This window comes from Aquirufa lenticrescens (assembly GCF_019916085.1).
Classification (GTDB): domain Bacteria; phylum Bacteroidota; class Bacteroidia; order Cytophagales; family Spirosomataceae; genus Aquirufa; species Aquirufa lenticrescens.
Window position 1 is genome coordinate 2425243 of sequence record NZ_CP049834.1, and the last position, 57671, is coordinate 2482913.

General features: G+C 39.0%; 48 protein-coding genes and 1 tRNA gene (2 of these 49 only partly in view). 16 read left to right on the plus strand and 33 right to left on the minus strand.

Annotated features, from left to right (window positions below; genetic code table 11):
• Positions 1–109, minus strand: partial view of a WbqC family protein gene (locus tag G9X62_RS10870; protein ID WP_223130726.1) — the 5' end (the start) only. Its footprint begins 488 nt before the window's first position; the window shows 109 of its 597 coding nt (coding positions 1–109); it begins with the start codon at positions 107–109; the stop codon falls past the left edge of the window.
• 51 nt (positions 110–160) lie between these two features.
• Here G9X62_RS10870 and G9X62_RS10875 point away from each other — a divergent pair, with 51 nt between their 5' ends.
• A complete protein-coding gene (locus tag G9X62_RS10875; RefSeq protein ID WP_223130727.1) occupies positions 161–1045 on the plus strand; it encodes a lysophospholipid acyltransferase family protein in 885 nt (294 codons plus the stop codon).
• On the opposite strand, the gene G9X62_RS10880 is transcribed toward G9X62_RS10875, so the two are convergent.
• The 5 genes from G9X62_RS10880 to G9X62_RS10900 are packed head-to-tail and all read right to left on the minus strand — an operon-like array spanning position 1042 to position 5104.
• Positions 1042–1665 (minus strand): L-threonylcarbamoyladenylate synthase, encoded by a 624-nt coding sequence (locus G9X62_RS10880; RefSeq protein WP_223130728.1) that lies wholly within the window; start codon positions 1663–1665, stop codon positions 1042–1044. The two genes, G9X62_RS10875 and G9X62_RS10880, sit on opposite strands and share 4 nt — an antisense overlap.
• A gap of 1 nt (position 1666) precedes the next feature.
• Positions 1667–2581 carry a YihY/virulence factor BrkB family protein gene (locus G9X62_RS10885; RefSeq protein WP_223130729.1) on the minus strand — a complete coding sequence of 305 codons (915 nt, stop codon included), beginning with the start codon at positions 2579–2581 and terminating at the stop codon, positions 1667–1669.
• Positions 2574–2987 carry an acyl-CoA thioesterase gene (locus G9X62_RS10890; RefSeq protein WP_223130730.1) on the minus strand — a complete coding sequence of 138 codons (414 nt, stop codon included), beginning with the start codon at positions 2985–2987 and terminating at the stop codon, positions 2574–2576. The genes G9X62_RS10885 and G9X62_RS10890 overlap by 8 nt, the downstream gene beginning before the upstream one ends.
• A gap of 1 nt (position 2988) precedes the next feature.
• Complete coding sequence (gene mltG, locus G9X62_RS10895; RefSeq protein WP_261345518.1) at positions 2989–4023, minus strand: endolytic transglycosylase MltG; 1035 nt, start codon at positions 4021–4023, stop codon at positions 2989–2991.
• Between the two features lies 1 nt (position 4024).
• Positions 4025–5104: an Ldh family oxidoreductase gene (locus tag G9X62_RS10900; RefSeq protein ID WP_223130732.1), complete on the minus strand. Its 1080-nt coding sequence runs from the start codon at positions 5102–5104 to the stop codon at positions 4025–4027.
• An 89-nt stretch (positions 5105–5193) separates the two neighbouring features.
• Between G9X62_RS10900 and G9X62_RS10905 the strand changes: the two genes are divergently transcribed.
• Genes G9X62_RS10905 through G9X62_RS10915 form a run of 3 tightly spaced genes read left to right on the plus strand, consistent with a single transcriptional unit; the run spans position 5194 to position 9851 of the window.
• On the plus strand, positions 5194–6753 hold the full coding sequence (locus tag G9X62_RS10905) for an FMN-binding glutamate synthase family protein (protein ID WP_223130733.1): 1560 nt from the start codon (positions 5194–5196) through the stop codon (positions 6751–6753).
• A 1-nt stretch (position 6754) separates the two neighbouring features.
• Entirely contained in the window at positions 6755–8620 is a 1866-nt protein-coding gene (locus G9X62_RS10910) for an ABC-F family ATP-binding cassette domain-containing protein (protein ID WP_223130734.1), read from the plus strand.
• Positions 8621–8624: 4 nt separating this feature from the next.
• Positions 8625–9851 (plus strand): type IX secretion system plug protein, encoded by a 1227-nt coding sequence (locus G9X62_RS10915; RefSeq protein ID WP_223130735.1) that lies wholly within the window; start codon positions 8625–8627, stop codon positions 9849–9851.
• 7 nt (positions 9852–9858) lie between these two features.
• Here the strand turns inward: G9X62_RS10915 and ychF are convergent, their stop codons facing one another.
• Together ychF and G9X62_RS10925 are read right to left on the minus strand one after the other, a co-directional pair.
• Complete coding sequence (ychF, locus tag G9X62_RS10920; RefSeq protein ID WP_223130736.1) at positions 9859–10962, minus strand: redox-regulated ATPase YchF; 1104 nt, start codon at positions 10960–10962, stop codon at positions 9859–9861.
• A gap of 90 nt (positions 10963–11052) precedes the next feature.
• Positions 11053–11370, minus strand: coding sequence for a DUF3276 family protein (locus G9X62_RS10925; protein ID WP_223130737.1), 318 nt, complete (start codon positions 11368–11370; stop codon positions 11053–11055).
• A gap of 153 nt (positions 11371–11523) precedes the next feature.
• Here G9X62_RS10925 and G9X62_RS10930 point away from each other — a divergent pair, with 153 nt between their 5' ends.
• On the plus strand, positions 11524–12057 hold the full coding sequence (locus tag G9X62_RS10930) for a septal ring lytic transglycosylase RlpA family protein (RefSeq protein WP_223130738.1): 534 nt from the start codon (positions 11524–11526) through the stop codon (positions 12055–12057).
• Between the two features lie 2 nt (positions 12058–12059).
• Here the strand turns inward: G9X62_RS10930 and G9X62_RS10935 are convergent, their stop codons facing one another.
• On the minus strand, positions 12060–13448 hold the full coding sequence (locus tag G9X62_RS10935; RefSeq protein ID WP_223130739.1) for a DUF4369 domain-containing protein: 1389 nt from the start codon (positions 13446–13448) through the stop codon (positions 12060–12062).
• A gap of 40 nt (positions 13449–13488) precedes the next feature.
• On the opposite strand from G9X62_RS10935, the gene G9X62_RS10940 reads away from it, so the two are divergent.
• Positions 13489–14235 carry a YdcF family protein gene (locus G9X62_RS10940; protein WP_223130740.1) on the plus strand — a complete coding sequence of 249 codons (747 nt, stop codon included), beginning with the start codon at positions 13489–13491 and terminating at the stop codon, positions 14233–14235.
• Here G9X62_RS10940 and pfkA read toward each other — a convergent pair.
• Positions 14232–15206 (minus strand): 6-phosphofructokinase, encoded by a 975-nt coding sequence (gene pfkA, locus G9X62_RS10945; RefSeq protein WP_223130741.1) that lies wholly within the window; start codon positions 15204–15206, stop codon positions 14232–14234. The genes G9X62_RS10940 and pfkA overlap by 4 nt on opposite strands.
• Before the next feature lie 137 nt (positions 15207–15343).
• Between pfkA and G9X62_RS10950 the strand changes: the two genes are divergently transcribed.
• The gene (locus G9X62_RS10950; RefSeq protein WP_223130742.1) at positions 15344–16408 is read left to right on the plus strand and encodes a M42 family metallopeptidase; all 1065 of its coding nucleotides are present in this window, start codon (positions 15344–15346) and stop codon (positions 16406–16408) included.
• A 165-nt stretch (positions 16409–16573) separates the two neighbouring features.
• Here G9X62_RS10950 and G9X62_RS10955 read toward each other — a convergent pair whose 3' ends face one another.
• The 8 genes from G9X62_RS10955 to G9X62_RS10990 form a co-directional block, all read right to left on the minus strand.
• A complete protein-coding gene (locus tag G9X62_RS10955) occupies positions 16574–18670 on the minus strand; it encodes a S9 family peptidase (RefSeq protein WP_223130743.1) in 2097 nt (698 codons plus the stop codon).
• A gap of 72 nt (positions 18671–18742) precedes the next feature.
• Entirely contained in the window at positions 18743–19816 is a 1074-nt protein-coding gene (gene leuB, locus G9X62_RS10960) for a 3-isopropylmalate dehydrogenase (RefSeq protein WP_223130744.1), read from the minus strand.
• Between the two features lie 11 nt (positions 19817–19827).
• A complete protein-coding gene (locus G9X62_RS10965) occupies positions 19828–21321 on the minus strand; it encodes an alpha-isopropylmalate synthase regulatory domain-containing protein (protein WP_223130745.1) in 1494 nt (497 codons plus the stop codon).
• 25 nt (positions 21322–21346) lie between these two features.
• Complete coding sequence (gene leuD, locus G9X62_RS10970; protein WP_223130746.1) at positions 21347–21937, minus strand: 3-isopropylmalate dehydratase small subunit; 591 nt, start codon at positions 21935–21937, stop codon at positions 21347–21349.
• Positions 21938–21958: 21 nt separating this feature from the next.
• Positions 21959–23362, minus strand: a complete 1404-nt coding sequence (leuC, locus tag G9X62_RS10975) for a 3-isopropylmalate dehydratase large subunit (RefSeq protein WP_223130747.1) — start codon at positions 23360–23362, stop codon at positions 21959–21961.
• Between the two features lie 118 nt (positions 23363–23480).
• Positions 23481–24497, minus strand: coding sequence for a GntR family transcriptional regulator (locus tag G9X62_RS10980; RefSeq protein WP_223130748.1), 1017 nt, complete (start codon positions 24495–24497; stop codon positions 23481–23483).
• Positions 24497–25549 (minus strand): L-rhamnose/proton symporter RhaT, encoded by a 1053-nt coding sequence (gene rhaT, locus G9X62_RS10985; RefSeq protein WP_223130749.1) that lies wholly within the window; start codon positions 25547–25549, stop codon positions 24497–24499. The genes G9X62_RS10980 and rhaT overlap by 1 nt, the downstream gene beginning before the upstream one ends.
• Before the next feature lie 6 nt (positions 25550–25555).
• On the minus strand, positions 25556–28201 hold the full coding sequence (locus G9X62_RS10990) for an alpha-L-rhamnosidase (RefSeq protein ID WP_223130750.1): 2646 nt from the start codon (positions 28199–28201) through the stop codon (positions 25556–25558).
• Between the two features lie 55 nt (positions 28202–28256).
• On the opposite strand from G9X62_RS10990, the gene G9X62_RS10995 reads away from it, so the two are divergent.
• Positions 28257–30314 carry an outer membrane protein assembly factor BamB family protein gene (locus tag G9X62_RS10995; protein WP_223130751.1) on the plus strand — a complete coding sequence of 686 codons (2058 nt, stop codon included), beginning with the start codon at positions 28257–28259 and terminating at the stop codon, positions 30312–30314.
• On the opposite strand, the gene G9X62_RS11000 is transcribed toward G9X62_RS10995, so the two are convergent.
• Positions 30315–30830: a T9SS type A sorting domain-containing protein gene (locus G9X62_RS11000; protein WP_223130752.1), complete on the minus strand. Its 516-nt coding sequence runs from the start codon at positions 30828–30830 to the stop codon at positions 30315–30317.
• A 4-nt stretch (positions 30831–30834) separates the two neighbouring features.
• Positions 30835–31854: a hypothetical protein gene (locus G9X62_RS11005; protein WP_223130753.1), complete on the minus strand. Its 1020-nt coding sequence runs from the start codon at positions 31852–31854 to the stop codon at positions 30835–30837.
• Between the two features lie 212 nt (positions 31855–32066).
• On the opposite strand from G9X62_RS11005, the gene G9X62_RS11010 reads away from it, so the two are divergent.
• The gene (locus G9X62_RS11010; protein WP_223130754.1) at positions 32067–33320 is read left to right on the plus strand and encodes an NRAMP family divalent metal transporter; all 1254 of its coding nucleotides are present in this window, start codon (positions 32067–32069) and stop codon (positions 33318–33320) included.
• Between the two features lie 43 nt (positions 33321–33363).
• Here the strand turns inward: G9X62_RS11010 and G9X62_RS11015 are convergent.
• Positions 33364–33437: transfer RNA gene (locus G9X62_RS11015), tRNA-Ile, on the minus strand.
• An 87-nt stretch (positions 33438–33524) separates the two neighbouring features.
• On the opposite strand from G9X62_RS11015, the gene G9X62_RS11020 reads away from it, so the two are divergent.
• Genes G9X62_RS11020 through G9X62_RS11040 form a run of 5 tightly spaced genes read left to right on the plus strand, consistent with a single transcriptional unit; the run spans position 33525 to position 38609 of the window.
• A complete protein-coding gene (locus G9X62_RS11020) occupies positions 33525–34769 on the plus strand; it encodes an HD domain-containing protein (protein WP_223130755.1) in 1245 nt (414 codons plus the stop codon).
• Between the two features lie 40 nt (positions 34770–34809).
• Positions 34810–35817, plus strand: coding sequence for a UDP-3-O-(3-hydroxymyristoyl)glucosamine N-acyltransferase (gene lpxD, locus G9X62_RS11025; protein ID WP_223130756.1), 1008 nt, complete (start codon positions 34810–34812; stop codon positions 35815–35817).
• A gap of 7 nt (positions 35818–35824) precedes the next feature.
• On the plus strand, positions 35825–37219 hold the full coding sequence (locus G9X62_RS11030) for a bifunctional UDP-3-O-[3-hydroxymyristoyl] N-acetylglucosamine deacetylase/3-hydroxyacyl-ACP dehydratase (RefSeq protein ID WP_223130757.1): 1395 nt from the start codon (positions 35825–35827) through the stop codon (positions 37217–37219).
• Positions 37220–37229: 10 nt separating this feature from the next.
• Positions 37230–38000 (plus strand): acyl-ACP--UDP-N-acetylglucosamine O-acyltransferase, encoded by a 771-nt coding sequence (lpxA, locus tag G9X62_RS11035; RefSeq protein WP_223130758.1) that lies wholly within the window; start codon positions 37230–37232, stop codon positions 37998–38000.
• A gap of 6 nt (positions 38001–38006) precedes the next feature.
• Positions 38007–38609 carry an ABC transporter ATP-binding protein gene (locus tag G9X62_RS11040; RefSeq protein WP_223130759.1) on the plus strand — a complete coding sequence of 201 codons (603 nt, stop codon included), beginning with the start codon at positions 38007–38009 and terminating at the stop codon, positions 38607–38609.
• Here G9X62_RS11040 and G9X62_RS11045 read toward each other — a convergent pair.
• The 11 genes from G9X62_RS11045 to G9X62_RS11095 form a co-directional block, all read right to left on the minus strand.
• Positions 38602–39291 carry an ABC transporter permease gene (locus G9X62_RS11045; RefSeq protein ID WP_261345576.1) on the minus strand — a complete coding sequence of 230 codons (690 nt, stop codon included), beginning with the start codon at positions 39289–39291 and terminating at the stop codon, positions 38602–38604. The two genes, G9X62_RS11040 and G9X62_RS11045, sit on opposite strands and share 8 nt — an antisense overlap.
• 1 nt (position 39292) lies before the next feature.
• Complete coding sequence (locus G9X62_RS11050) at positions 39293–39838, minus strand: DUF4199 domain-containing protein (protein ID WP_223130761.1); 546 nt, start codon at positions 39836–39838, stop codon at positions 39293–39295.
• A 2-nt stretch (positions 39839–39840) separates the two neighbouring features.
• Positions 39841–40362 carry a hypothetical protein gene (locus G9X62_RS11055; protein ID WP_223130762.1) on the minus strand — a complete coding sequence of 174 codons (522 nt, stop codon included), beginning with the start codon at positions 40360–40362 and terminating at the stop codon, positions 39841–39843.
• On the minus strand, positions 40352–41644 hold the full coding sequence (locus tag G9X62_RS11060) for a dihydroorotase (protein ID WP_223130763.1): 1293 nt from the start codon (positions 41642–41644) through the stop codon (positions 40352–40354). The genes G9X62_RS11055 and G9X62_RS11060 overlap by 11 nt, the downstream gene beginning before the upstream one ends.
• A gap of 45 nt (positions 41645–41689) precedes the next feature.
• Complete coding sequence (gcvH, locus tag G9X62_RS11065; protein WP_223130764.1) at positions 41690–42070, minus strand: glycine cleavage system protein GcvH; 381 nt, start codon at positions 42068–42070, stop codon at positions 41690–41692.
• 60 nt (positions 42071–42130) lie between these two features.
• Positions 42131–49162: a T9SS outer membrane translocon Sov/SprA gene (sov, locus tag G9X62_RS11070; protein ID WP_223130765.1), complete on the minus strand. Its 7032-nt coding sequence runs from the start codon at positions 49160–49162 to the stop codon at positions 42131–42133.
• A gap of 66 nt (positions 49163–49228) precedes the next feature.
• Positions 49229–49816 carry a Holliday junction branch migration protein RuvA gene (gene ruvA / locus G9X62_RS11075; RefSeq protein ID WP_223130766.1) on the minus strand — a complete coding sequence of 196 codons (588 nt, stop codon included), beginning with the start codon at positions 49814–49816 and terminating at the stop codon, positions 49229–49231.
• Between the two features lie 2 nt (positions 49817–49818).
• The gene (locus G9X62_RS11080; protein WP_223130767.1) at positions 49819–51117 is read right to left on the minus strand and encodes a lytic transglycosylase domain-containing protein; all 1299 of its coding nucleotides are present in this window, start codon (positions 51115–51117) and stop codon (positions 49819–49821) included.
• The gene (gene gatA / locus G9X62_RS11085; protein ID WP_223130768.1) at positions 51107–52522 is read right to left on the minus strand and encodes an Asp-tRNA(Asn)/Glu-tRNA(Gln) amidotransferase subunit GatA; all 1416 of its coding nucleotides are present in this window, start codon (positions 52520–52522) and stop codon (positions 51107–51109) included. Before gatA ends, G9X62_RS11080 begins: the two co-directional genes overlap by 11 nt.
• Before the next feature lie 78 nt (positions 52523–52600).
• Positions 52601–52804 (minus strand): Sec-independent protein translocase subunit TatA/TatB, encoded by a 204-nt coding sequence (locus tag G9X62_RS11090; RefSeq protein WP_315857617.1) that lies wholly within the window; start codon positions 52802–52804, stop codon positions 52601–52603.
• Positions 52805–52865: 61 nt separating this feature from the next.
• Positions 52866–53285: a YkvA family protein gene (locus tag G9X62_RS11095; protein WP_223130770.1), complete on the minus strand. Its 420-nt coding sequence runs from the start codon at positions 53283–53285 to the stop codon at positions 52866–52868.
• Between the two features lie 97 nt (positions 53286–53382).
• Here G9X62_RS11095 and mdh point away from each other — a divergent pair, with 97 nt between their 5' ends.
• Positions 53383–54318, plus strand: coding sequence for a malate dehydrogenase (gene mdh / locus G9X62_RS11100; RefSeq protein WP_223130771.1), 936 nt, complete (start codon positions 53383–53385; stop codon positions 54316–54318).
• A gap of 71 nt (positions 54319–54389) precedes the next feature.
• Here mdh and G9X62_RS11105 read toward each other — a convergent pair whose 3' ends face one another.
• Positions 54390–55625, minus strand: coding sequence for an ABC transporter permease (locus G9X62_RS11105; RefSeq protein ID WP_223130772.1), 1236 nt, complete (start codon positions 55623–55625; stop codon positions 54390–54392).
• 137 nt (positions 55626–55762) lie between these two features.
• Between G9X62_RS11105 and G9X62_RS11110 the strand changes: the two genes are divergently transcribed.
• On the plus strand, positions 55763–57671 hold the 5' portion of the coding sequence (locus G9X62_RS11110) for an FAD-binding and (Fe-S)-binding domain-containing protein (protein WP_223130773.1). 1034 nt of this gene lie beyond the right edge of the window; only the first 1909 of its 2943 coding nucleotides appear in the window; the start codon lies at positions 55763–55765; its stop codon lies off the right edge, out of view.

Consider the following 57671-nt stretch of genomic DNA (forward strand, 5'->3'; position numbering starts at 1 on the left):
GAAATGTCTGTTTAGGGAAATTTTCCTCCACCTCGAAAAGTATAGCCGGATGCTGAAGCAAAACCGTCATGTATTCTAGACTAGGCAAATAATGAGTCTCAATGTGCATTACCAAAAATAAATCGGATATTTGTAAAACGAAAGAACAAAGATAATAAGAATGAAAGCGTCTCCCCTGTTTCTGTACAAACTTATTGGAAGATTACCTCTACCGGTACTTTATGGATTCGCCTCTTTTTGCACCTTCTTATTTTATTACCTCATTCCCTACAGAAAAAAGGTGATTCAGGGCAATATGAAAAAGTCCTTCCCAACTCTTTCTGACAAAGAATTAGGCAAACTTACGTACCAATTTTATGGGTATTTAACAGATCAATTAGTCGAATTTTTTAAAGGGGTTTCTATCAGCAAAGATGAAATGCTTGATCGATTTGAGATCAAAAATGAAGACGTTGTGACTGACTTTATTAAAAAAGGAATTCCCGTCATATTAGTAGCTGGACATCAAGGAAATTGGGAATGGGCTATACACCGTTTAGCGCTGAGTAAGAATCCGCACGATGTGATTTACCAAAAGCTAAATAATCCTACTTTTAATGAATTTACGAAGCAAGTACGTTCGCGCTTTGGGCACGTAGTATTGTTAGAAAAAAGAGAATCAGTTTTACTTACAAGAGAACGTAAAGATATTCCTCGAGTCATTTGTTTAGCAGCTGACCAGGCTCCACAGAAACCTGAAAGCGCTTATTGGACGAACTTTTTACACCAAGATACGGCCTTCTTTACCGGAATGGAGCGTTTCGCGAGAGATTATCAATACCCAGTTGTGTTCGCAGAATTGATTCGAAAAAAGAGAGGAAAATATACGATGACCTACGAATTATTAGCGAATGTCCCTTTTGATGAATTAGCTCCAGGTGAAATTATTGAACGCTTTGCTCGTCGTTTGGAAAAATCCATCAATGCCTACCCAGAACAATACTTGTGGTCTCACCGACGCTGGAAACACAGTAAACCTGAAAAATTAAGCCTGAAGTGGTCTTAATTAAAAGCTGAACAATCACCTGCCCCTTCGCGAATAATTTCAAAGGAATCTTCTGAAATTTCAATCACACTGGAAGGTATATAACCACCAAACCCTCCATCTAATACTAAGTCTACAGCGTGGCCCCACCGATCCATAATTAGACTAGGATCCGTATACTCTTCTACCTCTAAATCATCATGAGGTAAAGACGTAGTTAAAAGAGGGGAACCTAAAAGGGAAACAATGGATAATACAGGCTCATAATCTGGTATACGTATCCCTACCGTTTTCTTTCCTTGCACTAACACAGATGGTACTTTAGAGCTAGCTGGTAGTACAAAAGTAAATGCACCTGGTAAATATCTTTTCAACGTTTTGAAGGCAAAATCAGATACTTTGGCATAATTCGCAATCGAACTTAAATCGGCGCAAATAAAGGAGAAACGGTTCTTAGAGGCTTGAATGCCTTTGATTTCACAGATCCGATTAACAGCCTTAGTCGAACCAATATGGCAACCTAAGGCATACATCGTATCCGTCTTATAAATTATCACAGCATCCTTTTCCAAGGCTTTCACTATCAGATCCAAAGTGGCCTGGCTGTTATTCTTATCATACAGACGAATGAGTTCTGCCATATTATTCGAAGAAATAATCTGTTTCTGACTCCTCTTGTTCTTCTTTTACCTGATCAATACTCGCATTGATTTCAAAACCAACTAGTAAGATTAAGGCAATAAAATACAACCAAACCATCAAGGCAATCAACGACCCAATCGAACCATAGACCTTATTATAACTAGCAAAGTTGACTAAATAATAGGAAAATAAATTCGTCACTAAAATGGTTAAAATAGAAGCAGTGATGGAGCCAGCGTTAAAGAACTTCCAACGCTTAGTAATGGCTGGAGCGTAATAATAGATAATGGAAATGGTTAAAAAGAAGATGGCGAATATCAGGAAGTAGGTTAAAATATTCAACATGTAGAAATTGAAATCATAATCAATTAAGCCCTTCCCTTTCAAATAACCGATAATTAATTTACCCACAATAAAGACAGAAAATGCAGTAATTAACACAAAGGTTAACAAGAAATTCAAGGAGACTGCGATCACCCGCTCTTTGAAAATCCCGCGATTCTCTTTCGTTTTATACGTTAAATTAAAGGAACGAATCAAAGCCTGAATACCACTTGTAGAAGCATATAGGGCGAATAAAAAACCAAAAGACAAAACACCCCCTGATTTCTTACGTATTAAATCAAGCAGCAATTCGGTGAAATCTTTTTGGAGATTTTTGGGAATGGATGACTTCAAAAAGTTCACCATTTTGATATCAAAATTATCTACCGGAATATAGGCTAATAAAGAGAATAAGAAGATAATCGTGGGGAAAACCGCTAAGGTGAAATTATAGGCCACTGCTGCAGCGCGCACGTCAATATCAAAATGAAATATCTTTTGGTATAAAATCGTCAAAATTCTAGCCAGGATATAATGATCCTCGCAATCTTTCCAAAACACCTTAATTTCTCTCCAAACCCGTCTAAGCATCAGTTCTCTTTTCTATAATAGCCGAAATCAACCATTCGGGTGCTTTCACCACTTTCTTTGTAGCTAAATCCATGAAGACTAATGTAGTCTTCCCTTCGTGCAATAAATCGTCACTCTGATTGAAAATTTTATATTCAAATTCGATGCGAGCAGAAGGCATTTTGATCAAAGTACATTCAATTCGCAATAAATCATCATATAAAGCTGGGGCGTGGTACTTCGAGTAATTTTCATATACCGGCAAACCAATTCCTGCATCTTCTAGTACCTTATAACTAACTCCAATACTTCGTAAAGTCTCTACTCGCGCAATTTCATAGAAACGTGCATAATTACCATAATACACATAACCCATTTGATCGGTATCTGCATAACAAACGCGGTACGAAACCTGGTGAGAGAGCATATTAATGTATTTTGTTTTGATCTAAAGCTTTCTGGTAATCCGCCGCATTTTGCATGTGTTCCTCATAAGTAACTGCAAAAGCGTGGTTCTCTGAAAAATCAGCTTTGGCACAGAAATACATATACTGATGGTGCTCTAAATTTAAGACCTTGTCAATTACGTCACTGGGAACAATCGAAATCGGACCCGGTGGCAATCCGGCATTCCTGTATGTATTGTAAGGAGAATTAAGCGCCGTATATTTACTCGTAACTCGCTTAATGGTAAAATCTTTCCAAGCAAAAACCACGGTTGGATCCGCTTGAAGCGGCATATTAGCTTGCAAACGATTCCAATATACCCCAGCGACACGTGCTTGCTCTTTTGGGTTTTTAGATTCCCCGTACACAATGCTGGCTAGAATAGAAACCTGAATAGGCGTCAACCCTAATTTCTGTGCTTCTGCCTTACGTTTTGATGTCCAAAACTTCACATAGGCCTTATTCATTTTCCCTAAAAATTCCGGAAATGAAGTAGTCCAATTAACCTCATAGGTATTTGGGATGAAAATGGCAGGACTTGTTTCAGAAGTAAATCCCCATTGTTGCATGAGTTCCGTTGAATCTAATACCGCATAAATTGCGGCTGAATCATAATCTGTTTGTTTTGCAATACGCCCAGCTATGTCTTCTTTTAATCTGAAATTGTTAATTACCACTTTATACGCATCCTGACGACCATTTCTTAGTTTACGTAGCAATTCCCAGTTCCCCATTTCACTGTGAATGATATATCTGCCCGGACGAATTTTCTCAGGATAGTTTAACACTTTAGCTAAGAAGCGAAAGCTTAATTGATCCCGTACTAAATCGTGCTTTTTTAACGTATCCAACACCGATTCAAAGGTCGATTTTTCTGGAATGAATAATTCGAAAGGTTGATTCGCTTCTACCCTAAAATTAGGTGTTTTAAATACCTGCCAAACGTAGTAAGAAAACATGGCCGAAACCAAGCTAAAAACCAAAATAAAAATCTTCAATCGCTTATTCGAAACCATATTAATCTAATATAAAATCTAACTGAAAACGAGAGGCTAAGGATTGTAAATCCTCTACTACTGGTTTTAATAAAGGAATTCCATCTACACGACGAATTGCTTCTAATTCGCGTTCTGGATCACCCGGAATAAGTACTTGCTTTCCTTCCACGGCTTTGGCAGATCTAAAACGACGAATCCACTTATCCATATCGTTTGCAAAATCTTCCGCAGGTCTAAAAGCATCCACACGCATCGCGCCTAAAAAATGCCCTGTTCCATTCCCTACCGTTTCTCCCGCTTGCATAAAACCAGCGGTCGCAAATGGAGGTACCCAAGGACCAAAATTCGCCCCCGACAAAACACCTGACAAAATATCAACAATAGCTCCTAATCCATATCCTTTATGGGAACCGTGTTCGCGGTCACCTCCTAGTGGTAATAAAGCTCCTCCATTTTTAATAGCAAATGCGTCGTTACAAGGATCCCCATTAGCATCTTGAACCCAACCGTCAGGTGTATCCAATCCCTTTCTTTGTAGAATTTCTAATTTACCATAAGCGACAGCAGTTGATGCGAAATCAGCCACAAAAGCTGGTTCTTCATTCGCAGGAATCGCTACAGCAATGGGATTAGTCCCTAATAATTTTTCTTTCGAAAAAGTGGGTGTAACTAAGGGTGCAGCGTGAGTCATGGCCCATCCAATCATTTGAGAAGGAAGTGCCTTCATCGCATGATAACCGGCAATTCCAAAGTGATTAGAGTTCTGAACTGCTACCCAACCGGTACCAGCTAAAGCGGCTTTTTCACAGGCAATTTCCATCGCCTTTGGCGCCACAATGAGTCCTAAACCACGATCTCCATCTAAAGTAGCTGTTGAAGGGGTCTCATGTAAAACTTTTACCTGGGGTTTTGTGTTTAATCTTCCGTTATCGAAGAGACGAACATAACCAGCTAAGCGAGCAACACCGTGTGAATCAATTCCACGAGCGTCAGCGGATACTAAAACATCCGAAGCTAGAGCCGCATCTTCGTCACTACAACCGATGGCCGTAAAAACAGAAGCTACATATTTTTTCAGTAAATGATAATCTGCCTGCATAGTATGAACTAAACCACAAAGATAAATAGAACTATTGGTAATAATATTGCCAAAATGAACCTAAATTTGAACCATTAATCATCAACCCTATGAACATTATATCCTCCGCCTGGTTTTGGATTACCATTGTTGCTATCCTAGTTATTATTCGAGATGTTTTCATTCAAAAAAGCCACACCATCACACATAATTTCCCTATCGTAGGTCATTTTAGGTATTGGCTAGAACAAATAGGACCTGAATTAAGACAATACATCGTAGCAAACAACCGAGAAGAATTACCTTTTAATCGCCAAGAGCGTTCCTGGATTTATGCATCTTCTAAGAATGAGAATAATTTACAGGGTTTTGGGACCGATCAGGATTTTAGCTCTCCTGGTTATATTTTTATCAAAAATGCCATGATGGGATTTAATCCATCAAAAGATCATTTATACCATAAAAACCCGGGTGTTTTACCTGCAGCTAAAGTCATTGGATTATACCATAAAAGAGCGAAACCATTCCGCCCCTATTCCATTGTCAATATTTCCGGAATGTCATATGGTTCTCTATCCGCAAAAGCAGTTGAATCATTAAATAAAGGCGCTCTATTAGCTGGTTGCTATCACAATACAGGAGAAGGATCTTTATCACCCTACCACCAAAACGGTGCTGATGTGATGTTAAACATTGGTACTGCCTATTTTGGTGTCAGAGAACTAGATGGCCGCTTTTCAATGGATAAATTAAAGGAAAAGGTCGAAGAAAATCCATGCATTAAAGCCATCGAATTAAAGCTTTCTCAAGGAGCTAAACCTGGAAAAGGGGGAATGCTTCCAAAATCAAAAATCAATAAAGAAATAGCCGAAATACGTCATATCCCAATGGATCAAGATGCTATGTCGCCCGCTTTTCACTCGGAATTCTCCACCGTTCCAGAAATGGTATATTTCATTGAATCGATGGCTGCAGAAACAGGCTTACCGGTAGGTGTCAAATCTGCCATCGGTAAATTAGAACAATGGGAGGAATTAGCCGCTTACATGGAAAAATACGGTAAAGGTCCTGATTTCATAACCATTGATGGAGGTGAAGGAGGAACAGGTGCCGCTCCTCACGCGTTTGCTGACCACGTTTCTATGCCATTTACTTTTGCTTTTGCAAAGGTCTACCAAATATTCCAACGTCATAACCTAACCGATAAAATCTTCTTCATTGCCTCAGGAAAATTAGGCTTCCCGGAAAAAGCCTTAATGGCCTTTGCCATGGGAGCAGATAGTATTCACATTGCTCGCGAAGCAATGATGTCGATTGGTTGCATTCAAGCACAAAAATGCCATACAAACCATTGCCCCACTGGAATTGCTACCTCTAATAAATGGTTACAGTCCGGTATAGATGTGACACTAAAAAGTGAGCGCTATTACCGTTACCACTATACCCTGGTGAAAGAAATTGCCGAAATTACGCATGCTTGTGGTTATGAGCACCCTACTCAGATGACAATGGATGATATCGAATGGTCAATGGGTGACAATAACCGAACAATGGCACTTTCTAAGGCTTTGGGATATACAAAAACGGAGACAGCCTATGCCGGATTAGAAGAATTAGTCAAATGTCCGCATTTAGGTGGTCTAAATGCAAGAAAACGGCTATCTTTGTAATATGTTATCAATATCGAATTTAAACTTCTATTTCGGAAGTCGCGCCTTATACGAAGGAGCTAGTTTACACATCAAGCCTAAGACTAAAATTGGTTTAATTGGTGCTAATGGTACCGGTAAATCTACTTTATTACGCTTAATTTCCGGTGAATACACACCTGATGGCGGAACCATTTCAAAGTCTGGTGATTGCACCATTGGTTTCCTAAACCAAGATCTATTGTCCTATCAAACGGATGACAGTATCTTGAATGTAGCCATGCAGGCTTTTGAAAAGCAATTAGAACTACAGAAAGATATTGATAAGGTACTTCATAAAATGGAAACCAATTATGAAGATAAAGACATTGACGTATTAGCAAAGCTACAGGAAGATTTTGAGCGTTTGGATGGTTATACGATCCAATCACGTACCGAAGAGATCTTAGAAGGTTTAGGATTTAGCACGAGTGATTTAGATCGTCCGTTGAAACTATTTTCTGGAGGATGGCGTATGCGGGTGATGTTAGCGAAGTTGTTGTTACAAAAACCGGCCTTACTCCTACTGGATGAGCCTACTAACCACTTGGACTTACCGTCCATCGAATGGGTTGAAAAGTACATCCATGATTATGAAGGCTCCATCGTGGTAGTATCCCACGATCGTTATTTCTTAGATCGTACTATTGATAATATTGCCGAAGTTTCCGGTGCAAAAATCACCCTATATCCAGGTAACTATTCTTTCTATATGGAAGAAAAGGCACTTCGTAATGAGATTCAAAAAGGAGCATTTGAGAACCAACAATCTCAAATTCGCCAAACTGAACGCTTCATTGAGCGTTTTAAGGCCAAAGCTTCTAAAGCTAGACAAGTACAATCGCGCGTAAAAGCCTTAGATAAAATCGATATCATTGATGATGTGATTGATGAAAAGGCAAAGGTTAATTTCAAGTTTAACTTTGGAACAGAACCGGGTCGTTTCATCTTGTTTTTAGAACATATTTCCAAAGCTTTTGGAGAGAAAGTCATCTTAAAAAACACCTCAGCGACAATCAATAGAGGGGATAAAATTGCCTTAATCGGCGCAAACGGAAAAGGTAAGTCGACTTTATTGCGTATCATTTCAGGTACTGAACAAATCGAAGGTGAAAGAAGAACTGGTCACAACGTGATCGAATCCTTCTTCGCACAGCACCAATTAGAGAGTTTAACGGTTGAGAATACCTTAATTGAGGAATTAAAAGGAACAGGGACCACAAAGACCGAAATGGAATTACGATCGGTATTAGGTTGTTTCTTGTTCTCAGGAGAAGAAGTTTTCAAAAAGATCAAGGTCCTTTCTGGCGGAGAGAAATCGCGTGTAGCTTTGGCTAAAGTATTAATCTCCGAAGCGAACTTCCTTTTACTCGATGAGCCTACCAATCACTTGGATATGCAATCAGTAAATATCTTGATTCAAGCCTTACAACAATACGAAGGGACGTATGTAGTCGTTTCCCACGACCGTTATTTCGTTAGTAATATCGCAAACAAGATTTGGTACATAGAGGATCACGAAATCAAAGAATATCCAGGCTCATTTGATGAATATGAAACTTGGATGGCTACGCGAGAAACATCCAAACCTGTTTCTGTGAAGGCAGCGGTTAAAGCAAAGCCAGAGTTAGCTCCAGTAGAAGCTAAAACACCTAATCAAGCTAAGCAAATAGAAAAGCTAGAGGCTGAAATTATGGAAATCGAAAATCGAATTGCAGCTATTGAAGCCCAAATGGTCGATTTAGCGAATCAAGCTGACTACGCAGGCCTAAAGCAATTAGAAGCGTCACTCGCAGCTGAAAAAGCAAATTTATCTGAAATAACCACAGCGTGGGAAGCATTAATTTAAAAAAATGAAGACCTATATCTCGCTGTTGCTTTTTCTAGGTCTTCCTTTTTCCATTTTCTCCCAAATTGCTTCTCGCATACATCATTCGAACATTCAAACGGCATTTATTCAATCAGCTAATAAATACCTACATCCAAATGTCGTACTGAATTTAGGTTCTTCACCTGAGGCTACCTTACAATTTGATGACTTAGCACTCACCTATCCCTCCTATTATTTCCGAGTAATCCATTGCCAAGCGGATTGGAAACCATCCCCACTTTCTGACATAGAATATTTAGCAGATTTCAACGACATTCCCCTTCGAAATCCTGAATCTTCAATAGGCACTAAAGTGCCCTATTTACATTACGCCGTGCCTATTCCAAGCTTAAAAGTCAGTGGGAATTACATAGCAATGGTATATAATAAACGCAATAAGCGGGATACTGTTCTTTGTGTTCGATTCTCAGTGGCAGAACAATTGGTAAAAGTGCAGACTTCTGTTTCATTTGCCAAAACCAATACCTTACGAGCCAGCCATCAAGTCATTGATTTCAAACTACACATTCCCCCAAGCTTGAATTTTGCGGGCGACGAACAGCTAAGTATCCAAGTTCGGCAAAATCACCAATCAGATAACTTATTAAAAAAATTACCCATTGGGCAGTATAATCTTCAAGAAAATAGCCTAACATTCCCCTTCTTTGGCCAAGAAAACGCCTTTGCTGGCTCTAATGAATTCAGACTTATTGATCTTCGCAGTTCCCAACAAAAACTTTCTTTCGTAGATCAAATCATCACAGGAGATAAAATCAACGTGCTTAAAGTACAAGTGGAGCAAGCACAAGGATTATTTCCATACGTTCAAAGAAATGACCTAAATGGCGCTTATGTGGTTGAATCGTATGAAAATAGAGAGAATCCATTACAGGCTGACTATGTGGAATGTACCTTTCGATTAAAGCCATCAGAGTCAATACAAGATGCCTATGTGGTAGGAGGATTTAATGATTTTAAGTTAAATGCTCCCTTACACTTAAACCCATCAACTGGCTTTCTTGAAAATACCCAAATGCTAAAACAGGGCGTTTATAACTACCAGTTTAAATGCAAAAATCCCCCTAATGTAACATTAGAGGGAAATTATGCTCAAACCGAAAACCTCTACGAGTTACTCGTTTATTATCAAAAACCAGGAACACGATATGATTCGCTGGTGGGGTATACTACCGTGGTCAGTGGACAGTAGTCAGTGTTTATACGTTAAAGCGGAAGTGCATAATGTCTCCATCTTGCACCACATATTCCTTGCCTTCAACACTTAACTTACCTGCTTCTTTACATCCTGCTTCGGTTTTATAAGCCACATAGTCTGCTAACTTAATAACTTCAGCACGGATAAATCCACGTTCAAAATCAGTGTGAATTACACCCGCAGCTGCTGGTGCCTTCCATCCTTTTTGAATAGTCCAGGCGCGTACTTCTTGTACACCCGCAGTGAAATAGGTGATTAAATTTAATAAGTGGTACGAACTACGAATTAATTTATCTAAACCAGATTCTTTTAAACCATATTCCTCTAAGAACATGGTACGATCGTCTAAGTCTTCCATTTCAGCAATTTGAGCTTCTAATGCAGCACAAACTACCACTACTTCTGCATTTTCAGGAGCCACATTTGCCTTCAATTGATCTACGTATTGGTTTCCACCCGCTGCAATCGATGCTTCATCCACATTAGCCACGTATATTACGGGCTTATCAGTCAATAAATATAAATCACCTATAGCCGTTTGACGAAGCTCATCATCCATTACAACCGTACGAGCGGATTTACCTTCTTCTAAGGTTGCTTTGAACTGTTGCAACGCAGCCAATTCTGCTTTTGCCTTAGCATCACCTGCCTTAGCAGCGCGTTCTGTCTTAGAAATCTTCTTATCTACTGAATCCAAATCTTTAATTTGCAATTCTAAATCGATAATCTCTTTATCACTTACTGGATTTACACGGCCCTCTACGTGAACGATATTTTCATCTTCAAAACAACGAACGACGTGAATAATCGCATCTACTTCCCGGATATTAGCTAAGAATTTGTTTCCCAAACCAGCCCCAGTTGAAGCCCCCTTCACTAAACCCGCAATGTCAGTAAATTCGATTACAGTAGGCAAAATGCGGTTTGGATTAACTAATTCAGCTAAAACGTTCAAACGATTATCTGGCACAGTTACAATTCCCACATTCGGCTCAATTGTACAAAATGGATAATTCGCTGCTTCCGCCTTATTAGAAGAAATAGCACTAAACAAAGTTGATTTACCCACATTAGGCAATCCGACAATTCCACAAGTTAATCCCATAGTAATTTTAAAAATGAAAGCACAAAAGTACGGTTAAAAATCAAAAAGCCTCTGATTTCTCAGAGGCTTTTTCGAATATTTTAAGGATAATTACTCCCATTTCAACTCACTGTTCCCAAATTCATCTTCATCGCGATTAAATGAAGAGAAATCTACATCAGGCATTAATTCTGTCTTCACGTGATTAACCGCCTCATTTAATCCTTCTACAAATTTATCGAAATCTTCTTTGTACAAAAACATCTTATGTTTCTCATAAACGAAGCCATCCTCTTTCTGGTGACGGCGACTTTCTGTGATTGTAATGTAATAATCTTGAGAGCGGGTTGACTTCACATCAAAAAAATACGTTCTCTTTCCTGCCCGAATACGTTTAGAAAATAATTCTTCTCTATCTCTTTCTTCCACTGGTATTTAAATTATGGTTTCACAATGTGTAAATCTACTATTTATTCTCATTCACTCAAAAAAAATCAATAGAATTAAGAAGCGCCTATAAACCTATAGATTTTTAATTCCCAATTTAAACCTACATCTTTACAATCATCATATAACTTTTTAATGATAAAAATACCATCAATAATACTATTGATTTGCACATTTTTATCTCTAAATGCTTACTCACAGGATTTAGGATATGAAAAAGTAGGAATTGCCTCATTCTATGCCAACTCGTTTTATGGCAAAAAAACGGCTAGTGGAGAGAAACTGAAAAAGACCTTATTAACGGCTGCTCATAAACGTTTTCCATTCAATACGTTAGTGGAAGTGACTAACCTCGCTAATCGCAAAAGCGTCATTGTTCGTATTAATGATCGTGGGCCGTACAAAAAAGGACGCGTCATAGATTTATCTGAAGCAGCTGCTAAAAAATTAAACCTAAAGAAAATTGGTTTAGTTAAGGTAAAGATTAAAATCGTAGGATTCGAGAATGAATTAATGCTCATCCCCTATCAAAAATTATCCTTAGTTAGCACACCAAAATTCAGCCGAAACTTCTACCAAAAATCACGTCTAAAATACAAGACGCATTATAAAATGAAGAAGAACGTCAAACATAAAAAGTACATCAATAAGAAGTACTTAAAACGATAAACTTATTTACGTCTTGTCTCTAAGTACTGAATAAAGTCCTTTAAATTTTCCACCGGTATTCGTTTACCCACAATCTTCTTTTGCTGATCAAGCACATAAACCACGGGTGTGGAGTAGACATCAAATGTATTTCTAAAATCAGTGTAGTATTCTTCTTTACCGGTTTGTGGATTTAAGTGAATATCAATTCCATTGATCCAAGAACCTATTTTAAATTCCGATATGAACTTTTTCCAAGCAGCTTTATCGCGTACGATAGAACTTGCCACAACTCCAATATTTTTACTTTTAAAATAATCATTCAAAGCAGCTAATTTAGGTGCTTCTTGTTTGCAATGACTACACTCGGGATCATAAATAAAGACAACTGTATATTTAAAAGGTAATGAAGCCATATTAATTTCCTTTCCTGCAATATCAGTTAAATGCATCTTAGGAAATGATTTACCCACCAGCAATGGTTTAATAATCGCTAATCGTTCTTTCATTCTCCTTACCGTACTCGTATCCCACAAAGCAGGTTCACCTATGTAGTATTTCTCTGCTAAATGAACAAATGCTCCTTCCGTTCCTAAAATAGGATTGTTCTCGTATGTACTCGCAATTTTATAGATGATGTAGCGACGCACCTCGGTATCCTTGGCTTTCTGTAGAATTAAATCTGATTCCCTTGAAATGGAATCTGGATCCTGAACGACTAAATCTTTAAAGAAACGTTCTAATTTACGTTGTAAAAAAGGAGTGCGAACCATGCGCTCATCTCCTAAATCCATCCCATCAAAATAATGCTTTTTATAGTATTGGTACTGGTACATCTGCATTTTAGTCGTATCCGATTTAGAACGTAATTCTCCTCTATAGGCAGGTATTTCTGGATCAAAGGAAGATTCAATGAGTTTAGAAACGAACAAAGTGGCATTAGCCTTTTTCCATTGCTGTTGAAATTGCTGCACTTCTAATTGTGCATTTTTTCTTGCAACTGGTGAAAGTGAAGGTTGATTTAACTGGGTATATAGCTCATTCATCTTACGCTGAAAGGCATAAAAAGCAGTATTTTCTGAAGAATTCGAGAACGTAATAGTCTTTATTATATCGGTCGTGTCTAAGGAGAAAGAGAAATTTGGATCCTCTATCACCACATCAATGTATTTGGATTTAAGAAAGGATATCAGGTATAATCCCTTTGGCAGTACTTCAGCACCTTTAAATTCAAACTCTCCATCCTCATTCGCCAGCACCGTATCTTTGATGACTTGTTGATTATAGCCAAAGTAGTGCGCTAAATACACCTCAGATTTAGAGAGACCTTTTATTTTACCCTTAATTTCATATTGCGCATTAGAAATAAAGACAAACAGAAAAATAAAAAGAAGAGTACCGACTACTTTCATAAGATTAGAATAAATTTGTGTCTCAATCCTCAAATTTACAATGTTTTTCATCCTATCTAAAATTATCGACTTTTTCCTTCAACCACTTTGTTGGATATTTATCCTGCTAGGGGTCGCCTATTTTAGCAAGTACACGAAACGCTACATTTTAATCATTATAGGCACCCTTATTCTCTGTAGTAATGGCTGGTTTGTCAACCAGTGTTATTTGGCCTATGAAAGTCCTCAAGTCAAATTGTCCCGAAGCTACCAATGGTGCATCATCTTAGGTGGTGGTATGATGCGTGCAGGAGAAGGCTATCGAACAGGCGAAACGGCCGATCGATTTGTTCAACCTCTTTTATTGTATAAAAAAGGCATCGTAAAAAAGCTCCTTATTACAGGTGGAAATGTCAATATTAAAGGTCTAAAAATCGACGAAACGCAAGAAGGCAAGAAAGTGGAGGAAGTACTCATTGCTATGGGTGTAAAACCAGAAGATATCGTTTTAGAAGAAAGTGCTCGAAATACACACGAAAATGCAGTCTATACCAAACAGATGCTTAAACCGTATTTAAGAGAAAGAATGGTATTAGTTACTTCTGCCATGCATATGCCAAGAGCCAAAGCGTGCTATATAAAGGAAGGATTTATCGTGGATGACTTCCCTGCTGACATAAAGAAAAAGGATACCCCTTCAGGTATCCTCGATCTCGTTATTCCTCATGAACGCAACCTCAGTAAATTCGCTGAATTAATCAGGGAAATGGCCGGTTACGTCATTTACAAAATTGTAGGTTTTGCCTAGGTAGACAAAATCTCAACCATACGGATCAAATCCTCTGAAACTGGTTTCTTCTTTGTAATCGTATCGTGGAATGGCGTATAAATCAACTGATTATTAACTACACCTGCCATCACGTTTTTCTCTCCGCGCAATAAACCTTCTAAAGCTCCAAGCCCAAGTCTACTCGCTAATATACGGTCATAAGCGGTTGGAATACCACCCCGTTGAATGTGACCCAATGTAGTAACGCGAATATCTAAATTCTCGCCCATTTTGTCCTTGATTTTCTTAGCCACAATCTGTGCATTCCCTTCTTCATCACCCTCTGCAACAATGACAATTGAAGAAGATTTCTTCTTGTCAAATCCTTTTTGAAGAATAGTTGATATTTCATCAACTGACGTCAAATTCTCTGGAATCATCACTGACTCAGCTCCACCTGCAATAGCACATTGAATAGCTATATAACCTGAATCACGACCCATCACTTCAATAAAGAATACGCGGTCGTGTGAATCAGCCGTATCACGAATTTTATCCACTGCATCTAAGGCAGTATTTACAGCTGTATCAAAACCAATCGTGTAATCAGTTCCATAAAGATCATTATCAATCGTTCCTGGGGCACCTACCGTTGGAATCTTAAACTCATTATAAAAGATCTCAGCACCTGTAAAGGTACCATTTCCACCTATCGCCACTAAACCTTCAATGCCTAATTCTTGTAATTTATCGTAAGCCTTTTGACGACCTTCTGCTGTCATAAACTCCTTCGAACGGGCTGACTTTAAAATGGTACCACCCCGCTGTATAATATTACTAACAGATTGAGAATTTAAAGGAATAATATCTCCTTTAATCATTCCATTATAACCTCTTACAATCCCAAACACTTCCACTCCATGGTATGCAGCACCACGAACAATTGCTCTAATACAAGCATTCATTCCTGGGGCATCTCCACCTGACGTAAATACAGCTATTTTCTTCATCTCTTGTATCGTATAAATTCTTAGACTCTTTATTCTTTCAAAAATACAATGTTTCTCTGTTTTTACCTCGAATTTTGGTATTAAAAATGCAATAAAAACGTAAATTTGAGACCTATTCATATTAAATCAAAGCACCTATGAACGCAAACGAATTTTTGTACTCCTATTTAAATAATGCCTCACCCACTGGATTTGAGGCGAGTGGACAAAAAATTTGGTTAGATTATATTCAACCTTTCATCGACGAAAAGATCATTGATACGTATGGAACTGCTGTGGGCGTAATCAATCCTGGTCAACCTTACAAAGTGGTAATCGAAGCCCATGCCGATGAAATTTCTTGGTTTGTGAACTATATCGATGATAATGGATATCTGTTTTTACGTCGCAATGGCGGATCAGATGCCTTAATTGCTCCCTCTATGCGGGCGAATATTCACACAAAAGATAAAGTGGTAAAAGGAATTTTTGGGTGGCCAGCGATTCACGTAAGAGATATTGCCAAAGACAAAGCTCCAGGCATTTCTGACATATTCATTGATTGTGGTGCTTCGAATAAAAAGGAAGTGGAAGAAATGGGTATCCACGTGGGTACGGTAGTTACTTTCGAAGATGGATTAATGGAGTTGAACGGCAAATATTTAGTAGGCCGTGCCTTAGATAACAGAATCGGTGGTTATATGATTGCCGAAGTGGCTAGAAGACTGAAAGAAAATAACATTACCCTACCCTACACGCTATATGTCGTCAACTCTGTTCAAGAGGAGATTGGCTTACGTGGGGCGGAAATGATTGTTCGTCGTTTGAAGCCAGATTTAGCATTCATAACTGATGTAACACACGATACGCAATCGCCTATGTACAATAAAAAAACACAGGGCGATATGGCTTGTGGAAAAGGTCCCGTTATCTGTTATGGACCTGCGGTTCAGAATAATGTGCGCGATTTCATTATAGACGTTGCAGAAGAAAATAAGATTGATTTTCAAAGACAGGCCGTGTCACGCTCTACTGGAACCGATACTGATTCATTTGCGTATGCTACAGAAGGCGTCGCATCTTCCTTAATTAGTCTACCGTTAAAGTATATGCACACCACGGTAGAAACGATTGCAAAAGACGATATGAATGCAGTGATCGACCTTATTTACCAATGCTTGTTGAAGGTGAAGGGTGGAGAGGATTGGAGATATTTTAATTAACATACAGTATCTAGTAGTCAGTAGCCAGTATAAAGTAGATAATAGATTAGAGAATAGAGAGTAGAGAATGTGAATTTTTTCTACTCTTTTTTGTGAAACTGATTACTGTCTACTGTCTACTGATTACTGATTACTGATTACTGATTACTGTCAACTACCTACTGCCTACTGTATTTTCAAATACCTCGCAAAAAACTCATACGTCCTCAACATCTGATCAATACGTTGGCGGTTATTACCTGAACGCGTTAATTCGTGAGTTCCACCAGGATGACGAACATATTCCACGTCACGACCTAATACTTTTAGACTTTTGTATAACATTTCACTTTGAATCACTCCTGTTCTTAGATCATTCTCTCCGTGAAATATCAATAAAGGTGTTTTAATGTTTTGCACATACGAATAAGGTGATTCGCGTTCTAAGATAGTCTTAGTTGCTTTTTCCCAAGGATAACCACCAAAATAATTAGGCACTAAACGCCAAGCATTTCCTTCGCCCATAAAGGTAGAAAGTTCATAAACTCCGCGTTGTGCACAAGCTACTTTAAAGCGATTTGTATGGCCTACAATCCAAGAAACTAAGTATCCCGCATATGAACCACCAGTAACTGCCTGCTGAGTGGTATCTGCCCAACCTTCGGCAATCGCTAAATCCAAAGCCTTCAGAACATCTGACGTGGGGCCTGCACCCCAATCTTTCACATTAGCCGCTAAAAATTCTGAGCCATAACCACCAGATCCGCGAGGATTTGCATAGACTACGCCCATTCCTTTGGCAGCATAATATTGAAATTCGTGCCACATACTTGCTTCACCTGTTCCCCACATCGCTGAAGGTCCACCGTGAATATTTAATACGACTGGATATTTCTTCCCAGCTTCAAAATCTGTAGGTTTCATTACCCAATAATCCACTTTTTGACCTTTGCTATTTGTGAAGGAATGCTTATCAGGACGAACGATACTTTTAGAAGCTAACCAACCAGTATTTATAGAAGTAAAGGTTTTCTCTGTTTCTGCGGATTGTAGGTAAATTTCAGATGGGTTTTCGATTCCTGTTTTGGCATACACAAAACCTGAATTAGTTACATCGAAACCCAAAATACCTGTAGTGTTATCCGTTAATTGCTTTACCTGTTTACTAGAAAGATCAAATACATAAAGAGGCGCTCCACCCTGATTTTGAGCAGTAAAATAAAGCTTGGTCTCATCAGAAGACCATTTCACCTGTGTAATCACGCGATCGATGGGTACCTTCGTGATTTGAGAAGGATTTGCCACAGATATAATTTGTAGCACCGCATTTTGTACACCAGTTGATTTAGCTTCTTGGAAGGCTAACCATTTTTCAGCAGGTGATAAGGTCAAATTGGACATTTTATATCCCGCTTTTTGGTAAATCAATTTTGACCCAAAACCAATATACGAATCCAACACCTTATCAGGATGGGCCAATGAATCAGCCGGAACTACTGCGTAGATACCATTTGAGGCAAATTCGACATCAGACCAACGCTGGAATGGGTTGTTCAATAAAACAGGCTTTCCGGTCAGACTCGTCTTAAAATAAGCTGGTAAAGAGATTTCTGAAGTGGTTGTACTTTCTTCTTGGAAATTCAAGCGATTGATGACTTTGGCCTTCTTATCTACTTCATTCTGAAATAGATAAGCTCTTACTTCGTCTAAATTTCCGTTTGGATTAGCCTTAGATTTCTTGGCTATACCAGAAAGCATGGGTTTTTCCAAAGTCCAAGAGGGCAACAATCCTTTCTTATTATAGACCGAATCCACCAGGAATTCCTTCAGGGTAAATGAAGATTGGAAATAGATTTCCAGACCCGAAGCAGACCAAACCGGATTGGAAACGGCGAAAGGTAAATTGGTAATCGCTTGTGGTTCCCCTCCTGCTAAATCCAACACATAGACTTGAGATTTAGCACCCATATCGCGAGTGAAAGCAATTTTGCTCCCATCTGGACTCCACGTGGGTGAAGAAATAGAATTCTTTCCGGAGGTTAATGCGCGTGATTCACCCGATTGCAGATTACCAAGATACAAATGAGTCTGGTAGACAAAATCATTCTTTTTATCCGCATCATCAACAATCGAGGTCACGGTGTAGATAAATTGATTTCCTTTAGGTGAAACTAGGGGTTTTCCAGCTATCTTAATTTTCAACAAATCAGTGACATGGATTTTTTCCTTAGGGTTTTGGGCTACTAAAGAAAATGAAAGTAGTACGAATAATAGGTGTTTCATAGATGAAATGTCTAGGTATAAAAAATGCTCAGCATCCGAAGACACTGAGCATAAAAATACGAGTTAATTCGATTAAATCAATTTCAAGATTTCCTCTCCGATCGCTTCCGTTCCTAAAATCATCGATTTATCTGTCGTCGCATCAGCGATATCGCCTGTACGGAAACCTTTCTTTAATACTTGGTCTACCGCGTTGATAACTACTTCTGACTCCGCTTTCATTCCGAAAGAAATGTCTAATAAAAGAGCAGCAGATAAAACGGACGCCATTGGATTTGCTAAGCCTTTACCCGTGATATCGTGTGCAGAACCGTGAATTGGCTCGTAAACACCTGTTCCATCTCCAATAGATGCAGAAGCTAACATACCCATCGAACCAGCGATTTGAGATGCTTCATCTGTTAAAATATCACCGAATAAGTTTGCAGTTACCACTACGTCAAAACGCTTCGGATCTTTGATCAACAACATCGCTGTCGCATCTACGAATTGGTATTCAACCGTCACATCTGGATATTCCAAAGCTAATTTTTGGATCTCTTCACGCCATAAACGTGACGACTCTAACACGTTTGCCTTATCGACAGAAACTAAATGCTTCTTACGTGTACGTGCTGCTTCAAATGCCTTGCGACCAATGCGTTCAACTTCGTAACGACTATACTCTGCCACGTCATAGGCTGTATCGCCATTGTTTTTGCGACCTTTTTCACCAAAATAGATATCACCAGTTAATTCACGGAAGAACAAAATGTCCGCTCCTTTTAAAATCTCAGGCTTAATGCTAGACGCACTTAATAACTCATCAAATAACTTGATCGGACGAAGATTCGCGTATAGACCTAATTCCTTACGCATTTTTAACAATCCTTGCTCTGGACGAACTTTTGCAGATGGATCGTTATCGTATTTCGGGTGACCTACCGCTCCAAAAAGTACTGCATCAGACACTTTCATCTTATCCAACGTTTCAGCTGGCAACGGATCGCCTGTCGCTTCAATCGCTACGTGACCAATTAATGCTTCGTCATAGGTGAAATCGTGACCAAACTTAGCCGCAATTTTCTCTAATACTTTCTTTCCTACTTCGGTTACTTCTTGACCGATTCCATCACCTGGAACAATTAAAATATGCTTCTTCGCCATTATTATTTTTATTATATCAAATTCAACATTTTCTGAGTGGCCTTGATCGCTGAAACCGTTTGGTCAGAATCCAAACCTCTCGTAATTAACTCCTTACCTCCATCAGACCACGTAATAATCGTCTCACAAAGCGCATCAGAATCACCTCCAGGTGGAATGCGTACCGCATAATCCTTCAATACCGGAAGAATCTTGCCGTGCTTTTCAAAGATGATTCCTAGCGCTTTCATAAAGGCATCATATTGACCATCCCCTTGTGCGTGTTCTTCAAATACGTCACCATCGATCGAAATCTTTAAGGTAACAGAAGGGCGTAAATCCTTAGAATGAGTCAAGACATAGTTCAAAACTTGAACTCGCTCTTCAATCGTATTACTATCTAATACATCGGAAATGATGTAAGGAAGATCATTTTGAGTGACAACCTCTTTGCGATCGCCTAATTCAATAATTCGCTGCGTAACAATCTTTAGATCTTGATCAGACAATTGAATGCCTAAAGCAGCTAAATTATTCTCGATATTAGCTTTACCTGATGTCTTTCCCAGAGCGTATTTACGCTCACGGCCAAAACGCTCTGGCATCAAATCATTATGATAAAGATTATTCTTTTTGTCTCCATCCGCGTGGATACCTGCCGTTTGTGTAAAGACATTCTCTCCTACCACTGGCTTATTAACTGGAATACGAAAACCAGAAAAAGTTTCAACTAGTTTACTAACACGGTATAAAGACTTTTCACACACAGACGTTTTAACATCGGTTTGGTAATCATTCAACACCGCAATAACACTAGCTAAAGGAGCATTTCCGGCCCGTTCACCCATACCATTAACGGTTAAGTGTAAACCATGAACGCCACAACGAACTGCTTCCAAGGCATTCGCAGTTCCTAAGTCATAATCATTGTGGGCGTGAAAATCAAAATGCGTGTTCGGATACTTTAAGATTAACTGTTTAATGAAATCCGATACTTCGTAAGGAGTTAAAATCCCTAAGGTATCTGGTAATAAAACACGATCCACGGGTTGTGTAGACAGAAAATCTAAGTATTGAAACACATAGTTTGCGCTATTACGCATCCCATTGCTCCAATCTTCTAAATATACGTTCACCGATAAGCCGTTCGACTTAGCTAAGGTGATGGTCTCTGAAATTTCCTTGAAATGTTGTTCTGGCGTCTTCTTAAGCTGATGTTGCAAATGATTTAAAGATCCTTTGGTCAATAAATTCATCACTTTAGCACCTGCATCTAGCATCCATTGAACAGAGGTTCCGCCATCGACAAAGGTTAATACCTCCACTTTATCAAGAAATCCATTCGCAGCAGCCCAAGAGGTAATCTTCTTCACCGCTTGAAATTCACCCTCAGAAACACGCGCTGACGCAATCTCAATACGATCGACCTTTAATTCGGTCAAAAGTAATTGAGCTATGGTTAACTTCTCTGAGGCTGAAAACGATACTCCGCTGGTTTGTTCCCCATCGCGAAGGGTCGTATCCATTATTTCTATGTGGCGTTTCAAAAGACTAGCGGTTTTCTGCAAACGTACTGATCTCCGACTTCATCGCTTGTAAATAATCGATGTCATCGAATCCATTCAATAAATTATTTTTCTTGTATCCGTTAATGGCGAACTTTTCAGACGCGCCAGTCGCTACAATCGTAATCGTTTGCTCAGGTAAACTAACCTCTAATTCCGCTTTCGGATCAGCCTCTATTGCGGTGAATATTTGATGTAAAAATTCCGGGCTAACTTGAACCGGTAACACCCCTACGTTAATTGCATTTCCACGGAAGATATCCGCAAAGAAAGAAGAAACCACACAACGGAAGCCATAATCGTAAATCGCCCAAGCAGCGTGCTCACGTGAAGAACCAGAACCAAAGTTCTTTCCTCCTACTAAAATCTTACCAGAATAAGTCGGGTTATTTAAAACGAAATCTGCCTTAGGAGCATCGTTTTTATCATAACGCCAATCTCTAAATAAATTATCACCAAAACCCGTACGTTCCGTCGCTTTCAAGAAACGAGCTGGGATGATTTGGTCTGTATCCACATTCTCAATCGGAAGAGGTACTGCAGAACTTTTTAATATGTTAAAACTATCGTAAGCCATATTGCTTTTATTTAATCGATCTTATAAAAATTCTCTAGGGTCTGTTACCACACCCGTGATTGCAGCCGCCGCAGCGACTAAAGGACTCGCTAATAAGGTACGAGAACCCGGTCCTTGACGACCTTCGAAGTTACGATTAGACGTACTCACAGCATATTTACCAGCTGGAATCTTGTCGTCATTCATCGCTAAACAAGCAGAACATCCTGGTTGACGAAGGGCAAAACCTGCTTCTGTCAAAATATCATAAATACCTTCTTCTCTAATTTGCGCTTCCACTATGTGAGAACCTGGTACTACCCAAGCCGTCACGTGATCCGCCTTCTTCCGTCCTTTGACAATAGATGCAAAAGCACGGAAATCTTCAATACGACCATTCGTACAAGAACCAATGAATACGTAATCCACTTTCTTTCCAATCATCGAATCGTTTTGAGCAAAGCCCATATATTCCAAAGACTTCTCATACGTCGCTACTCCTCCCTCTACGTCATCCGCATTCGGAATTTGCTTAGAGATACCCATTCCCATTCCAGGGTTTGTGCCGTAAGTGATCATCGGTTCAATATCTGAAGCTAAGAAAGTGATTTCTTCATCAAACGTAGCGCCCGAATCTGTCTTCAACGTTTTCCAATAAGCTAATTGTTTATCCCAATCTGCGCCTTTAGGTGCTAATTCACGACCTTCGATATAGTCAAATGTTGTTTGATCTGGAGCAATCATTCCTCCACGCGCACCCATCTCAATAGATAAATTACAAACTGTCATGCGGCCCTCCATTGACATTTTTTCGAACACATCTCCTGCATACTCTACGAAATAACCCGTAGCACCAGAGGTTGTTAATTTAGAAATAATGTATAAAGCAACATCCTTAGGCGTCACTCCTTTTCCTAAAGCTCCATTTACGTTAATACGCATTTTCTTAGGCTTAGGCTGCATAATGCACTGAGATGAAAGCACCATCTCTACTTCAGAAGTACCGATACCAAAAGCAATCGCTCCAAAAGCGCCGTGAGTAGACGTATGAGAATCTCCACATACAATTGTCATTCCTGGCAATGTAATCCCATTTTCTGGTCCAACCACGTGAACAATACCATTCTTAGGATTACCTAAACCCCAGTGAGAAATACCATATTTTGCTGTATTCTTCTCTAATTGTAATAATTGATTCGCAGAAAGAGGGTCTTCAACAGGTAGGTGTTGGTTAATCGTAGGCGTGTTATGATCCGCAGTAGCAAACGTACGCTCTGGGAATAATACACCAATACCACGTGTTTCAAGACCTAAGAAGGCTACAGGAGACGTCACTTCGTGAATAAAGTGACGGTCAATGAAAAATACATCTGGACCATCAGCAATTTTACGAACGACATGTGAGTCCCATACTTTATCAAATAAGGTTGTTGGGGAATTGCTCATTATATCAATTAGTTTTAAGGCGCTTTTATTATAATTAAGCTACAAAAATGGCGTTTTTTTTGCAAAAATGCAAAGCAAATAGGCTGTTAAAGTAGAATTTTGCCAAATATTATGCAAGTCAAAGGGATGCGCGGGAAATAAAAACGAAGGGGTTTTGCCATTTAGCCCGCTCATTAGAAAGCACCAATTCGGCTGCTTTTCGACCTAATGTTTCAAAATCCGTGGAAATCGTAGAAATACCGTCAAATAACAAACGCTTGATGGGAGTTTCATTGTACGAGATAATTCCTATTTCTTTCCCTAATTGTAACGATTCGTTGCGAATCCGCTCTAGCAAAATCAGCAAATCGTCTTCCATTACGGTAATATAAACTTGTCCTATACTTAATGTCACATCACCTACCGATTCTACCACCTCATATTCAAAAGCATAATCCCGGCAAAAATTAATAAATCCTTGAACGATTTCTTTAGGATAATAACTCTGCGCAGGAAAAACAAGTCGAATTTGCTGGTAGGCTGTTAAGGATTCCTTAGCCTGTTGTAGACTTTGGTAAATATCATGTTCAAAATCTTCATACACCGCCCCAAACTTCCCTTGAATCCCGGGCAACAACTTATCCAATAATATCAACTTCTCTTTAGGCAATGAATTAATCAAATCCACCGCCATCTCCTCTCCTTCCATAAAATGAGGAATCAAGACCATGTGCGTATAATCCCGATCACGACTATCTACGATTTTCTTGAAGAGATTAAAATCATTGTTATAAATGTAAAAATCGATAGCACCTTGGTCGCCTATCGCTTTAACAAAGGCATCGTAAATGATCTTCTTGTGAACACTTAATTTATTGAAAAGAAGAAATATGCGAAGGTTTCGAGGGACTTCCTCTACTTTAATGTAGAATCCCTTTCCGCGAACGGAATCTATGATACCCTGTTGCTTGAGGTAATTATACCCCTTTTCAACGGTTATTCGAGCCATATAATGCTCAAAACTCACTTCGTTAATTGAGGGCAATAATTCTCCCTTTTTTATTTTCCCTTGCTGAATTCCTTCAATAATCGCATTCGCTAATTGTCGGTATTTGGGCGTGGAAGAAAATTCATCTATTTGAATCAGACAGAACATTAATGAATAGAATTACCAATACCTACGATAATAACTGAGATCAGAATAACTATAATACCACCGATAACGGTACGCATTGTTTTAGATGAAACTCCTTTCCATTCTTTGAAGTAAAGTCCCCAGAAATTAGACGTAATAATAATAGTGGCCATGTGCAATATCCATGAACTAGCTCCATTCCCTAATTTACTTTCTCCCATACCATAGAAAAAAAATTGCAGGAACCAAGTAGTACCGGCTATAGCAGCAAATAGGTAATTCATTCTTAAAGGCGCAGCAGCATTCAAATAATCTCCAAATGTCTTATTCGAGAAGTTTAAATACATGCAATACACAAAATTTGTTAGAAAGCCGCCCCATAATACCACAATAAAGATGACATTGTTTTGAAACAAGGGATCACACCCTTTCGCTACCGCCACATCTGCCATATCTTTCCCCGCTTCAATCCCGAAATTAAAACAAGCGGAACATAAACCGGAGATTGTCGCAACAATTAAACCTTTAGTTAAACTAAACTCTTTGATGGTCTCTTGCTTTTGCTCTTGAGATAACTCTCCCTCCTTCATCATCCCCGCTTTTCCACAAAGAAAAATTCCAAATACACAGACCAAAATCCCCAATAAAACCACTTGGCCTCCCGTACTTCCTACAATATGTGATATAGTGTCGCCATTTACTCCAGCGATTTCTCTATAAATAGGTGGTACTAAAGCACCAAAAATACTGCACAAACTTAAGGCAATCGACATTCCTAAGGACATCCCTAAATAGCGCATGGCTAAACCAAACGTCAATCCACCAATTCCCCACAATACACCAAAAACAAAAGTCCAGAAAAAGGTGTCTGAGTCAATCGTTTGAATGATGCCCATAAAATCAGGAATAGTTAACCATGCTGCCAAAACAGGCACAATTAACCAAGAAAAGACACCTCCTACAATCCAAGCGCTTTCCCAAGACCACACTTGAATCTTGCGATAAGGGATATAAAAACTACCCGAGGCGAAACCGCCTAATGAATGAAAGAAAAGACCTAAAATTGAACCCATTATCGATTAATTAATTGTAAATGTATAAGAACCACTACCTATACGAACGCGATCTCCTGTTAGTTCTACTCCATCATAGAATCGCTTGTTGGTTCCAAAAGCAGGCAAAAGTACCGTCGCAGTTGTATTAACTGGCACATCTACTTTAAGTGTAAAACCTGTTGAATTTACTGTCCAATCAGTAGAAACTTTTCCATAGGGGGTGTCAAGCGAGGTTTTGGCATACGTTAATTTTCCTCCAAGTTCAGGCTTAATCACCATTTGCTTATAACCTGCCCCATCAAATTCCTCCGTGTCAATTCCTCCAATCGTTCGGTACATCCAATCTCCTATTGCACCGTAGGCATAGTGATTAAATGACGTCATACCTGGATCCTGAAACGTACTATCAGGCTTCATCGAATCCCAACGTTCCCAAATAGTCGTGGCGCCGTGGGCCTTCACCGGATATAACCACGAAGGGTACGTATCCTGTAATAACAAGGAATAAGCCACATCATTACGACCAAAACGACTTAATACCGGATTCAAGAATGGCGTACCCAAAAAACCAGTCGTTAAGTGGTACTTATAACTTTTAATATTATTCACCAAACGCTCTAAAGCAGCTGCTCTTAGATTTCCCGGAATCATATCAAACTGCAAGGCTAAAATATAGGCCGTCTGTGTATCTGAAATTAAGCGTCCATTGGCCGTCATAAATTCCTTTTGAAACTGTAGTTTGATACGATCCTGCAACTTTTCAAACTCTCTGTAATCCTCCGTTTTCCCTAAAATACGAGCGGTCTTTACCATCAATTCGGCGTTATAAGCAAAGAAACATTGCGCCACTAAATAATTATCTGTCACAGCAGATTTTTGCCCAATCATCCCTTTTGAATCGTCTACTCGATAAGATAACCAATCTGCAAATTGAAAACCGGTATTCCATAGATCATTTTTAGCCACACCGCGTACGTAATTCAAATACGCTTTCATACTCTCGTATTGATTCTCTAAAACCTGTTTATCACCATAAGTTGTGTAAATATTATATGGTATAATAATGCTCGCATCAGACCATCCTGCCGCTCCATTTTGAGCCTCCGGTCCAGCATTAGGCTTATTTAAAATGTCAGGAATGACAAATGGAACTGCCCCATTTGGGAATTGATCCGCTTTGACATCTTTCAACCATTTAGCAAAAAACTGATTTACATTAAAATTAAATGAAGCTGTTCTAGAGAAAACCTCGGCATCTCCGGTCCATCCTAAACGCTCATCGCGTTGCGGACAATCCGTAGGTACATCTAAGAAATTCCCTTTTTGACCCCAGCGAATATTCGATTGCAATTGATTTAAGAGTGGGTTGCTCGTCTCAAATGAACCAGTAGAAGCCATATCGGAATGCAAAGCAATCGCCTGGTAATCCCCTGGATTCACCTCAATACCTTCCACTTGAACATAGCGAAACCCAAAGAAGGTAAAATGAGGCTCTATCGCTTGCTGCTCTCCATTCAATACGTAAGAAGCTAATGCCTTAGCCGAACGCAGATTTTCAAAATAGGGCTCTCCCTTTTTATCCAACATTTCTACGTGCCTTAACACCAATAGTTGACCTGAATTTCCTTTGACATTTACTTTTACCCAGCCTACTATATTTTGGCCAAAATCTAAGATCTTATATCCCTTTGGACTTGTCAGAACACGCTTTACCCCTAAAACCTCTTGCTTCTTTATCGGTTCATTGATCTGTGCTTCTAATACAGCATAATTTCCAGCTACTTCAATCGCATGACCGATTATTTTAGACTGAATTCGTGAATCGATATGTTCCCCATCATAAATCTCCGAGGAAACGATAGAGCTATATCCCGTTTGCCACTTATCATCTGAGATAACGGTTTCCTTTGAACCATCTTGATAGGTTATTTCTAATTGCCAAAGCAATGCCGTCTGAGATCCATAGTAATTCTGGTTATTCTGCCAGCCTAAACGTGTACGATACCAACCGCTACCTAATTGTACTTGAATTTCATTCGTACCTTGCTTAACCTGCTTCGTCAAATCATACATCTGGTATTGTAAATGCTTATTATAACTCGTCCAACCTGGATTTAAATAGGAATCCCCTACTCGAGAACCATTGATTTGGGCTTCATATGATCCTTTAGCTGTCACAAAAGCACTTACAGAACTCACCGGTTTTTTAATAAGAAATTGATTCGCAAAAAAAGGAACTCGTCCATTTACCGTATCAGCTGGCAAACCTGAACTAATCCATTTCGCCTTCCAATCCTTTTGATTTAATAAAGCAGTGGTAAAGGAAGTCGTCGCCTCTTTGCTCGCCTTTCCATTTGCATTCCAAACCTGTAATCTAACTTGGTATTTTGTATTAGACTTTAATGGTTCTCCAGCGTAAGGAATAAACAACGAAGCAGATGAAATTACTTTTCCTGAATTCCACACCGGCTTCTTACCTTCCAACACTTGAATAGTATAAGCAGATTGTGATTCATTGCGATTCACCGAACTCATCTTCCAAGAAAAGCGAGGATTCGATACACCAATGGCAATTGGATTTTGTTGGTTTTCAACAGAAATAGACTGAATGGAGACTTGAGATAGCAAGCTAAAAGGCAACAATAGTCCTATGAAAGCAAATAATTTCATTTTGATAAGGTTTAGAGCTAAAATCACACTAAACTAGTATTATATTTTGAAAATTATGTATAAAAAGCTATTCCTGTTTTCAATCGTTGCCTTTGCATTCGCTTCTTCAGATGATTGGGCGGAATACTTAGGTGGTTCTGACCGCAACCACTATTCCACTCTGACGCAAATTAATGCGACTAATATCGATCAGCTCAAAGTGGCTTGGGAATACAATCTTCCAGATTCGGGCCAAATGCAGGTCAATCCACTGATCATAAAGGGAGTACTGTATGGGGTTAGTTCTACTGTTCAAGCCTTTGCCTTGGATGCAGCTACGGGTAAAGAAATTTGGCGCTTCGGTGATCCATTAAAAAACTGGGCAAGTACTTCCAGAGGGGTGAGCTATTGGACTAATGGAATAGAGAAACGCATTTTATATACAGCAGGGCCTAATCTTTGGGCTTTAGACGCCGCGACGGGAAAACCGATTCCTAGTTTTGGCAATCAGGGAAAAATCGATTTACACTTGGGATTACCCCCTATTGCTGCCAATAAATTCATCATTTCAAATACTCCCGGCACCATATACCACAACCTTATTATTATGCCAATTCGCCTATCTGAGGGTGCTGATGCCGCTCCTGGCGATATCCGTGCATTCGATGTGATTACAGGCAAATTAGTTTGGACCTTTCATACGATTCCATATCCAGGGGAATTTGGATACACTACCTGGCCCCATGACGCCCATTTAAATACCCACACAGGAGCAGCAAATAATTGGGCCGGAATGGCGGTGGACAACGAAAGAGGAATACTTTTTGTTCCTACTGGTTCCGCCGGATATGATTTCTATGGAGGGAACCGAAAAGGATCTAATCTTTTTGCGAATTGCTTGATCGCCTTGGATGCGAAAACAGGGAAGCGTCTTTGGCATTTTCAAACGACACATCACGACCTTTGGGACCGTGATTTACCTGCCCCACCTAATTTAGTCAACGTTACCCATCGCGGAAAAAAGATTCCTGCAGTGGCTCAAATCACAAAACAGGGCTTCGTATTTCTATTTGATCGTGTCAGCGGAAAACCCTTATTCCCCATCATCGAAAAGAAAGTACAAGGTTCTTTATTGAAAGGGGAAAAAGCCTGGTTAACACAACCCTATCCGACCATTCCCAAACCATACGCTCGATTATCATCTGAAATTAAAAACAATGATGTCAATCCCTATGCCGAAAACAAAGAAGAGCTCATTCAAACCTTAACCTCTTTAAACAAGGGCTGGCACGATGCACCAAGTGAAAAAGGGAATCTCATTTTGCCTGGATTTGATGGAGGTGGAGAATGGGGTGGCGCCGCAGCAGACCCTGATGGTATTCTCTACGTGAATAGCAACGAGATGGGCTGGATACAAAAGATGAATCCATCCAAAACCAGTAGTCTAAATCCAGGCGAAAAAGCCTACCAAACCCATTGCCAATCATGTCACGGTGCAGACAGAAAAGGGAATCCATTGAGTGGATATCCATCCCTATCAGCTATTTCAACCAAAAGATCAAAAGCCTATATCCAACAATTCATCAACAATGGAAAAGGTAAGATGCCGGGGTTCAACCATCTTTCTAAACAGGAAAAAGATAATATTCTATCTTTTATAAACGATGAATTACCTAAAGAAGTAGCTTCATCAAATGCTGCTAGCTACGTATCCCCTTTCCAAATGACAGGATACAACAAATTCTTAGATTCAAAGGGCCTACCAGCTCTTAGCCCTCCTTGGGGAACCCTAAATGCAATCGATTTAAATACCGGAAAATACCTTTGGAAAATACCCTTTGGTGATGAGCCATCCTTGGCCCTAAAAGGAATAACTGGAACAGGTGCTGAAAATTATGGCGGTCCTATTGTAACTGCCAGTGGCTTATTGATTATAGGAGCTGCAAAAGACGGCAAATTACGCATCTATGCTAGTAAAACAGGAAAGCTGCTACGGACAATTACCTTGCCAGCAGTAGCTTTCGCGACACCATCCACGTATGCAGTGAATGGCAAACAATATATCGTCATCGCTTGTGGAGGAACGAAATTAGGCACTCCTAAAGGCAATAAATACATCGCCTTCAGCCTCTAATTATTCTTTTACAATCGTAGTTGCAAAAGGCTTTCCAGATGAGATTACGTGCAAAACGTATTTTCCCACTCTGATACCCGAGAAGTCGGTAAACACAATCTCCTTAATAGGAGCCTCATAGGTATGCTGGTAAATAACCGATCCTAATTGATCATAAATAGCAACAAAGGTAGGTTTTGTGCTTGGAACAGAGAATCCAATCGTTAATTTATCTACAAATGGATTAGGATACGTTGTGTAAGTAATGGGATTTTCTTCCTGAACATTTAACTTAATTCCAGAAGCCGCAATACTTCTTTCTAATAAAGAAGGCTGCTTAAAACCTTGTCGAACTACAACACCACCATTAGTAGACGTTCCAGTCACGGCACTTTGTTGGCCAATAATTTGAGAATAATACTTTCCATCTACCGTTGTGGTTGTCCCCCCAGAACCAATAGCTGAACTAATTACTTTCTGTGCTAAAACCAGATGAGCCGTCAACACCAAAGTCAGACTTAATAATAGCTTCTTCATTACCCTATATTTTAATTTTATCAATAAACTCTTTAATACTCATCCCTTCAAAATCATAAAATAAATGTTCTAAATCCGCTTCACAATTAAATCCTGACTCCACATATAACGTAGATAAACACGATTTTTGTAAACATCCTTGCCTTATTAATTGCTTCGCAAATTGAACCCTAAGGCGATTCATTTCATTTGTAAAGCTAGTGAAAAGATAAAGGTCAAAAAAATCACGCAATTCTTTCCTATCCTTTTGGACTAATTCCCCGAATTGATCCAAAGTCAAATTTGGATTCAAAAATGGCTTTTTAAATATGTAACAATCATTCACCGCTTGATCCATCTTCCACCAATAGGCCTCTTGTGGATTCAATGTACGCTTAAAGCGATCAGCATTTAAATAAATAATCTCCGGAAAAAAATAAAGTGTACAAACCATTATCATGTAAGCCACTAATGACAAATACTTTATTTCACTGGGATGATTTAAAAAAGTCAAGCCCAACGAATTCTCTAGCCAAACACCAAAAAAGACCGAACTCATACCTACAAACACCATCCATTGGAAAAACAAAAATAATTTTAACCACTTACCTAAGTGTGTAGCCTTAAAAAAATAAACCTGATTATTCCTCAAATAATTAAATCCCCATAATGTATACATGGTTAGTAATAAAGGACGTAATACATACAAATGGGCCGCATTAAACACATAACCTAAGCGTATGTTAAACATGGAGGTCCAATCACTAAATACCTGCCTAACCACTTCCACTTTGTAAGAATAAGGTGCTAGATAATAGGGGATCGTATCAATAAAAACCAGAAAAAAGGGGATAAAATGCCAATAATCTTTTTTAGTCAAATTGGTAGATCCCGTTCTCAAACTTCTTAAATAAAAGTAGAGAAGTGGGCCAATCAAAAAATAGATAGAAGAAAAGTTACCATATAATAAAACTGTAAATAATAAACTATGACCCAATGACATAGAATAAACAGTCAAACAGTATATACCTGAGATGAAAAACAAAAGAGCTAAATAAATATTAGGATTCGCAAATAAGGATCCTCGCGATTTCAAGAAAATGATCGAAGGCGTCATAAAACTTGTAAATAGTGTCATGACAAAAATCGATTGAAATAGAAACTGCATTATAAAGTGGTTAGATATAATTGTAATATACAAAAATATAATGAATGAAAATCAATACTTCGTAAATTACCACTCTATTGATAAATACGATGAAATTCAAAAATAGGTTAACTCGCTTTTGGAAACTCCTAGGCCCTGGACTAGTTACTGGTGCTAGTGATGATGATCCATCCGGAATAGCTACCTACTCTCAAGCGGGAGCAGGACTTGGCCTTTCCACCTTATGGACGGCTTTAATTGCCTTTCCATTAATGGCGGCCATTCAACAAATGTGTGCTAGAATAGGATTAGTGACAAAGCAAGGATTAACGGGCACGTTAAAAAAACATTATCCGAAACCTGTTTTATACCTCATGCTCATTTTTAGTTTTCCAGCGATTGTCATGAATATAGGAGCTGATATCGCAGGTATGGGAGCTGTAGGGAACCTATTATTTCCTGCCATCGACCAAAGTTATTTTAGTGTATTTTTCACCCTCGCATTAATCGGATTGATTATCTATTTACCGTATGCAAAAATTGCGGCCGTCTTAAAATACATGTGTATAGTTATGTTGGTCTATTTCATCGTACCATTTTTATACAAACAAGATTTCAAAGAAATACTCATAGCTACACTTATACCTGATATCCAGTTTAACAAAGAATACATTGCCATATTAGTGGGTATTTTAGGCACTACTATTTCACCTTATTTATTCTTTTGGCAGGCATCTGTGGAGGTAGAAGAAATGAATGTTCATAAAAGAGTAATGGTGAATAAAAGAATTATTCAGGAGATGGAACAGGATGTCGATTTTGGGATGGGATTTTCAGGATTTGTGATGTATTTCATCATTTTAACCACAGGTACTGTATTATACAAGAGTGGAATTCATCAAATTGATACTGTTGAACAGGCAGCTTTAGCGCTAAAACCCTTGGCTGGTGATATGGCGTATATTTTATTTGCTACTGGTATCATAGGTACAGGGCTGATAGCGATACCCGTTTTAAGTGGTTCTTTGTCTTATATATTTACCGAAACCTTTGGTTGGGAACAGGGATTAAATAAGAAGTTTCATGAGGCCAAAGGTTTCTACTCCATTATTGCTTTCTCCCTATTAGTAGGCCTTTCGTTAAACTATATCGGAATTTCCCCTATTGACGCCTTAATTTATACGGCCATTTTGTATGGCATGACGGCACCCGTTCTAATTGCCATCATCTTACATATTTCTAACAATAAAGAAATTATGGGGGAAAACATCAATTCACGATTATCCAACCTATTAGGTTTAGCTGCATTGGTCATTATGACAGCAGCAGCCGGAGCTCTTCTTTATTTGGAATTTATTGTATAAAAAAAACCATACTCCCTTATCAAGAGTATGGTAAAAAAAAGAGTGGACCAGCATGGGCTCGAACCATGGACCCCCTGATTATGAGTCAGATGCTCTAACCAACTGAGCTACAAGTCCGCATTGTACATCCATTAAAGGAATTCAATGTGACACAAAATTAAGGAATACTAACCTTTTTAGCTAAATTTCGGAAAAGAATCTCCCATGTACCCGACTAAAATTATTAATGATCCGATTTATGGTTTTATTAAAATCAATAATCCATTAATTCTTGAACTAATTGATCATCCTTATTTTCAACGACTTAAGCGTATTAAACAATTAGGATTAGCTGAATTTGTTTATCCGGGTGCACATCATACGCGTTTTCATCACGCTTTAGGGGCCATGCATTTGATGGATCAAGTTTTAGATAACTTGAAAGCAAAAGGTTATTCCATATCCCCAGAGGAACGCGAAGCGGCAGAAATTGCCATACTATTGCATGATATAGGCCATGGGCCCTTTTCTCATGTGTTAGAATACACCCTATTGAATGAGGTTAAACACGAAGATGTCTCCACTCTTTTGATGGGCAAATTAAATCAACACTTCAACGGGAAATTAAACTTAGCCATTGAAATATTTGAAAATAAATACCATCGTAAATTCTTCCATCAATTAGTCTCCTCTCAATTAGATGTGGATCGATTAGATTATTTAAGCAGAGATTCATTCTACACAGGTGTGCGGGAAGGATTTATCGGCTCTGAGCGTCTTTTAAGTATGATGGATTTGAATAATGAACAATTAGTCATTGAGGAAAAAGGAATTTATTCCACCGAAAACTTCTTGATGGCGCGTCGTTTAATGTATTGGCAAGTGTATTTACACAAAACCGCCATCGCAGCTGAGACGATGTTAATTCAAATATTGCGTCGTGCTAAATTCTTAATTTCAGAGGGGCAAAAATTACCTTGTTCAACTCCATTAAAAACATTCCTAAAAAGTACCTATACGTGGGAGGAATTTTCTACCAAAGACAGTCTATTAATAGCCTTTACCGAATTAGATGACCACGATGTGTGGGCAGCCATTAAAGAATGGAAAAATGCGAGTGATAAAATTCTAAAGCATTTGTGTACACACTTTTTGGCCAGAAAATTATTCACTTGTAAATTAGGCTCTCAGCCAATCCCAAAGGCGAAAAGAGTTGAAATAGAGGAGAATATCAAACGAGAATATGGCATTACGGATGAAGAATTGTCCTACTTTGTCGTAGAAGGTTCCACCTCGAATGCTGCCTACGTACAGGGAGACAATACCATCAAGATGGTCGACAAACAAGGTCAAGTGGTCGAGTTACTCGAAGCTTCCGATTTACCGACCATACAAGCTTTAAGTAAGATTGTAAAAAAATACTATTTTTGTTGTCCAAAGAGCGTATATTTGCAAGGAGAATTGAGCTAATGGAAATTCTCTTTGCCTTTATTAAACAACGTGTGACCGAATGAAATTTACTGTTGACCAAATAGCCCAATTAATACAAGGTACAGTAGATGGCGATGGATCAGCAAGTATAACGGCGTTTAATAAAATAGAAGAAGGAAAAGCAGGAAGTATTTCTTTTTTAGCAAACCCTAAATACGAATCCTATTTGTATCAATCTAAGGCAACAGCCATCATTGTAGCAAACGATTTAGTCTTAAAAGAAAAGCCTCTAGCGACTTTAATCAAAGTTAAAGACCCCTACTCTGCTTTCACAATATTACTTCAAAAATACCAAGAGTTTACAAGTGTTAAGGAAACAGGCATACAGCAACCTAGTTTTATTGCAGAAGATGCAAAAACAGGCATAAATCTCTATCTAGGCCAATTTTCAAGTATAGGAAAAAGTTCAACGATTGGGAATGACACCTATATTTCAGCACATGTAACCATCGGAAACAAAGTTTCCATTGGCGATAATTGTGTGATTTATCCAGGCGTAGTCATCTATAATGATACAATCATTGGCAATAATTGTACTATACACGCAAATGCAGTCATTGGTTCGGATGGATTTGGTTTCGCTCCTCAAGCAGATGGAACTTTCACCACAATTCCTCAATTAGGAAATGTGGTATTAGAAGATGGTGTAAGCGTTGGTGCCAATACCACGATTGATAGAGCCACCATGGGTTCTACTTTAATAAAAAAAGGGGTAAAAATTGATAATTTAGTCCAAATTGCCCACAATGTAGAGGTGGGAGCTAATACCGCTATCGCAGCACAAACTGGAGTTTCTGGTTCTACTAAAATTGGCCAAAACTGTTTAATTGGAGGTCAAGTGGGCGTAGCAGGACACATAACTATTGCAGATAAAACGATTGTAACCGCTCAATCTGGGGTTACCAAAACCGTCCGAAAAGAAGGACAAATTTTAGGTGGAACACCGGCCTCCCCTAACAGTGAATATTTAAAACGTAATGCGTTATTACGTCAATTACCGGACTTATTAAAACGATTAGAATCTTAGAACGCGTATGAACAATAAGCAACATACTATTACCAATGCTGTAACCCTATCTGGTGTAGGATTACATACTGGCGTAGTTGCCAACCTCACTTTTTTACCTGCTCCTGCAAACCACGGGATCAAATTCCAACGTGTTGATTTGCCAGGTCAGCCTATCGCTGATGCAGATGTAGACTATGTAGTAGATACCTCACGCGGAACTACCATTGAGCATAACGGAGCAAGAATTAATACAGTAGAACACGTATTAGCAGCTCTTGTAGGTCTAGAAGTAGATAATATTTTAATTCAATTAGATGGTCCAGAACCTCCTATTATGGATGGTAGTTCTATCAAATTTGTAGAAGCTTTAAAAGACGCAGTTCTTGTAGAACAGGATGCACACCGTAAATTCTTCGAACTAACGGAAGAAGTACGCTATAAAGATCTCGAAAATGGGATTGAATTAGCGGCATTACCTCTGAATGACTACCGTATGGCCGTGATGGTGGATTATAATTCAAAATTCTTATCCAGCCAACACGCTAACTTAAGCCACGTTTCTCAGTTTGAAAAAGACTTCTCTATGTGCAGAACCTTCTGTTTTGTTCATGAATTAGAAGTGCTTTATAAAGCAGGATTAATCAAAGGAGGTGACTTAAATAATGCGATTGTCATCGCAGACAAAGATTATTCCGAGACTGAATTAGCCCATTTAGCGGAAGTATTAGGTAAACCCAAAATCTCTGTTTCGAAAGAAGCTGGCATTTTAAATAACACAAACCTTCATTATAATAACGAGATGGCTCGCCACAAGTTATTAGATTTAATGGGAGATTTAGCTTTAGTGGGAAGACCTATAAAAGCTCAAATTTTAGCATCACGTCCAGGACATGCCTCTAACGTAGAATTAGCTCGTAAGATCAAGAAATTGATGTTAGACGCGGAAAAGAATAAAGTTCCTACGTACGAACCAAAGCAACCTCCTATTTTCACGCACGAACGCGTTTATGAGCTTTTACCTCACCGGTATCCATTCCAAATGATTGATAAAATCATTTACTTGGATGATACGAGTGTTGTAGGAGTAAAAAATGTGACGATGAATGAGAATTATTTTATGGGTCACTTCCCGAACAATCCGGTTATGCCAGGTGTTATGCAAGTGGAAGCTATGGCACAAACAGGAGGAATTCTTGTATTGAGTTCAGTAGAAGATCCTGAAAACTATTGGCCTTACTTAGTAGGAATTGAAAATTGTCGTTTTAGAAAAAGTGTTATCCCGGGTGATACCATTATCTTTAAATGTGAACTTCAAGCCCCTATACGTAGAGGAATTGCTAAAATGACTGGAAAGGCTTATGTAGCTGGCCAGGTTGTTTGTGAAGCAGAAATGACTGCTAGTTTAGTACGCAAATCGTAAGATTTAACCTATGATTCATCAATTAACACATATTGACCCTCAAGCTAAAATCGGCGCTAATGTTAGTATCGATGCATTTTCGTCTATTCATTCAGATGTAGAAATTGGTGAAGGAACTTGGATAGGATCAAACGTAACTATTTACCCAGGGGCACGCATTGGTAAAAATGTGCGCATATTTCCGGGTGCTGTTATTTCAGCTATTCCTCAAGATTTAAAATTTGGAGGAGAAACAACAACAGCAGAAATTGGCGATAATTCCACCATTCGAGAATGTGTTACCATTAATCGTGGAACATCTGATAAAATGAAAACTGTAATCGGTAGGAACTGTTTAATCATGGCCTATGTGCACGTAGCCCACGATTGTTTCATTGGGGACAATTGTATATTAGCGAATGCCGTTCAAATGGCTGGACACGTAACAGTGGGTGATTTTGCCATCATTGGCGGTTCCTCTGCTATTCACCAATTCGCTACCATCGGGCAACACGTTATGATTTCAGGTGGATCACTTGTAAGAAAAGATGTCCCTCCTTTCACAAAATCAGGACGTGAACCTTTAAGTTATGCCGGAATAAATTCTGTAGGCTTACGCCGCCGTAATTACACAGATGAACAAATTAATGTCATACAAGAAGCGTATCGGTATTTATATTTGAAAGGGTTGAATACAAATGCTGCTTTGGCAGAAATAGAAGCGCAATTGCCTAATACTCCTGAACGAAACGAAATTCTTGATTTCGTTAAAAATTCAGAGCGCGGTATCATGAAAGGCTAATCAACGATGGAAATTCTTGTTCAAAATCTTTCCAAAAAATTCAGACAAGAATTTGTCCTCAAATCCTTCTCCCATTCCTTCAAATCAGGACGGTCCTATGCGATAACGGGTCCTAACGGCTCAGGTAAATCTACTTTACTTCAGTTAATTGCACAATTCACCTTACCTAATTCAGGGACAGTTGAAATGACAGGCATTGACCCAGAGTTAGCTTATAGTCATATTACGTATGCAGCTCCCTACGTCGAATTAATCGAAGAATATACATTACCGGAACATTTAGATATTTTGGTTAAAAACAAGTACTTGCCTTCCTCTGTCACCTTAGAATTACTGGAGGATTTCATTGACTTACAGCCAGGTAGATTTAAATTAATCAAGAACTATTCTTCTGGTATGCGTCAAAAAATCAAACTCGGATTTGCACTACTTTCAGACAGACCAGTCCTTTTGCTAGATGAACCGACAACAAATTTTGATGATCAAGCTAAAAATTGGTTCTTTAATCGACTTGAACAACAGCGACATAAATTAATCATTGTTGCTTCCAACGAGACGCGAGAGATTGATTTTTGCGAAGAGAAAATAGCCATTCAAGATTTCAAATAAGAAATCTGAGTCTTAGGCGAATCGCACCTACTAGTAATGTAATAAATCCTACAAAGAAAAATAAATCGCTAAAGCTTATAACTCCCATGCTCATTCGGTTATAATGAGAGGACAGATCTATAAAGTCCAAGCCTACTTCCTTAGCTCCTTGCCACCAAACAAAATTCATTCCAAGTCCTATTATAAAAGCCACAGGCTGCTTTTTACTTAGACTTGAGGCAAATAATCCCATTGCCACAAAACAAAGAACCAGTAAAAACAAGGCTACAAAACCTCCTATAATCAAGGAAGAATCATAATTATTTTCAGGCAAACCCAAAAAGGAAATTGATTGTATAAAAAGGATACTCGGTAATAAAGTACAAACAATAATAAAAGCCAAGGCACCAAACTTTGCTAGAAGAATCTGATGGTTAGTTATAGGCAAAGAACGTAATAACTGAAAAGTCCCTCGATCCATTTCTTCTGAGAAACTATTCATAGAAAGTGCAGGAACAAAGAATAGGAAAAACCAAGGACTTAAATCAAAGAAGACCGTTAATTCTGCAAATCCGTAATCTAGCAGATTTCCATCTATCACCCAAACGTAGACTCCCATTAAAATAAAAAAAGACGAGATGGTTCCCCAGCCCATCCAAGAGCTAAAAAAAGCCAACACGTCTTTCTTTAAAAGAGTGAACATCTTATTCAAAAATAGGTTTTTCACGCTTCACAACAGCGGATACGATTAGGCCTAATAAGAAATTGAAAATTACACTCATGATAACTACAATAACAAACTGCATTCCTGGATTCATAAACATAGCTGTCATTTCCTCTGCACTTTGAATTTGACTTGCACTCATTCCTTGATCCTCCATACGCTCTCTGGCGATATCCATTTGGCGCTGAATGACTGTATTATCAATAAACTGAATATAAATGTAATTAAATCCACCCGCTACTAAACCGCTAATCGCACCCAGTAAGGTAGCTAAACCTAAACCTTGGCCATAACTGATATAGCCTTCATTTTGCTCTCTATATTCACGTAAGCAGAGATAAGAGATTGTAACCGATAACACCAATGACCAAACCGTAGAAATCCAGCTTATGGATTCTTGAAATTGTTCAGCCCAGCCCATTACGTTAACAAGTGTTGAAAATAGGAAACTTAATAATCCATTAATAAAGCCGTATTTTAAGGCGATAATAGATGATGAGGCAGTTGATTCAGATGTGTTTTCCATACTTATTTTTTATAGTACAATGAAATTAATAAATTAGGCAGGAATCCTAAAGCAATCTTTTGGGAAAAATCATCTTTAGCGATACTGTAGGCATCGATCGACTTTATCCCCGCGTGCAAACTATTGTAATATTCCCCTCCTTCTTGACTGACAATAACTTCTTTATAAGAATTCAATTCTAAAAGACTTTGCTGAATATAGGCATCTAATAGGTGAATTCCAGCAGGAGACTGAAAGAAGAAATACAAGAAATAGGCACTAAATAGAGCTGTAACGAAAATCAACATATATTGAAGTGCGAAATAGACTAAAAAATGCTTCTTTTGATCGCCATTACGTTTTGGGAAACGTGTGACATACCACCATTGAAAAAATAATAGGAAAACATAGGTGGGCGCTTTTTTACCTCCAATAGGAATTATCCCAAACTGCTGTAAAATTAGACCATAAAAGACCATAAAGATTATAAACAGAAAGGCATATAAGACAAATCGTCCTATTTCGGCAAACCAATTATTGACCATAAGTATAAGTTAAACCGTTAAATACACCCACTAATCTATGCTGCAAGGTCGATCCAATAAAGATGGAGTTCTTTGATTTAGAGACGATATCTTTGCTTGTGTAAACATGTGAATCTGGTGCCAAAATGAAACCTTTCATCGTTTCACCTACCTTCAACTCAGGCAGCTGAATTCCTAAGAAAGCGGCAGCACCATGAGATAAATACTTATCAATATTCGCTAAACCTTGTCTCTTCGCTTCGTCAATAAAGGTTAATGCTAACGTTTCTAATCCAATCGTACCGAAAGCGGCTTGATCGAACTCTAACTCTTTACTTTCCACCTCCACAGGATGATGATCTGAAACAACAGCCATAATTGTCCCCTCTTTCAAACCTTGCCATAAAGCGGAGCGATCAGCTTCTGTTCTAAGTGGAGGGTTCACCTTTTTCATGGTATCAAAATCAGATACCGCATCTTCTGTAAAAATAAGAGAGTAGATAGCCACGTCAGCGGTCACAGGTAATCCCGCTTTCTGAGCATCGCTAATCAACCGGACTGATTCAGCAGTAGAGATACAAGAAAAATGGAGGGAGAAATCCGGATTTGCTAGGCCAAATGAATGTTGCATCACATAGGCCAATAAATCCAAATCACGCTTTACGTGCATCGTTTCAGCGAGCACAGGGATTCCTTTTAAACCTAAGAGCGTACTTTGAAGTCCTTCATGTATTTGGCCAAATAAGGACAAACCTTTTACATCTGGACGTGAAATAACTTTCGCGGCTAAAGGCTGCAAATATTGCAGGCACTTTAACATTAAGTCTGTGTCTTGCAATGAGCCTGCTCCATGACTAAACCAGGATGCTCCTGCCTGATGTAAATCCATCAAATCACTAAAGTTTTCCGCTTTATTCCCAATTGTTAGTGGCGCCACGGGATAACATTTTACTCCTGATCCTGCTAATTTCTCAACAATATATTCAATAGCCTCAGGTTGTTGAGGCACCGGATCACCCGTAGGAAGAAGCAAAAAGTCTAAAACCCCACCCTTCCAAGCTGCCGATTGTAAACTAGTCCAATCTTCCTTGTGTTCCCCACCCGGTAAAGTGTTGTGAACACGAAGATCGACTACAGAAGGGAACCATTGGAGATCGCTGTTAGATATAACTAAATCAGCCTCAGCTTTAATCTGTGGAGCAATTTCTACCCACTGACCATTAGAAGCTAATAAATCCACTTTCTTTCCGTAAAAAGAAGACCGGCTATCTTGAATTAAAATCTGTTTGAATAAGATCCGCATTTGTTTTTGGCTTATAAAAAAACCCTGATTAACAGGGTTTTAAAATCAATGTCCGATAAAGGATTTGTATGTTTCAACATCCATCAATTGGGATAAATCACCAGCGTCAGCCGCTTTGATTTTCACAACCCAACCATCACCGTAAGGATCCGAGTTAATTAATTCTGGACTGTTGTTTAAGGCTGTGTTGAATTCTACAATTTCACCAGCGACTGGCAAGAACAAATCTGAAACCGTCTTAACCGCCTCTACTGTTCCAAAAACACCGTCTTTCGCAATCGTCTGACCTACCGTCTCTACTTCTACGAAAACGATATCTCCTAACTCACTTTGAGCGAAGTCTGTGATACCTACGATAGCTACATCGCCATCTACTTTAATCCACTCGTGTTCTTGAGTATATTTTAATTCGCTTGGAAAATTCATATGATTATTATTTGCTTACAAAGGTCACTAAAATCTCGATTTTTTGCAAACGATTTTAGATTATTCACTTAAACTATACCGGATCTGGAAACCACCTGCCACGGTTGAACGGTAGAAGGAATTAGAAACCAAGGGGTTATTCATCATCTTGTCAAAATAAGCTGTAACCGTTAACTTATTATTCACATTATAACTCAGTTGTGGACGGAATTGGAAATTTACAAAACCTTGTGTCACGATGGTCTCTGCATCTAATTTACGCTGCAACGTTCGCGTATCTCGAATCGTTAAATTCATATTGAAGCGTAAGTCATTAGGTAATCGAACGGCGCGGCCATTAATTTTGAATGGAATCAACATATTGGATTTAGTAAATCCTACTGCGACCGTAAAATCCTTATTGGCTAACTCGGCCACTTGCGAATTTGCTAAATTCAACCCTACATTACGATCTTGGTTATACTCTAAACGTAAGGATATTTTACTCTTTGTCACGGCATTCACCCCAATCAAAGGAGAAAAACGTTCTACAAATGAAATCGTACTCATCACATATACCGGTATTAAGGTATTGGTGACAGGATCAAATCGAGACGAAAGTGGGTACAATAGACTATTTAACGTTAAATTCATGTAGTCCGTTGTAAATTGTCCGTATTCTAATGATGAGACAAAATTTCCAACATTATACGTACTGGAATACATATGGGAGATCGTAAATGATGCAAACTTATTCTTAATTCCAGGTAATAAATTCAATCCATTATAATCCACTTTCCAGTTTGGTAATGGGATATCGTAGAAAGGCGAATATTTAACCGTGTTTGCCGAAACACCAGAATATGCCGCAAAAAAGGCGGGGATTAATACATCTTGAGAGTTCTGGTTGTAGGTTCCTATTTCGGTTGATTTAGTGCGATTAAGACGCGACAATAAGATGGAGCGATTAGATCTAAACTCTTCGAAAACCGTTTCAGGATTTGAAAAAGCTGTCATAAAGGACAGGAATGACATCGAGTAGTTTCCTGAACGAATTGGACTTTGGGATTTGAAAGGACCATTCGCAACCTCTGGTCGGTAGAATTCCTGGTAATTATCTCCTTTGTTATAATTCCCATCTACTTGAATCCGTAAATCTTTCGTAGGTTCTAATTGAGTTGAATACGTTAATTTTTGCGTACGCAATTGAGTGAAAGGGGTATTCTGAACCGAACTTCGAGTTAACCAGCCATTTTCAGCTGCCTTGAAACGAATCCCATCATCCTGTCCCCCACTGATAAAATCAAATCCTGGAGCCTGATTCAAGGCATTCATTCCAAGCATACCTGGATTAGGCATAAAACCAGGTAGTGTGGTTGATTCATTGATGGCGTAATTCACTTGAATACCCCGAAGCGTTAACAATAAACGGGTGATAGATTTAAGCGCACCTTTGGCAGGAATCACAATATCCTCTTCGTCACCAGGATTTCGGGCCACATTTTTACCAAAGGAACGAGGACTATTTGCCCAACGTAAAGCCTTAACCCGATTATATAAGGCCACAAAATCTACCTTTCCATTAATGGCTTGTTCTCTCGTATTTTTAATAATATTTCCAAATGGTAAGCCTAATGAATCTCGGATATCAAACGAATTGGCAAAATAATTATACCCAACCCGATGCGTATAATCCGCATTCATCCAATCCGTTAGCACCGATTTCTGTAGTGGCAATCGCCAAACCATTCCTGCCTGTTGATCAAAACTTTTTGCTCTACCTAAAGCGCGTAAACTAATCATCACCGAATCACGCTTTTCTTGTGTATCCAAGTCACCAATCGGTTCATCAATGATCGAATTCACCTGCGCATTATAATTCAGTACCATGCTCTTGGTTAAATTCCAATTCAGCGCATATTGGCGATTAAAGAACCAATACTTCTCAAATTGTGGAGCCACACCAAGCGTGGTAAATTCCGCATTTCGCATTTGTGTCTTGATAAAACTGCGATCCATATCTAATCGAACCATCAACGAAGAAGGAACTAGATTCAGATTGAAATCTTTAATTAAATCAAAATTGGCTTTCTTAAACGGCTCTAGGAAACGTGATGAACTAGTAAAGGCATAAAGAACACTACCTTTATGGCTTAATTGACTGTATTCAGCAATTAATGGACTCGTTCGCAACATTTCAGCATACGCGTAGCTAAAAGTGAAATTAGAGAAATCCCAAGGATAGCTGTTCTTAGCCTGGACATTTCTGCTCTTCTTCACATTAGAAAAATTAAACCCTTTACGTTCCGTATTATCTTCTACTAAAGTAAGATAGGATTGTTTTTTTGCCTCGGAACTAAATTTCTGAATCGAGTTTCGTAAAAAAATATCCGGGTCAAAAGGATCAAATTCAGGTGAAATATTACGGCGATCGTAGGTAATAAAGAACGGAATTTTAAAGCCCCACTTTTTAGGCAAGAGTTTGTCCAAATTCAAATTCGCAGTAATACCATATTCCAGATTATTTTCGCGACTACGCTCAGAGATTTTGGCCTGAACTCCTCCAAAACCATAATTCTTAAAACTACCATTCATCTGAATCGTTCCCAAGTCGGCTAATTTGATTCCTAATTTACCAATAGCCGCCTCTCCAGAGGTCTGATCGAATCCCGAAGCACGCAATTCATTCACCCAAATACAAAAGGATTTATTCGTGTTACTCGTATTACGAACACCAATCATCGTTACCATCGTAGCACTTTGATCCGGACGACCCATGACCGTAATCTTATACGTCTTACCTGTAGAACTCGTCACAATCATCGTAAAACGGTCATTTAGACTTTTACCCTGCTTATCCCGTTCCGTCTTCACTTGCTTCACTAAATCAAACTCGATGTTAAACTCATTCTCCATCGGCCAAATTTCCGTATCTAAACTTTGCCCCTTCAGCGTCTGCGTTAATCCTGTATTCTCTATTTCATAGTAATTATCTGTCAAATCTGTACCTATTCTTAAGAATGCACTCACCTGACCATTAATCGCATCTGGGCTTTGCATCGAAACGAACATCTTTAAACGCTTATAGTTGATGAAGTCAAATAAGGTATTTTTAAATACCGCTCGCGCGTCATTGGGTCTTAAATTATCGACACAAAGACTCATCGACTGCTCGTTCAGACGTGCATTATTAATAGTCGTTATATCTTGATCACGAACAAATCCTGGTGGAACCACATAAGGAATAGCGCTCTCCCCTTTATTAGCTGGACCATTCTCTTCAATATTCACACTCGACACACGGAATTTGGCATCATAAGGTTCCGGCAAATCCTGACCACTGCGTTTATCTAATTCCCCTACAAACTTGCGGTAACTATATCCAGAAAGTTGTAATTGAGCAAAACGCAACACGACAGGTTCCTGGAATTCCTTCAAAACCATGCGCATAAAGCGAATCGATTTAAACGAGTTAATCTCGCCCGCAGGCGTTTTATAGTTGCGTTTATCTTTAATCGGGATGCGGAACAAATACCAATTTACGCCACCCTCTGTAATTTTATCCACCACAAATCCACTCCCAATTTGTAAGCTACTAGGTTTCAAATCCACCTCGTATTCAAAATAAGCCTCATTTTCATTGACCGTATTGTCATTGTTCAAATCTTCTCGGTCTGGAAGCATACTATTGGCTTCCGTGAAATTCGTATTAGATGGATTAGCCGTTGTTGGGCTATTATTTTCCATCCCTAGATAATTTTTATACCGTTGAATCAACGATTCCGTTCCATTGAATTTTTGATTCAAATAATAATCGAAGTCATCAGCGGCCGGGTCATTTTGGATTTTGGCCAAAGCTGAGGCATCCGTCACTCTCCCTTTAATTTGATCCAAATACGCTTTGAAATGTGTGGTCTCTGTCACAGCTGTAGCATCATCAGACTTGTTAGGTAAACCATCAAGGCCGATATCTTGCTTTTCTCTTCCCGCCGAATTATCAAAAGCATTAATCACAAACTGACGAGAAGGCGCTAAACCCCAATCAGTCGTCTCCACATTCTTTCCTGTCCCTGAGGTGATTTTCTCCCCTGCTGGAATACCATTCTCAAAATTAGAATAGCCATCTGGAATAAAATCCTCAGACACATCGCCAAGATGGAAAACTAATTTACCCCCCGTCTCATTGTTTTTATTAAAAACTCCATCCCGAATTTTACCGGCTTCCCCGCCAATAAATGGATCCATCAACCAAAACTCAATCTGCTCCACGTTCGCATTATCAAAATCCGTATCGGAGCTAATCGCTCGCGTTATGGCTCCGAAATTAGAAACTGGAGTTGGTAATAAACCATTCGAAGATAAATTCGGATTAAAGTTGTACAAACCGCGCTCTGAAGGGAAATAAGCTACATCTAAGACTCCAATGGGTAGATTGGTAATGTTATTGGCGAAGTCTTTATTGGGGAATAATCCTTTCGGAGTTACAACACGTTCGTAAGCGTATGCATTGACTTTAGCTGGATCTAAACCAGGCACATCTAAGGCAAAACCTCCTTGACCATAGATACTCGCATCGACCGTATAGGCGGCAATTTTAGCGCGGTTAAAACCGGCTGCAAATTTATTTCCTGTCAACACATAGGACTTAGGAGTCGCTGCAGACTTCCACAGGTTTGCCTGAGAACTCAAGTTGTATATAACCCTAGCGGCTTCGAAATCATCAATAAAGGCATTTCCTTGCACTCGATCGTTTACATTCGGAATAAGTTTCGCGAACTCTCCTTGGAAATCAATTACCGAAGTTTCCTTGGTAGAAATCAAAGGTAATTTGTCCAAGAAACGTGTAATACCTTGTGAATTCTGAAGTAAGGTGGCGTCAAAACCTAACAAAGTATTGTTCACCGGCTCATTGCCCATCGCGACACGACGGAAAAAGGCAGGCGGACTTTCAGACATATTTTGGATGGTGGCTCCTAAATGAACGTTCTTGCCTAAATTATAATCTAAACGAGTTCCTAAAAGTGTGCGTATTTGATTAGAGAAAAGATCAGGCTTCTCATAACATACTTTAATCTCCCTACCTGAAGAAAATACACCTTCATTAATTATTTTAACACGCCCTGATTGTGGCTCCACGATATAATCTGTTCCAGCAGATAAGGATTGCCCTCCTGCCGTTACCGTCACAGATTTTGCTTCCACTCCAAAAGGCAAAGAGATATCACCACCTGCACCCGACTGAAAAGTTCCTTTTATAAAAAACTTATTCTTGGTGGATATTTGGGCTGCATCGGTTTGAGTTCCGGTATACAATTTATCGTAGACGTATTTATCGACTAAATTGGATTCAGCAGACGTAAACTTCGCGCGCAAATTGGTTCCAAAGGGTTCCAGTACAGGGAAAATAATCTTTCCTGCTTTGGAGTCTACCGTAATATCCTCGATGTAATCAAAATTTCCATCTGGCTGAGGATCGCCTGCAAAATTCAATTTATCTAGGCCTAAGACCTTAACGAGTGGAATGTCTTTAAAATTCGTCCCCTCAATCAAGTTACTATTATCGATTCCCGTCGCATCATCCTTATATACAATACGTAGTTGAAAATTCTGCTTTGTGAGTGCTGATGTATTTAAAGAATAGATATTCTTCATCATCAAGTCCCACATCGGATGTGGTTTACCAGTACTGTTAGAATTCAAATTATTCCGTATCGTACTCGACTTCAACATTTTAAGGATCAAAACCTCATCATCTTGACGTGCCTGATAATCCTCCGTTAACTCTCCAACTTTGTATTTACGACCATTTAAGGTGTATTCATAGGAAACCGCCAAGACCTCATCGTTGCGCAAAGGAGCCACTAAGGAAATGTAACCGAGTTGTGGATTGAACTTGAATTCACGATCTGTTAACCGTTTAGCACCTTTCAGCACATCAAAATCCGTTCCCCGTTTTAAATTATACGTCGTCTCTAATCGATCTGTCGCTTCATTCGATTTACGCAGATTAGGATCTGCCAAAAGCTTCGCATACATTCCATTTGCCTTGTTATCTACAGGGCTCGTGGGATTGATCGGCTGAAAAACCGGATTCGTGTTATTATAAGGACTCGCTTCACCTAAATCATACAAGGATACAAGATTCCGAAGCGTTTCCGTGCTTTGGGTCCGATTCGTGACATATACTTCAACACGTGTTACCGTAATTCCACTGGAGATAACAGGCAGATTTTTTAAAGCTCGCTCGTAATTATTTCGGAAATAAGAAGATAAGAAAAAATGCCTATTCTCATCGTACTGATCCACGCGAACTTCAAAATTCTTCCCTTGTGAACCTCCTTTCAGTGTGATACAATCTTGCTTCGAACGTTGCTGCGCAGCCACGACTGTCATATCCAAGGCTCCAAAACGCAATAAGGTTTTCACCCCGAACAAATTCTGAATACCGGGAATTAATTGAGAATTCAATGTCCAGGAAGTATTTCCTACTTCGATGTTTTGGAGAATATCCTCTTCCTGCGTCTTCCAATTTAACTTTAGTTGATTTTGGAAGTTAAAACTCGCTTTTGTATCAAAATTGACATTCAAGTTTAACTTATCCCCTATCTTTCCTTGAAAGTTAATCTGTGCCTGTTCATTAAAAAAAAGATTTCCTACATAGCGTAATTGCACAGGGATAGCCGGATTATCGACAAATTGCCCCATGTAACCCACATCAAGCAAAAGACTACCATTGGGCTTAAAGGAAACTTCGGTCCCTCCAAAAATCCGATCAATCGCTGGCGGCAATTCGATTTTAGGGAAAAGTCCGCGGGATTTTAAGTTACTCGAGCCATCCAAACTTTTGGAATAGGATCTCCAAAAACTCCGATTGACTTCCTGATTTTGCTTTTGATTAAACGTATTAAAATCGTTGATTTCCGCAGTACCCGTCGCATCTTTCTGAATGACTAATTTAGGATCCGTTTCATAGGAATAGTTGAGCTTAGACTTAGAAGAATAAATTGAAAAGGGAGACTTTCCTGAAATTCGATTCAGTTTTTTTAGACTTAAACGAGGTTTTTTACCTGATTTGGCTACCGAATCTACTTGTGCAAAACTCGAAAAAGACAACACTATTCCAAGCCCAAGAATGAAGGGAAACCAAATGGAATAACTATGTTTATCGGTCGAATACAATTATCGCAAGGCTAACTTGATTAAATTTTCAACAGTTGCATCAGGATTAGACTTCAGAATAGTATCTAAACTCTTTTCTGCCGCCGTGCGAGGAATACCCAAAGTAACTAAAGCAGATAAGGCTTCCTGTTTGTGGCCATAATTCGCATCGTGTGAAGCCATACCTGCTTCCACAAATAGCGTATCTTTCTTGCACTTATCTTTCAATTCTAAGATAACCCGCTGAGCTGATTTAGATCCAATTCCCTTAATGGACTGAATCAAGGCAATATTTTCATTCATAATCGCTGAGCGAATTTCATTAGAAGAAAAAGACGACAACATCACCAAAGCCGTACTTAAACCAATCCCTGAAACAGAAATCAAATCCAAAAACAACAGCTTTTCATCCATGGAATGAAAACCCACCAAGGTATGCGAATCTTCCTTTACTTGTAAATGCGTAAAAAGCTTACAACTCTCTTCTCCATCAGCTAAAGACGCGTATGTCTGCAAAGAGATCTTTACCTCATAGCCCACCCCATTCACATCAATAATCACGTGCGCACGATCTTTGTGGGCTAATTTACCTTTTAAATAAGCTATCATAATTATCTGCGTTTACGGCGTTTTTTAGATTTAGTCTTTTTCTTTTTACGAGAAGTCTTTTTGCGCTTCTTGAAGGAGCTTCGCTTGCTATATTTCTTAGATGCTTTGGCTAATTTAAAATAAACTAGCGTTTGCCCTTTCTGTAACTTGGTCCCCTTGATACGATTCAGTCGCTTCAATTCGGATACACTTAAACCTAATTTGCGTGCAACACGTGACAAGGTTTCCCCTCGTTTAACACGATACGTATGACGCTGAGCTACAGGAGTAGGTTCCTCCGTTTCATTTGTATCAATCTCTGCAGAATCAGGGGCTGATAAATCTACCCTTGCAGAATCCAAAATACGAGATCTATTTTGCTCAAAATAAGCAAAATGGCTCTTGGGGATATGAACCTTTACTTTATTAGCATTCTTCGGTAAAAAATGTGAAATGAGGTGGGGATTGATTCGCTTTAAGGTATCTAAAGAGAATCCTGTCAATCTAGTAAGTGTGTTTAAATTCAAATACCCAGAAACTAAAATACTATCCTTTGGAATATCAATCACCCAGTTTTCTGGCTGAATCGAATGATCCCAATGGAAATTCATCATGTATGTAATCGCAATGAACTGAGGAACATAAGCCCGCGTTTGGGCAGGTAAACACGCATAAATACCCCAAAAATCATTTGCACCACCACAGCGACGCATGGCTCTTTTTACATTCGATGGCCCCGTATTATAAGCGGCAAGTGCTAAGTGCCAATCACCAAACGTTTTGTGAAGTCGCTTTAAATATTGGCAAGCCGCATCTGTCGCTCTCTCCGCATCGAAACGCTCATCGATGTATTGATCCACCCGCATCCCAAAATCGCCTCGTGCCGTATATGGCATAAATTGCCATAATCCACCAGCTCCTTTATTCGAAATGGCTTTATTTTCTAAACCTGACTCAATTAATGACAAGTATTTTAATTCATCTGGAAGGCCATATTTCTTTAAATACTTCTCATAAAGAGGGAAATAAATATCCTTTCTTTCTAGCATTCGTTGTGTGAAGCTCGCTTTTCTAAAGGCGAAAATCTCCACAAATTGGTGCGTAATGATGTTGTAATTAAGTGGAATTTCATTCTCCAGCTTTTTCAATCGTTCTTGAATTAAACCGGGATCAATGCTGAAGACAGGTGGGCCACCTTGCTCTACTTTGGCCAATGAATCAATTTGAACTAAATCATAGGCAGGTTGATATGCCCCTGTGACTTGGCCAAAGGAGAAAGAGGAAATAAACAAACAGAAAAGAAGTATAATTCTATTCCACATCTTTGCTTAATAATTCACCTATATCTAACATTTTAGCCTCTTGGAAAGGACTAGTCATTAATTGGAAACCCATGGGTAATCCAACAGAATCGGATCCCATCGGAATCGACAAACCTGGAATTCCTGCCACATTCGCCTGTACAGTAAACAAATCACCTAAATACATTTGGATAGGGTCCAACGTTTTCTCCCCTAAACGATAGGCAGTAGACGAAGTCGTAGGAGAAATGATAAAATCATAATCCGTTAAAATCGAAAGTGTTTTATCCTGAATTAATCGACGTACTTTCTGCGCTTTAGTATAATACGCATCATAATAATCCGCACTTAATACAAAGGTGCCTAACATGATACGACGTTGCACCTCAGCCCCAAAACCCTCTTGACGCGTTCGCTTGTACAGCTGCATCAAATCACCCGGATTAGCCGTCCGATGACCAAACTTAACTCCATCAAAACGAGATAAATTCGAACTCGACTCTGCTGTAGTTAAAACGTAATAGGTAGGTAACAATTGATCGATATAAGGAAAATCCACACCTTCAACTGTATAACCTAAACTTCTTAATTTCTCCACTTGTACTTCAAACGCTGCTTTAATCTCTGGCTGAAGACTAGGATGCTCCACAACTTCTTTAATGAAAGTGATTCGCTTATTATCTGGTGTAGCTGCTGGAACATTGGAACTCAACGTACTATCTTGGCCATCCTCCCCTTTAATGATATCTAATACTAATCTTGCATCCGAAATATAGTTTGCAATCGGCCCTATCGAATCAAAAGAAGACGCGTAAGCAATTAATCCCCAACGAGAAACTAATCCATAGGTAGGCTTCAAACCGAATACGCCACAGAAAGCGGCAGGCATTCTAATCGAACCTCCTGTATCCGTCCCTAAGGAAACTTGGCACATTCCTGCCTGAACGGCAACTGCCGAACCTCCAGAACTTCCTCCAGCTACGTAAGCTGGATTAGCGAAATTCAAAACTGGACCATAGGCAGAATTTTCATTCGTACTACCCATCCCAAACTCATCACAGTTTTGACGACCAATGATAATCGCATCTTCATCCAGTAAACGCTGAACAGCAGTAGCTGAAAAAGTAGATTTAAATGAATCCAAAATCTTACTTCCTGCATAGGAATGATGCCCTTCATAACAAAGTAAGTCTTTAATCCCCACGACCATTCCTGCTAACTTACCGGCAGTACCTGCCTTTAATTTAGCATCAATTAGAGCAGCCTTCGCCATCGCTTCCTCTTCATATACCTCCAAAAAAGCATTTAAAGCCTTGTTGTATTTATGAATTTGATCTAAATGGCCAGCGACAATAGTAGAAACCGAAAGCTCACCCGCTAACAATTTCTCCCTGATTTTCGCATAGGGTTGATTGGAATTACTCATTAAAAAAGGGAATCTGTATAAACACAAAAGCATAGTTGAATTTCTTCAACTATGCAGATATAGGGTAAAGGGATAGACTTATTCTTTCGTATCGTCTAACTCTTTGTTGATTTGATCTTTTACATCATTCTTCGCATTTTGAAACTCGCGAATACCTTTTCCAAGGCCTTTCATTAATTCTGGAAGTTTCTTCCCTCCAAAAAACAATAAAATCAATAAGCCAATCAATAGCATTTCGCCACCACCAAGGCTATTTAAAAATAATAATATGCTTGCATTCATCATATCGTGTTTTGTCTAAATTTCCGTAAATATATTTAAAAAAGGTTAATTATTCGTGTATTTAAAGATGTTTTTCAAACTCATCTAACTCCTCTTTGATCGCTTTTCCTACCCAAACTACGATCGCTAAATCATCCGCAAAACCTACAAAGGGTAGAAAGTCAGGAATAAAGTCAAAAGGCATCACAAAGTAGAGTAAAGCAGCCGTAATTTTAACTAACGTTATTAAAGGTAACTTAGTATAAGATCCTTGCACATAAGCTTTAATTAATTCGCTAAAGAGGATAATATAGCGATTCAATAATTTCACTACTGTCAAATTACTCGAAGAGGCCGTTTCTTGTACTTTTTTTAAAGCTCCTCGCAATAAACTAAGTAATCCTACTTTGTTCTGAGAAAAAAGCTCTTCACTCTTTTCCATTGCCTCCTTAAAAAAACGGGAGTCCACAATTCGCTTCACCCAAGTCCCTGATTGTGACATAATAATTTCGATTAATGCTTAAATATAATGAAATCATTTAAGGATTTGTCGTATTTTTGTATCGTTTTTTGAATCATTCTTACCAAAAATTATAACAATGAAAATCACAGTAGTAGGAGCAGGTGCTGTAGGAGCAACTTGTGCTGACAACATTGCCAGAAAAGAATTGGCAGATGAATTAGTTTTATTAGATATCAAAGAAGGTATCGCTGAAGGTAAAACATTAGATATGTATCAAACAGCTAGCTTGTTAGGTTTTGATACAACCTTAATCGGTTCTACGAATGATTACACAAAGACAGCTAACTCAGATGTAGTGGTAATTACTTCAGGACTTCCTCGTAAGCCAGGTATGACTCGTGAGGAGTTAATCGGGGTGAATGCTGGAATCGTGAAAAGTGTGGTAGAAAACATCTTAAAATATTCGAAAAACCCAATTATCGTGATCATCTCTAACCCGATGGATACGATGACGTATTTAGCTAAATCTGTAGCAGGATTAGACAAGCACCGCATCATTGGTATGGGTGGTACTTTAGACTCAGCACGTTTTAAATGCTATTTAGCGAAAGCAATGGATGTATCTATCAATGATATCTCAGGTACTGTTATCGGTGGCCACGGAGATACAACGATGATTCCATTGAAGCGCTTAGCGACTTACAATGGTGTTCCAGTTTCTCAATTCTTAGATGATACTACTTTAGATAAAGTGGTGGCTGATACGATGGTAGGTGGAGCTACTTTGACAGGCTTATTAGGTACGTCTGCTTGGTATGCGCCGGGTGCTGCTGGAGCGGCATTAGTAGAAGCTATCGTTCGTGATGAAAAGAAAATTATGGCTTGTTGCGTATCTCTTGATGGAGAATATGGCCAAAAAGATATCTGCTTAGGCGTTCCTGTCGTATTAGGCAAGAATGGTTGGGAGAAAATCGTTGATTATAAATTAACTGCTGATGAACAAGCTGCTTTCAACAAATCAGCTGATGCAGTTCGCAATATGAACTCGGTATTGGATACCTTGTCTCTATAAGTACCTAGTAATTTAAAAGCCTCTCCTATTTATATAGGAGAGGCTTTTTTATTTCCTTGAATTAATAGCGATTATTTCGAGCGAATGGCGATCACTGGATCCATCTTAGCCGCTACCCAAGCTGGGATAATTCCCGATAGAATTCCGATAAAGCTAGAGATAAATAATCCAGTCACAATATTCTTCATTGAAAGCACCAGCGGCAAAGCATCCTGCGGAATTAAGGTGAGTAAGACCACCAGTCCAATTCCCACTAATCCTCCAATCAAACTCAAGAATACCGCTTCAAAAAGAAACTGAAAAAGGATGAAGTAATTTTTAGCTCCTAAAGACTTTTGAATACCAATAATATTAGTGCGTTCCTTAACTGAAACGAACATAATATTAGCAATTCCGAAACCACCCACGAGTAAAGAGAATCCAGCGATTAAGGCACCCGCCACATTCAATGCTGCGAAGATTCCATCAAAAAATTGATTCAACCCATCTAAACGATTTACGGCAAAATTACTCTCTTGTTTAGGCTTAATGGAACGTAAAGAACGCATAAGACCTGTTACTTCTCCCTCTAAATTCTCTTGACCTAAATCATCGTCCATCGCTTTAATAGCGATATCTGGCGCTGGTTTATCCTTTTGGAATACGGCTGAAAAAGTAGAATAAGGAATAAATGCTTTTTCATCCGGTGTACCTCCAAAACTTAATATATCATTTCCCTTTTTCTCAATAATACCTATCACTTGAAATTTGATTCCATTTAACTTGATTTGATCTCCTACGGTGGCTTGTAGATTTTCTGAGACTTTGGCACCTATAATCACCACATTCAACGCATTCTCTGATTCAATCGGCAAGAAATAACGGCCAAACTGAACAGGAACGCTGGTAATTTGGTTATAATCATAACTAGCACCAGTCATATTCACATCCATACTAGAACTTCCCTTCGTCGCTGAAGCTGAACGGCCATTATCAATAATCGCAATAGCTTTCGCTGATTTCAAATTGTCTTTCAGGAATTGAAACTCAGTATATTTCATCTCTGGACGATTCAAGTATTTCCACCAAGGGTAGTTATTCTGCATAATCCAAGGCCATTTACCTACGTACAATACCCCAGAACCGGCAAATGAATCAATTTCAGAACGAATATTCTTATTCAAGGAATCGACTGCGGTGAAAACGGCAACAATGGCAAAAATCCCCACGCTAACGCCTAAAAGCGACAAAGTGGTGCGCATTAAATTCGAACGTAATGCCTGGTAGGCAAAGATCAAACTCTCGTAAACTTGGATTAAAAACTTCATAGGATTTTGCTAGAATTCAAATTTAGAAAATTAATCCCTAGAAATACGCTTCCTTTTTATGAACAGAGCGTATAAACTTTGAATGGCAATATGAAGGTAAGATTGGATTTTGTAATTTCACTTTTCCTTTTGGAATTATGAGCTGGAGCAATTACGAAGTACGTTTATTGAAAGACCATTTTGAGGGTCAGCTGTTTTTTGACGAGAGCCAAAACTCGCAAATAGCTAAGCGTATTTATGCGACTGACGCCTCCGTTTACCAAGTTAAACCAGCAGCGGTCGCTATTCCTGCTTCCATAAAAGACATCAAACGCCTGATTCAATTTGCCTCTCAAGCAAAGACAGGATTAATTCCAAGAGGAGCTGGGACCTCATTAGCAGGCCAGGTGGTGGGCGATGGTATCGTCATGGAAATCTCTTCTGCTTTAGGAAAAGTCATTTCACTAAATAGAAAAGAGAAATCAGTTTGGATCGAACCAGGAATCGTTAGAGATGATTTGAACAAACATTTAGCGACTGCTGATTTGTTTTTTGGCCCTGAAACCTCTACGGCAAATCGTGCCCTTCTAGGTGGAATGCTGGGCAATAATAGCTGTGGATTGCATAGTATTGTTTGGGGTTCCGTGCGGGATCATATTTTGGAAACACGTGCCTTTTTATCCGACGGTACTGAGATTCATACGCATCCATTGACTCGTGAGGAATTCTATCACAAGACTACCCTTCAAAATTTAGAAGGGAAGATTTATCGCGAGATTCATCGGATGTTAAATAACCCTGAAATTCAAACTTTAATTCGGGAGAAGTTTCCAAAAAAATCCATCAAACGTAGAAATACGGGCTATGCATTAGATGCCTTATTGGATATGCAACCCTTTAATCCGGAAGGTGAGCCCTTCAATCTTTCCAAGTTAATTGCGGGATCAGAGGGGACATTGGCGGTTGTGCATGCCATGAAATTGAATCTATTGGATCTACCTGAGCCAGAAGTGGCTCTTGTTTGTATTCATTGCCAAAGCCTACAAGAAGCATTACAGGTGAATATTGAGGCACTAAAGCACCCGATTCTGGCCTCTGAATTAGTGGATGATTACATCCTTTCGTTTACGGAAGGCCATCCAAATTTCGAAAAAGACCGCGATTTTATTGAAGGTAAGCCGGCTGCGATTTTAATGGTGGAGTTCCGATCAAGTGATCGCTCTAACTTAGAAAATCAAGTTAATCAACTCATTGATCAATTAAAGTCGAATAAACTGGGCTATGCCTACCCTACCTTATTTGGTCAGGATATTGCCAAAGGTTGGGATATCCGAAAAGCCGGTCTGGGATTAATACGTAACCTTGAGGGAGATACCCAACCCGTCAATTTGATCGAAGATTGTGCAGTAGATCCAAAGGATTTACCGGCTTATGTGGCAGAAATACAAGCGTTACTCGCCAAGAATGATACAAATGCGGCCTATTATGCGCACGCAGGAGCAGGAGAATTACATATAGAGCCATTTATTAACCTAAAGAGCCCTGAAGGTGTTTCTATTTTCCGTCAATTATTGACCGAAACGGTGGAAATACTAAAAAAATACAAAGGATCCTTAAGTGGCGAACACGGAGATGGTCGTTTGCGCGGCGAATTCATTCCCGCTTTAATGGGCAAAGAAGTTTATGACCTTTTCAAAGAGATTAAGCACGTATTTGACCCCCAAAATCTCTTTAATCCAGGTAAAATTACGGATAGTCCGCCGATGGACACGGCCTTCCGTTTTACCGATAAAAAAGCAGCTGAGCCAACCTATTTCTTTGATTATGGGGTTTGGAGAAACCCCTTAGGTCTTGCTGAAAAATGCTCTGGTTCCGGAGATTGCAAAAAGACAGCTTTAAGCGGTGGCACCATGTGCCCAAGTTATATGGCCACTTTGCAAGAAAAAGATTCTACCCGAGCAAGAGCTAATATGCTCAGACAACTCCTAAGTTCACCTAAAGAGGAAACATTCAGCAATCCAGATTTGCATGAAATTTTAGACTTATGTTTATCTTGCAAAGGTTGCC

Bases quoted from the DNA above. Each gene is read 5' to 3' on its own strand.
- G9X62_RS11040 (WP_223130759.1), top strand. From the start codon at position 38,007: ATGGAAATTCTTGTTCAAAATCTTTCCAAAAAATTCAGACAAGAATTT.
- lpxD (WP_223130756.1), top strand. From the start codon at position 34,810: ATGAAATTTACTGTTGACCAAATAGCCCAATTAATACAAGGTACAGTA.
- G9X62_RS11010 (WP_223130754.1), top strand. From the start codon at position 32,067: ATGAAATTCAAAAATAGGTTAACTCGCTTTTGGAAACTCCTAGGCCCT.
- G9X62_RS10910 (WP_223130734.1), top strand. From the start codon at position 6,755: ATGTTATCAATATCGAATTTAAACTTCTATTTCGGAAGTCGCGCCTTA.
- mdh (WP_223130771.1), top strand. From the start codon at position 53,383: ATGAAAATCACAGTAGTAGGAGCAGGTGCTGTAGGAGCAACTTGTGCT.
- leuC (WP_223130747.1), bottom strand. From the start codon at position 23,362: ATGAGCAATTCCCCAACAACCTTATTTGATAAAGTATGGGACTCACAT.
- G9X62_RS11090 (WP_315857617.1), bottom strand. From the start codon at position 52,804: ATGAATGCAAGCATATTATTATTTTTAAATAGCCTTGGTGGTGGCGAA.
- pfkA (WP_223130741.1), bottom strand. From the start codon at position 15,206: ATGAAGAAAATAGCTGTATTTACGTCAGGTGGAGATGCCCCAGGAATG.
- G9X62_RS11030 (WP_223130757.1), top strand. From the start codon at position 35,825: ATGAACAATAAGCAACATACTATTACCAATGCTGTAACCCTATCTGGT.
- G9X62_RS10905 (WP_223130733.1), top strand. From the start codon at position 5,194: ATGAACATTATATCCTCCGCCTGGTTTTGGATTACCATTGTTGCTATC.
- G9X62_RS10890 (WP_223130730.1), bottom strand. From the start codon at position 2,987: ATGCTCTCTCACCAGGTTTCGTACCGCGTTTGTTATGCAGATACCGAT.
- G9X62_RS10930 (WP_223130738.1), top strand. From the start codon at position 11,524: ATGATAAAAATACCATCAATAATACTATTGATTTGCACATTTTTATCT.
- G9X62_RS10880 (WP_223130728.1), bottom strand. From the start codon at position 1,665: ATGGCAGAACTCATTCGTCTGTATGATAAGAATAACAGCCAGGCCACT.
- G9X62_RS10935 (WP_223130739.1), bottom strand. From the start codon at position 13,448: ATGAAAGTAGTCGGTACTCTTCTTTTTATTTTTCTGTTTGTCTTTATT.
- ychF (WP_223130736.1), bottom strand. From the start codon at position 10,962: ATGGGATTAACTTGTGGAATTGTCGGATTGCCTAATGTGGGTAAATCA.
- G9X62_RS11060 (WP_223130763.1), bottom strand. From the start codon at position 41,644: ATGCGGATCTTATTCAAACAGATTTTAATTCAAGATAGCCGGTCTTCT.
- G9X62_RS10995 (WP_223130751.1), top strand. From the start codon at position 28,257: ATGTATAAAAAGCTATTCCTGTTTTCAATCGTTGCCTTTGCATTCGCT.
- G9X62_RS10965 (WP_223130745.1), bottom strand. From the start codon at position 21,321: ATGGATACGACCCTTCGCGATGGGGAACAAACCAGCGGAGTATCGTTT.
- lpxA (WP_223130758.1), top strand. From the start codon at position 37,230: ATGATTCATCAATTAACACATATTGACCCTCAAGCTAAAATCGGCGCT.
- G9X62_RS10915 (WP_223130735.1), top strand. From the start codon at position 8,625: ATGAAGACCTATATCTCGCTGTTGCTTTTTCTAGGTCTTCCTTTTTCC.
- ruvA (WP_223130766.1), bottom strand. From the start codon at position 49,816: ATGATAGCTTATTTAAAAGGTAAATTAGCCCACAAAGATCGTGCGCAC.
- leuD (WP_223130746.1), bottom strand. From the start codon at position 21,937: ATGGCTTACGATAGTTTTAACATATTAAAAAGTTCTGCAGTACCTCTT.
- G9X62_RS10900 (WP_223130732.1), bottom strand. From the start codon at position 5,104: ATGCAGGCAGATTATCATTTACTGAAAAAATATGTAGCTTCTGTTTTT.
- G9X62_RS10955 (WP_223130743.1), bottom strand. From the start codon at position 18,670: ATGAAACACCTATTATTCGTACTACTTTCATTTTCTTTAGTAGCCCAA.
- leuB (WP_223130744.1), bottom strand. From the start codon at position 19,816: ATGGCGAAGAAGCATATTTTAATTGTTCCAGGTGATGGAATCGGTCAA.
- G9X62_RS11020 (WP_223130755.1), top strand. From the start codon at position 33,525: ATGTACCCGACTAAAATTATTAATGATCCGATTTATGGTTTTATTAAA.
- G9X62_RS10885 (WP_223130729.1), bottom strand. From the start codon at position 2,581: ATGCTTAGACGGGTTTGGAGAGAAATTAAGGTGTTTTGGAAAGATTGC.
- G9X62_RS10980 (WP_223130748.1), bottom strand. From the start codon at position 24,497: ATGTTCTGTCTGATTCAAATAGATGAATTTTCTTCCACGCCCAAATAC.
- gatA (WP_223130768.1), bottom strand. From the start codon at position 52,522: ATGAGTAATTCCAATCAACCCTATGCGAAAATCAGGGAGAAATTGTTA.
- G9X62_RS11105 (WP_223130772.1), bottom strand. From the start codon at position 55,625: ATGAAGTTTTTAATCCAAGTTTACGAGAGTTTGATCTTTGCCTACCAG.
- G9X62_RS11000 (WP_223130752.1), bottom strand. From the start codon at position 30,830: ATGAAGAAGCTATTATTAAGTCTGACTTTGGTGTTGACGGCTCATCTG.
- G9X62_RS11055 (WP_223130762.1), bottom strand. From the start codon at position 40,362: ATGGTCAATAATTGGTTTGCCGAAATAGGACGATTTGTCTTATATGCC.
- G9X62_RS10875 (WP_223130727.1), top strand. From the start codon at position 161: ATGAAAGCGTCTCCCCTGTTTCTGTACAAACTTATTGGAAGATTACCT.
- G9X62_RS11080 (WP_223130767.1), bottom strand. From the start codon at position 51,117: ATGTGGAATAGAATTATACTTCTTTTCTGTTTGTTTATTTCCTCTTTC.
- G9X62_RS11095 (WP_223130770.1), bottom strand. From the start codon at position 53,285: ATGTCACAATCAGGGACTTGGGTGAAGCGAATTGTGGACTCCCGTTTT.
- G9X62_RS10940 (WP_223130740.1), top strand. From the start codon at position 13,489: ATGTTTTTCATCCTATCTAAAATTATCGACTTTTTCCTTCAACCACTT.
- G9X62_RS10950 (WP_223130742.1), top strand. From the start codon at position 15,344: ATGAACGCAAACGAATTTTTGTACTCCTATTTAAATAATGCCTCACCC.
- gcvH (WP_223130764.1), bottom strand. From the start codon at position 42,070: ATGAATTTTCCAAGCGAATTAAAATATACTCAAGAACACGAGTGGATT.
- G9X62_RS11045 (WP_261345576.1), bottom strand. From the start codon at position 39,291: ATGTTCACTCTTTTAAAGAAAGACGTGTTGGCTTTTTTTAGCTCTTGG.
- G9X62_RS10990 (WP_223130750.1), bottom strand. From the start codon at position 28,201: ATGAAATTATTTGCTTTCATAGGACTATTGTTGCCTTTTAGCTTGCTA.
- rhaT (WP_223130749.1), bottom strand. From the start codon at position 25,549: ATGGGTTCAATTTTAGGTCTTTTCTTTCATTCATTAGGCGGTTTCGCC.
- mltG (WP_261345518.1), bottom strand. From the start codon at position 4,023: ATGGTTTCGAATAAGCGATTGAAGATTTTTATTTTGGTTTTTAGCTTG.
- G9X62_RS11050 (WP_223130761.1), bottom strand. From the start codon at position 39,838: ATGGAAAACACATCTGAATCAACTGCCTCATCATCTATTATCGCCTTA.